At 46.4% G+C, this 57671-nt stretch carries 54 protein-coding genes and 1 tRNA gene (1 of these 55 running past the window's edge); 49 read left to right on the top strand and 6 right to left on the bottom strand.

Translation table 11 applies throughout. The annotated features are described in order from the left end of the window. The first annotated feature begins 59 nt into the window (after positions 1 to 59). From C170_RS28235 to yajC, 9 genes are all read left to right on the top strand, one after another. Positions 60 to 133 (top strand) — tRNA-Pro (locus C170_RS28235). A gap of 203 nt (positions 134 to 336) precedes the next feature. Next, positions 337 to 1029: a BofC C-terminal domain-containing protein gene (locus C170_RS28240; RefSeq protein ID WP_036616863.1), complete on the top strand. Its 693-nt coding sequence runs from the start codon at positions 337 to 339 to the stop codon at positions 1027 to 1029. Positions 1030 to 1336: 307 nt separating this feature from the next. Continuing rightward, positions 1337 to 1840, top strand: coding sequence for a crossover junction endodeoxyribonuclease RuvC (gene ruvC / locus C170_RS28245; RefSeq protein ID WP_017686765.1), 504 nt, complete (start codon positions 1337 to 1339; stop codon positions 1838 to 1840). Further along, positions 1837 to 2451, top strand: coding sequence for a Holliday junction branch migration protein RuvA (ruvA, locus tag C170_RS28250; protein WP_036616866.1), 615 nt, complete (start codon positions 1837 to 1839; stop codon positions 2449 to 2451). Before ruvC ends, ruvA begins: the two co-directional genes overlap by 4 nt. Positions 2452 to 2506: 55 nt before the next feature. Beyond that, positions 2507 to 3517, top strand: a complete 1011-nt coding sequence (gene ruvB, locus C170_RS28255) for a Holliday junction branch migration DNA helicase RuvB (RefSeq protein WP_036616868.1) — start codon at positions 2507 to 2509, stop codon at positions 3515 to 3517. A gap of 87 nt (positions 3518 to 3604) precedes the next feature. Beyond that, positions 3605 to 5710: a SpoIID/LytB domain-containing protein gene (locus C170_RS28260; protein WP_051447452.1), complete on the top strand. Its 2106-nt coding sequence runs from the start codon at positions 3605 to 3607 to the stop codon at positions 5708 to 5710. 6 nt (positions 5711 to 5716) lie between these two features. Then, positions 5717 to 6745: a tRNA preQ1(34) S-adenosylmethionine ribosyltransferase-isomerase QueA gene (gene queA, locus C170_RS28265; protein WP_036616870.1), complete on the top strand. Its 1029-nt coding sequence runs from the start codon at positions 5717 to 5719 to the stop codon at positions 6743 to 6745. Positions 6746 to 6780: 35 nt separating this feature from the next. Further along, positions 6781 to 7917, top strand: a complete 1137-nt coding sequence (gene tgt / locus C170_RS28270; protein ID WP_036616872.1) for a tRNA guanosine(34) transglycosylase Tgt — start codon at positions 6781 to 6783, stop codon at positions 7915 to 7917. A 67-nt stretch (positions 7918 to 7984) separates the two neighbouring features. Continuing rightward, complete coding sequence (gene yajC / locus C170_RS28275) at positions 7985 to 8296, top strand: preprotein translocase subunit YajC (protein ID WP_036616875.1); 312 nt, start codon at positions 7985 to 7987, stop codon at positions 8294 to 8296. A 125-nt stretch (positions 8297 to 8421) separates the two neighbouring features. Here yajC and C170_RS28280 read toward each other — a convergent pair whose 3' ends face one another. After that, on the bottom strand, positions 8422 to 8814 hold the full coding sequence (locus tag C170_RS28280; protein ID WP_036616878.1) for a TIGR04086 family membrane protein: 393 nt from the start codon (positions 8812 to 8814) through the stop codon (positions 8422 to 8424). A gap of 228 nt (positions 8815 to 9042) precedes the next feature. Between C170_RS28280 and C170_RS28285 the strand changes: the two genes are divergently transcribed. Continuing rightward, positions 9043 to 9756: a DUF421 domain-containing protein gene (locus tag C170_RS28285; protein ID WP_051447481.1), complete on the top strand. Its 714-nt coding sequence runs from the start codon at positions 9043 to 9045 to the stop codon at positions 9754 to 9756. A gap of 3 nt (positions 9757 to 9759) precedes the next feature. Here C170_RS28285 and spoVB read toward each other — a convergent pair whose 3' ends face one another. Further along, on the bottom strand, positions 9760 to 11394 hold the full coding sequence (spoVB, locus tag C170_RS28290; RefSeq protein WP_036616884.1) for a stage V sporulation protein B: 1635 nt from the start codon (positions 11392 to 11394) through the stop codon (positions 9760 to 9762). 234 nt (positions 11395 to 11628) lie between these two features. Here spoVB and C170_RS28295 point away from each other — a divergent pair, with 234 nt between their 5' ends. The 6 genes from C170_RS28295 to C170_RS28315 all read left to right on the top strand — a co-directional run bounded on the left by C170_RS28295 (position 11629) and on the right by C170_RS28315 (position 18140). Then, positions 11629 to 11868, top strand: a complete 240-nt coding sequence (locus C170_RS28295) for a post-transcriptional regulator (protein ID WP_036617497.1) — start codon at positions 11629 to 11631, stop codon at positions 11866 to 11868. 91 nt (positions 11869 to 11959) lie between these two features. Next, entirely contained in the window at positions 11960 to 13210 is a 1251-nt protein-coding gene (gene secD, locus C170_RS30275) for a protein translocase subunit SecD (RefSeq protein ID WP_051447453.1), read from the top strand. Then, on the top strand, positions 13200 to 14108 hold the full coding sequence (secF, locus tag C170_RS30280; protein ID WP_051447454.1) for a protein translocase subunit SecF: 909 nt from the start codon (positions 13200 to 13202) through the stop codon (positions 14106 to 14108). The genes secD and secF overlap by 11 nt, the downstream gene beginning before the upstream one ends. Before the next feature lie 73 nt (positions 14109 to 14181). After that, positions 14182 to 15141, top strand: a complete 960-nt coding sequence (locus C170_RS28305) for a cation diffusion facilitator family transporter (RefSeq protein WP_036616887.1) — start codon at positions 14182 to 14184, stop codon at positions 15139 to 15141. A gap of 40 nt (positions 15142 to 15181) precedes the next feature. Further along, positions 15182 to 17590: a single-stranded-DNA-specific exonuclease RecJ gene (gene recJ / locus C170_RS28310; protein ID WP_036616889.1), complete on the top strand. Its 2409-nt coding sequence runs from the start codon at positions 15182 to 15184 to the stop codon at positions 17588 to 17590. A gap of 37 nt (positions 17591 to 17627) precedes the next feature. Beyond that, complete coding sequence (locus C170_RS28315; RefSeq protein ID WP_017686780.1) at positions 17628 to 18140, top strand: adenine phosphoribosyltransferase; 513 nt, start codon at positions 17628 to 17630, stop codon at positions 18138 to 18140. A 153-nt stretch (positions 18141 to 18293) separates the two neighbouring features. Here the strand turns inward: C170_RS28315 and uraA are convergent, their stop codons facing one another. Beyond that, complete coding sequence (gene uraA, locus C170_RS28320) at positions 18294 to 19610, bottom strand: uracil permease (protein ID WP_036616892.1); 1317 nt, start codon at positions 19608 to 19610, stop codon at positions 18294 to 18296. A 373-nt stretch (positions 19611 to 19983) separates the two neighbouring features. On the opposite strand from uraA, the gene C170_RS28325 reads away from it, so the two are divergent. The 15 genes from C170_RS28325 to C170_RS28385 all read left to right on the top strand — a co-directional run bounded on the left by C170_RS28325 (position 19984) and on the right by C170_RS28385 (position 38537). Next, positions 19984 to 22161: a RelA/SpoT family protein gene (locus C170_RS28325; RefSeq protein WP_036616894.1), complete on the top strand. Its 2178-nt coding sequence runs from the start codon at positions 19984 to 19986 to the stop codon at positions 22159 to 22161. A gap of 12 nt (positions 22162 to 22173) precedes the next feature. Beyond that, on the top strand, positions 22174 to 22635 hold the full coding sequence (gene dtd, locus C170_RS28330) for a D-aminoacyl-tRNA deacylase (protein ID WP_036616897.1): 462 nt from the start codon (positions 22174 to 22176) through the stop codon (positions 22633 to 22635). 75 nt (positions 22636 to 22710) lie between these two features. After that, on the top strand, positions 22711 to 22878 hold the full coding sequence (locus C170_RS30970) for a hypothetical protein (RefSeq protein ID WP_017686784.1): 168 nt from the start codon (positions 22711 to 22713) through the stop codon (positions 22876 to 22878). 266 nt (positions 22879 to 23144) lie between these two features. Then, entirely contained in the window at positions 23145 to 23651 is a 507-nt protein-coding gene (locus tag C170_RS28335; RefSeq protein ID WP_036616900.1) for a type 1 glutamine amidotransferase domain-containing protein, read from the top strand. A 104-nt stretch (positions 23652 to 23755) separates the two neighbouring features. Continuing rightward, positions 23756 to 24202, top strand: a complete 447-nt coding sequence (locus C170_RS28340) for a hypothetical protein (RefSeq protein ID WP_036616903.1) — start codon at positions 23756 to 23758, stop codon at positions 24200 to 24202. Between the two features lie 631 nt (positions 24203 to 24833). Next, positions 24834 to 26102, top strand: a complete 1269-nt coding sequence (locus tag C170_RS28345; RefSeq protein ID WP_036616906.1) for an SEC-C metal-binding domain-containing protein — start codon at positions 24834 to 24836, stop codon at positions 26100 to 26102. A gap of 822 nt (positions 26103 to 26924) precedes the next feature. Next, entirely contained in the window at positions 26925 to 28178 is a 1254-nt protein-coding gene (gene hisS, locus C170_RS28350) for a histidine--tRNA ligase (RefSeq protein WP_036616908.1), read from the top strand. Between the two features lie 213 nt (positions 28179 to 28391). Further along, the gene (gene aspS / locus C170_RS28355; RefSeq protein ID WP_036616911.1) at positions 28392 to 30170 is read left to right on the top strand and encodes an aspartate--tRNA ligase; all 1779 of its coding nucleotides are present in this window, start codon (positions 28392 to 28394) and stop codon (positions 30168 to 30170) included. An 18-nt stretch (positions 30171 to 30188) separates the two neighbouring features. Continuing rightward, positions 30189 to 30947, top strand: coding sequence for a tRNA threonylcarbamoyladenosine dehydratase (locus C170_RS28360; RefSeq protein ID WP_036616913.1), 759 nt, complete (start codon positions 30189 to 30191; stop codon positions 30945 to 30947). A 244-nt stretch (positions 30948 to 31191) separates the two neighbouring features. Further along, positions 31192 to 32490: an NCS2 family permease gene (locus tag C170_RS28365; RefSeq protein WP_036616916.1), complete on the top strand. Its 1299-nt coding sequence runs from the start codon at positions 31192 to 31194 to the stop codon at positions 32488 to 32490. Between the two features lie 73 nt (positions 32491 to 32563). Then, complete coding sequence (locus tag C170_RS28370; RefSeq protein ID WP_036616918.1) at positions 32564 to 34363, top strand: ABC transporter ATP-binding protein; 1800 nt, start codon at positions 32564 to 32566, stop codon at positions 34361 to 34363. A gap of 146 nt (positions 34364 to 34509) precedes the next feature. Beyond that, a complete protein-coding gene (locus tag C170_RS28375; protein WP_036616921.1) occupies positions 34510 to 35175 on the top strand; it encodes a TetR/AcrR family transcriptional regulator in 666 nt (221 codons plus the stop codon). 36 nt (positions 35176 to 35211) lie between these two features. Further along, the gene (locus C170_RS28380) at positions 35212 to 36003 is read left to right on the top strand and encodes a DUF4097 family beta strand repeat-containing protein (protein ID WP_162158996.1); all 792 of its coding nucleotides are present in this window, start codon (positions 35212 to 35214) and stop codon (positions 36001 to 36003) included. 45 nt (positions 36004 to 36048) lie between these two features. Further along, positions 36049 to 36219 (top strand): hypothetical protein, encoded by a 171-nt coding sequence (locus C170_RS31220; protein ID WP_164783408.1) that lies wholly within the window; start codon positions 36049 to 36051, stop codon positions 36217 to 36219. 137 nt (positions 36220 to 36356) lie between these two features. After that, positions 36357 to 38537, top strand: a complete 2181-nt coding sequence (locus tag C170_RS28385; protein WP_036616927.1) for a HelD family protein — start codon at positions 36357 to 36359, stop codon at positions 38535 to 38537. Between the two features lie 123 nt (positions 38538 to 38660). Here the strand turns inward: C170_RS28385 and C170_RS28390 are convergent, their stop codons facing one another. Continuing rightward, positions 38661 to 39506 carry a DMT family transporter gene (locus tag C170_RS28390; RefSeq protein WP_327196678.1) on the bottom strand — a complete coding sequence of 282 codons (846 nt, stop codon included), beginning with the start codon at positions 39504 to 39506 and terminating at the stop codon, positions 38661 to 38663. Between the two features lie 53 nt (positions 39507 to 39559). Continuing rightward, positions 39560 to 40303 (bottom strand): SDR family NAD(P)-dependent oxidoreductase, encoded by a 744-nt coding sequence (locus C170_RS28395; protein WP_036616929.1) that lies wholly within the window; start codon positions 40301 to 40303, stop codon positions 39560 to 39562. A gap of 136 nt (positions 40304 to 40439) precedes the next feature. Between C170_RS28395 and C170_RS28400 the strand changes: the two genes are divergently transcribed. Genes C170_RS28400 through crcB form a run of 4 tightly spaced genes read left to right on the top strand, consistent with a single transcriptional unit; the run spans position 40440 to position 43471 of the window. Continuing rightward, the gene (locus C170_RS28400) at positions 40440 to 41330 is read left to right on the top strand and encodes a LysR family transcriptional regulator (RefSeq protein ID WP_036616931.1); all 891 of its coding nucleotides are present in this window, start codon (positions 40440 to 40442) and stop codon (positions 41328 to 41330) included. A gap of 42 nt (positions 41331 to 41372) precedes the next feature. After that, positions 41373 to 42680 carry a replication-associated recombination protein A gene (locus C170_RS28405; RefSeq protein WP_036616934.1) on the top strand — a complete coding sequence of 436 codons (1308 nt, stop codon included), beginning with the start codon at positions 41373 to 41375 and terminating at the stop codon, positions 42678 to 42680. A 33-nt stretch (positions 42681 to 42713) separates the two neighbouring features. After that, positions 42714 to 43115: a fluoride efflux transporter FluC gene (locus C170_RS28410; protein ID WP_036616937.1), complete on the top strand. Its 402-nt coding sequence runs from the start codon at positions 42714 to 42716 to the stop codon at positions 43113 to 43115. Then, positions 43112 to 43471: a fluoride efflux transporter CrcB gene (gene crcB / locus C170_RS28415; protein ID WP_036616940.1), complete on the top strand. Its 360-nt coding sequence runs from the start codon at positions 43112 to 43114 to the stop codon at positions 43469 to 43471. Before C170_RS28410 ends, crcB begins: the two co-directional genes overlap by 4 nt. Positions 43472 to 43602: 131 nt before the next feature. Here the strand turns inward: crcB and mnmA are convergent, their stop codons facing one another. Next, the gene (gene mnmA, locus C170_RS28420) at positions 43603 to 44727 is read right to left on the bottom strand and encodes a tRNA 2-thiouridine(34) synthase MnmA (RefSeq protein WP_036616942.1); all 1125 of its coding nucleotides are present in this window, start codon (positions 44725 to 44727) and stop codon (positions 43603 to 43605) included. 321 nt (positions 44728 to 45048) lie between these two features. Between mnmA and cymR the strand changes: the two genes are divergently transcribed. The 14 genes from cymR to C170_RS28490 form a co-directional block, all read left to right on the top strand. Further along, the gene (gene cymR, locus C170_RS28425; RefSeq protein WP_017686811.1) at positions 45049 to 45468 is read left to right on the top strand and encodes a cysteine metabolism transcriptional regulator CymR; all 420 of its coding nucleotides are present in this window, start codon (positions 45049 to 45051) and stop codon (positions 45466 to 45468) included. Between the two features lie 120 nt (positions 45469 to 45588). Then, positions 45589 to 46740, top strand: coding sequence for a cysteine desulfurase family protein (locus tag C170_RS28430; RefSeq protein WP_036616944.1), 1152 nt, complete (start codon positions 45589 to 45591; stop codon positions 46738 to 46740). 164 nt (positions 46741 to 46904) lie between these two features. Continuing rightward, positions 46905 to 47426 (top strand): PRC-barrel domain-containing protein, encoded by a 522-nt coding sequence (locus C170_RS28435; RefSeq protein WP_017686814.1) that lies wholly within the window; start codon positions 46905 to 46907, stop codon positions 47424 to 47426. A gap of 10 nt (positions 47427 to 47436) precedes the next feature. Beyond that, positions 47437 to 47646 (top strand): hypothetical protein, encoded by a 210-nt coding sequence (locus C170_RS28440; RefSeq protein ID WP_017686815.1) that lies wholly within the window; start codon positions 47437 to 47439, stop codon positions 47644 to 47646. 294 nt (positions 47647 to 47940) lie between these two features. Next, positions 47941 to 49008 carry an AI-2E family transporter gene (locus C170_RS28445; protein ID WP_036616947.1) on the top strand — a complete coding sequence of 356 codons (1068 nt, stop codon included), beginning with the start codon at positions 47941 to 47943 and terminating at the stop codon, positions 49006 to 49008. 435 nt (positions 49009 to 49443) lie between these two features. After that, entirely contained in the window at positions 49444 to 52074 is a 2631-nt protein-coding gene (gene alaS, locus C170_RS28450) for an alanine--tRNA ligase (protein ID WP_036616949.1), read from the top strand. 242 nt (positions 52075 to 52316) lie between these two features. Beyond that, positions 52317 to 52577 (top strand): IreB family regulatory phosphoprotein, encoded by a 261-nt coding sequence (locus C170_RS28455; RefSeq protein ID WP_036616950.1) that lies wholly within the window; start codon positions 52317 to 52319, stop codon positions 52575 to 52577. A 128-nt stretch (positions 52578 to 52705) separates the two neighbouring features. Beyond that, entirely contained in the window at positions 52706 to 53122 is a 417-nt protein-coding gene (gene ruvX, locus C170_RS28460) for a Holliday junction resolvase RuvX (RefSeq protein ID WP_036616953.1), read from the top strand. A gap of 12 nt (positions 53123 to 53134) precedes the next feature. Then, positions 53135 to 53434, top strand: a complete 300-nt coding sequence (locus C170_RS28465; protein WP_017686820.1) for a DUF1292 domain-containing protein — start codon at positions 53135 to 53137, stop codon at positions 53432 to 53434. Next, positions 53435 to 53749 (top strand): DUF1292 domain-containing protein, encoded by a 315-nt coding sequence (locus tag C170_RS28470; RefSeq protein ID WP_036616957.1) that lies wholly within the window; start codon positions 53435 to 53437, stop codon positions 53747 to 53749. It abuts the gene before it with no gap. Positions 53750 to 53825: 76 nt separating this feature from the next. Further along, complete coding sequence (gene mltG, locus C170_RS28475) at positions 53826 to 54866, top strand: endolytic transglycosylase MltG (protein WP_235193974.1); 1041 nt, start codon at positions 53826 to 53828, stop codon at positions 54864 to 54866. A gap of 14 nt (positions 54867 to 54880) precedes the next feature. Beyond that, positions 54881 to 55810 carry a peptidase U32 family protein gene (locus tag C170_RS28480; RefSeq protein ID WP_036616959.1) on the top strand — a complete coding sequence of 310 codons (930 nt, stop codon included), beginning with the start codon at positions 54881 to 54883 and terminating at the stop codon, positions 55808 to 55810. Positions 55811 to 55827: 17 nt separating this feature from the next. Then, the gene (locus C170_RS28485; protein ID WP_036616961.1) at positions 55828 to 57156 is read left to right on the top strand and encodes a peptidase U32 family protein; all 1329 of its coding nucleotides are present in this window, start codon (positions 55828 to 55830) and stop codon (positions 57154 to 57156) included. Positions 57157 to 57390: 234 nt separating this feature from the next. Beyond that, on the top strand, positions 57391 to 57671 hold the 5' end (the start) of the coding sequence (locus tag C170_RS28490) for a methyl-accepting chemotaxis protein (RefSeq protein ID WP_036616963.1). It continues 2008 nt past the right edge of the window; the window shows 281 of its 2289 coding nt (coding positions 1–281); its start codon is at positions 57391 to 57393; its stop codon lies beyond the right edge, outside the window.

A 57671-nucleotide genomic window follows, 5' to 3' on the forward strand; every position in this document is an offset into this window, starting at 1 on the left:
TCGACTCAAAATCGAGTGGGAAACCGTGGAGGTTCGAGTCCTCTCGCCGGTATAGATAACGGGATGTAGCTCAGCTTGGTAGAGCACCTGGTTTGGGACCAGGGGGTCGCATGTTCAAATCGTGTCATCCCGATCTCTAAAAACACTATCTAATTATAGATAGTGTTTTTTTATATTTATCTATATAAGATTCTATAAATGCAGGTTCCGGTATTCACTATGACAAATTCTCTAACCTAACACATGTGTGTTCCTTCTTCAGACAACAAGTTAATTGTGCATAAAGCCTCAATCTTTAGGTCACAATAGGTTTAAAAAGTGATAGAAGGGGTTCATGTGAACACGTTTAACTTCAGAAAACAATTCAAGAGACGCTGGAGACGGTGGAAACGAACAGTATGGATGACGGCGGCTCTGCTTGCAGTTACGATATTGGCTTACAGCGGGTTGTCTATCTCATCGGCGATAGAGCGTTTGCTGACAACTAATTTTAGTGAGGCAACCAGTGTGATGGGCCCTGTTACGCAGGAAACAAGATCAGAACAGGAGATTCAGGCGTTAGTAGAGCAACTTGATTCTGATCCGGATCATTTAACAAGTGTGGTTTTGGAGACAAAGTACATCTGCGGAGTGGAAACAGAGCAGTTAGGCAAGATGGCTAGACCACAGTTGAAGATGCTGCTGGCTCAACATCCGGAATGGGATGCTACCGTTGGAACATCAGATGAGTTGCATTTGAAGCAACGTGTAGATGACCTTTCACCGCTTTGTAAACAACAGGCTTATATCAGCATAGATGCTGTAGGGAACCTTAATTTGTACGAAGGTAAGCCTGGAGAAGAGAAGGTTATTCGTACGTTCTTTCAATTGGATGTTGGGACATTGGAGAGTTCTTTGCCAGAAGGGGTACTGGAGCAATTGCAGCAGGGTATTCGGATTCAGGACAAGGATGAATATGATAGCGTAATCTCTACGTTCAGTGACTATGCCGTGGATGAAGACCATCATTTAATCCGTAATGACGGGTAATCCAAACGTCCTCACCTACAGTATTAAAATTGTGAAGTACTGAAACGATGGTGGCAATAGCAATAACATTGGTGGTTTACGTAACCAAGCGATAGAATCTAAAAACGTGGAATGTGGTGAAGGACATCGAAGAGATGTCCTTTTTGTCGTTTGAACTGAAATACATGAAAATAAATATAAACATGTAAAAAATTCACGAATAAAGACGAGTAATCAGTTAGACAAAGTTTTTCCTGCCGCAGGGTCTATCTTTTGTTATAATGAAATGAACGATACATATGTTCGCTTTTGTGAGGGAGAGATGGTTTTGCGTTTTTTGGGAATTGACCCGGGGATTGCGATTGTTGGTTTTGGTTTTGTGGATAAAATCGGCAGTAAGGTGGTACCCGTACAATATGGATGTATTCAGACGGAAGCTCATACCCCTGAAGAGGAACGGTTGCTTCACGTATATGAAGGTATGGTGCAATTGATTGATAAATACAAACCGGACGCAGTAGCGCTGGAGAAACTTTTTTTCAATCGGAACGTTACAACAGCGATGTCTGTCAGTCAGGCGAGAGGCGTTATGGTACTCGCTGCCGCACAGAAGGGTTTGCCTATTGCAGAGTATACGCCAATGCAGATCAAGCAGGCTGTTGTGGGGTACGGTAAAGCGGAGAAGAAGCAAGTACAGGAGATGGTCAAAATGTTCTTGCGTCTTCAGGTCGTTCCTAAGCCGGATGACGTAGCGGATGCATTGGCTGTAGCCGTGTGCCATGCACACTCTTATACATTAAATTCCAAGTTGAATGAGGTATTGCGAAAATGATTGATTTTCTAAGAGGACAGTTCATTCATGTAGAGAATGATTATATTGTGCTGGATGTTCATGGCGTGGGGTATCGCGTTTTCTGTCCGAATCCATTTGCGTTTGCGAAGCAAGAAGGCGAAATTACCGTGTACACTCACCATCATGTGCGTGAGGATGCGATGTTGCTGTTTGGATTTGTTACACGGGATGAGCAGCGTTTGTTCCGTAAACTGATTGAAGTATCCGGTATTGGTCCAAAAGTAGCTCTGGGCATACTCGCTGGAGGTACACCAGAACATGTGGTTACGGCGATTTACCAGGAGAATCTTACGTTCTTGACCAAATTGCCAGGCATCGGTAAGAAGACTGCACAACGCATGATTCTGGATCTCAAGGATAAGCTGGATAGTTTTGGCGCGGCAGCGTATGCAACAGGGTTGTTCGCTCCTCCATCGGAAGAGTCGGGAAGTGGTTCAGCCTGGGATGAGGCACGTGAAGGTCTCAAGGCACTTGGGTATACTGACAGTGAGCTTGATAAAGTATGGCTCAAATTGAAAAAGGATGTTACTACAGCAGATTCCGTTGATGTGTTGATGAAAAAGGCGCTGCAAATGCTGTTTACGGGATAATACAAATTGCATATTATAATATAGCTGTAGCCTGCAAAAAAAGGTAGGGATGAACATGGATGACCGGATTATTTCCGCGAACCTGATGATGGAGGACCAAAATGTTGAGTTGAGTCTTCGTCCCCGGTATCTGAATGAGTATATCGGGCAGAATCAGGTGAAGGAAAATTTAAAGATATATATTGAAGCTGCCAAATTTCGTAATGAGGCATTGGATCACGTTTTGTTATATGGCCCACCTGGGCTTGGTAAAACAACACTTGCCAACATTATTGCCAACGAATTGGGCGTTAATTTACGAACTACGTCAGGCCCGGCCATTGAACGCCCGGGTGATCTTGCAGCATTGTTAACCAATCTGCAGGAAGGCGATGTCTTGTTTATTGATGAGATTCATCGTTTGCATCGTACGGTTGAAGAAGTTATGTACCCCGCTATGGAAGATTCGGCATTGGATATTATGATTGGTAAAGGTCCAAGTGCACGTTCCGTTCGGCTGGATCTGCCACCATTCACTCTGATTGGGGCTACAACGCGTGCTGGCTTGCTGTCTGCTCCACTTCGAGACCGATTTGGTGTTATCAGTCGATTGGAATTCTACACGGTTGATGAGCTGGCTTATATCGTTTCACGCTCTACCGAAATTTTGGGTGTGGAGATTGTGGGAGATGCTGCGCAAGAGATTGCATTGCGCTCACGTGGGACACCGAGGATTGCGAACCGTTTGTTAAAACGAGTACGCGACTTTGCACAGGTACGTGGTGATGGGATTATAACGCAGACACTGGCGGAAGAAGCGCTGCAACGTCTCCAGATCGATCCACGTGGCTTGGACGACATTGACCATAAGATGCTTAAATCGATGATCAACAGCTTCCGGGGAGGCCCGGTAGGGCTCGATACCATTGCTGCTACGATTGGTGAAGAAAGTCAGACGATCGAGGATGTCTATGAACCGTATCTGCTTCAGATTGGTATGATTCAGCGTACACCAAGGGGCAGGATCGTAACAGATCTCGCCTATCATCATTTGGGTCTGCCTGTTCCACCAAGAGACGGTAAATAGTCGAACCTGTTGAACATGCTCATTTGGATATTCATCATAAACATTGGAATAATCACGGGTTAACCCGATATAAAGTGAAAGAAATGCATGGGGAGGAGTCTGATTGTGGGAAAAGCAATACGAACGAAGAAGTGGAGTCGTCGATTGAAGGTACTGGCGGCAGCTCTTTTGACAGTGGGTTGTCTGCAAGTGCCTGCATATGCAGCAGGAAATGATGGACAGACGATCCGGGTAGCCATGTTTGCGAATCTGGGCAGTACGTATAAATCAACTACACCACTCATTACGCTTGAATCGACAGGACAATGGAGCATCCAATCGGAGAGTGGCGCAAATGTAAGCCTTCCGGCAGGACAAGTCCGTTTCAGTGCAGATGGATTCCGAGTAAAGGTGTTGGAAACAGCGGATTTCAAGGCAGCATCGGCAGCAGCAAAATTGTTGCAGGCAACTGCAGATAAACCGTTGCTGTTCACAACGTCTGTGAATGGAAATACCATTTATCAGCTCTACACAGGCAACTATGCAACGGAGGCACTGGCTGGACAAGCTGTTACACGGGTACAAAAGGTAGCAGCAGCTCAATTGGCTGGTCAAAAGCCAGCTGTAACGGGAAGTAAACGCCTGTCTGCTGGAACCTATGGTTCGATTCAGGAAGCAGAGGCAGCCCAAGCCAACCTTTTATCAACAGGAGTTAGTAGTGTCTATCCAGTCCTTCAACTGAGTGGAGGAAGCCAAGCATACGCGGTATGGGTGGGTGAAGCTTCAACGGATGCGGAATTAACCGCATTGAAGAACAGTGTGGAAGCCAAAGCTCCGGGGGTAAGCCTTTCACCTGTCAACACTAATGCAGGGCTCATCATCCGTCAGGATGCAGGATTAAGTACGGATGCACTCAAAACAGCTCCGCATTACACCATTGCAGGTACTGAATCCAAAGCATTGGTACAAGGGAATGGCAATGGTATCAAGGTAGTGGAACGTTCTCAGCGAACGTATCGTGGAGATATGGAAATTAGCATCGTCAGTGGTGATCTGGCGTTGGTCAACGTTGTTCCACTGGAGCAATACCTGTACTCTGTCGTAGGGGCAGAGGTGTATTCCTCCTGGCCTGCTGAAGCTCTGAAAGTTCAAGCCGTAGCTGCTCGATCCTACGCGCTTCAACAGGGTGAACGTTTCAAAATTGCGAATGTTGTGGATACAACGCTCAGCCAAGCCTACAACGGGATTGGTTCGGAGAACGATAAAGTAACCAGTGCAGTGGATGCAACTGCTGGAGAAGTGGTCAAGAGCGGTGGGAAAATCATCGAAGCTGTATTCTCCTCCAATGCTGGTGGCCAGACGGCTCATCCTTCTGAGGTATGGAACGGCGGAGCAGGTGTGTTCACCAATGTGGTTAGTTCAGGAGATACATCAGCCCAGGCAGGATTACATACGTGGTACCATGTGCTGCTGGGTACAGGCGTTAGCGGGTACATTCGTGAGGATAACATCAAAGAATTAACGACCAAGACCAATGCGGGACTGGCAAAAGTGACGGTAACGGCTCAGAATACCAATGTGCGTGCCGTTCCGTTAATTCAATCCACCGTTGAACCTGTAGCCAAAATGAATCCAGGCAACGAAGCTGTTGTACTGGCAAAAGTAGCTCAATCCAACGATTATGCTTGGGTGAGAGGACCTTTCACGTCTGCCCAGTTGGTTAAATCCCTTCAGGGTAAAACAACAGCGTCTGTTCCTGCTTCAATCTCAACCTTGGAAGTGACCAAGCGTGGACCTTCCGGAAGAGCACTTGAAGTCACTGCCAACGGACAGGCTATGACGGTGAAATATGCCGATACATACCGCTCTGCGCTCGGTGGATTACCGAGCACTTTATTTGATATTGCAGGGACCGGAAGTTATACTGTATTAGGCGCTGACGGCAAAACAGCCAGTAAAACCGGCTCAAATGGTGCCTCTGTATTGTCTTCTTCTGGCGCAGGAACATCATCCGGTAATGCACTTGTGGTTATGAGTGGTGATGGTCAAGCGAGAGCGGTGACGCAGGGTCAGACCTTCATGTTCATCGGTCAGGGCAATGGCCACGGATTGGGCTTGTCCCAATGGGGAGCCAAAGGCATGGCAGATGAAGGGTATGATTACCAGGCAATATTGAAACACTATTATCAAAATGCGACTATTGTTAAGGAATGAAACTAAATGAATGTGAACTTATATGATTTTGAATTACCAGAGCAATTGATAGCACAGACGCCGTTGCTTGATCGCACGGCATCCCGTTTGCTTACCTTGAACAAAGATAGTGGTGAGATTAATCATCAAACGTTTCCCGATATTATCGATTTTCTGAATCCCGGTGATACATTAATTCTGAATGATACACGTGTTCTACCAGCCCGTCTGTTCGGTACAAAAGAAGATACCGGAGCAAAAGCGGAAGTGTTATTGCTCAAAAATGTGGAAGGCGACAAGTGGGAAGCACTGGTTAAGCCGGGTAAAAAGCTGAAAGCCGGTTCGGTCATCGTATTTGGTGAGGAATTGAAGGCAATCATTGAAGAAGAGGGCGAGATGGGGGCACGTACACTTACTTTTACGTATGATGGAATCTTCCAAGAGATTTTGGACCGTCTGGGTGAGATGCCGTTGCCACCTTATATCAAGGAGACATTGGATGACCGCGAACGGTATCAGACCGTGTACGCCAAGCATGAAGGGTCGGCGGCTGCACCTACAGCGGGACTGCACTTTACGGATGAATTGTTGGATCAGATTCGTGCCAAAGGTGTTAATGTGGCCTTCATCACGCTTCATGTAGGACTGGGAACATTCAGACCAATGTCGGTTGACGTTGTTGAAGATCATGTTATGCATGAGGAGTATTACTCCTTGTCACAAGAAACGGCAGATCTGATTAACCAGACTAAAACGAATGGACACCGTGTTTTTGCGGTTGGGACAACGAGCTGTCGGACTTTGGAAACGGTAGGCAGCAAATTTGAAAATGGAATACTGCAAGCGAGCAGCGGATGGACCAGCATTTTCATCTATCCGGGCTATTCCTTCAAAGTGATCGATGGGATGCTTACGAATTTTCATCTCCCGAAATCCACGTTGGTTATGTTGGTTAGTGCACTAGCAGGCAGGGAACATATTATGCAGGCATATGAGGAAGCCATCCAAGAGAAATACCGGTTCTTCAGCTTCGGCGATGCCATGTTGATATATTAGTATAACGATTAACTTTTAGAGGATGATTAAAACCAATGGCAGCAATTACGTATGAACATATCAAAACTTGCAAACAATCCGGTGCACGTCTGGGACGTGTACATACACCTCACGGTATTATTGAGACACCAACCTTTATGCCTGTAGGTACACAGGCGACTGTCAAAACAATGAGCCCTGAAGAGTTGAAAGAAATGGATGCTCAGATTATTTTGAGTAATACCTATCACCTGTTTCTGAGACCAGGACATGAAATCATCCGTGAAGCTGGCGGGTTGCACAAATTCATGAACTGGGATCGTCCAATTCTGACGGACAGCGGCGGATTCCAAGTGTTTTCTCTCAGCGAGATGCGCAAGATTACGGAAGAAGGCGTTAACTTCCGTTCTCATCTGAATGGAGACAAGAAGTTCCTTTCTCCTGAAGTGGCGATGGAAATCCAGAATGCACTTGGCTCCGATATTATGATGGCGTTTGACGAATGCCCACCGTATCCGGCTGAATATGAATATGTAAAAAAATCACTCGAAAGAACAAGCCGCTGGGCAGAACGTTGTCTCGAAAGTCACGCTCGTCCGCATGACCAAGGTCTGTTTGCCATCGTACAGGGAGGCATGCATGAAGATCTTCGCCGTCAGAGCGCCGCAGATTTGACTTCCATGGATTTCCCGGGGTATGCTATTGGTGGACTGAGTGTTGGAGAACCGAAACATTTGATGTATGGTGTATTGGATTATACGTTACCTTTGTTGCCGTCCAATAAACCACGTTATTTGATGGGGGTAGGTTCGCCCGATGCGTTGATTGAGGGATCTATTCGTGGAGTGGACATGTTCGATTGTGTTCTGCCTACTCGGATTGCCCGTAACGGAACAACGATGACCAGTCAAGGACGTCTGGTAGTTCGTAATGCCAAGTTTGCAACCGATTTTGGACCATTAGATCCTGAATGTGATTGCTACACTTGTCGTAACTATTCCAGAGCTTATCTGCGTCATTTGATCAAAGCAGATGAAACATTTGGCCTGCGTTTGACAACGATCCATAATCTTCATTTCTTGCAGAATTTGATGCGTAATGTACGTAAAGCCATTATGGAAGATCGTTTGCTTGATTTCCGGGATGAATTTTTCGATCAATATGGTCTTCATGACAATGACAAAGGTTTCTGATTGAGTTTTTGAGGAAACCGGCGTAACAAGCAATATCTGTATGTATAGTCGATAAGGGGGAGTTTGAATGTTTCAAGGAATGCCTCTAGCAGGAGCGCAAGGCGGTGGGATCGTATCTTTGATTGTACCTTTAGTACTGATGGTTGCGATTTTCTACTTCTTAATGATTCGTCCACAGAACAAAAAGCAAAAGCAACGGAATTCCATGCTAAGCCAATTGAAAAAGGGCGATAAAATTGTAACGATTGGTGGCCTTCACGGTACGATAGCTGAGATTACGGACGATGTGGTTGTATTGCGTGTAAACGATGTAACTAAGCTTACATTTGACCGTAATGCAATCAGCACGGCTGTAGCTCGTGATACGGCTGTTGAATAGTTACTGTAACATAGAATAACGAGGGTGCGTTTGTGGCGTATTCCCTAGTAGAGAACCGGATCTCCCTGGAGACCCGGTTCTCTTTTTTGATTTATGAGGGAAGGTAGATGTTCTTTACGAGTCAGCTAGGAGCGATGCGTATTAACACCGAACATACCACCGAGAGCTGAAATGAAGAACGCGCTAAGCAGTTGTAAACTATCCTTCCAATTAAACGAAGCATCCAGCGCGAGAAATCCGATCAACAGCACAAGCAGTCCATATACGATTCCGGTAATCCCTCCGTAGTACCATCCTTTTTCACCAGAACGTTTGCCTGCGACAAAACCACCAACCAATAATGACAAGCCATGAACAACATAGGTATACAACGAGAGGTCCTGTTCCCGCATTCCGCTCATCCAGAGAAACAAGGAGAGAATAAATGCCCCGATAAACATCCATACAAAAGCCTGACAGAGGCCTGACAGAATCGGATTGGACACTCGAAACGAAACCAAGCGGCGGATCAATTGCATGAAGCAACCCCCTTGTACAAGTTATAAGTTAATACAGTGTATGGTCAAGCCTTCGGACTTATGAACTGTTTTCCATTAAATGAACAGATTATTTCTGCATGAGCATGTAAGGTTCAGGTCAAAATAGGGATTGCACTACCCAGCTAACTGTTAAAAACTCAGTTTCGAAGGAGGACCCCTGTTGTGAACTTCCCAGATGTCGGATCACATATCTTTCGAACCATTCTCATGTACTTTCTGGTGTACTGTGCAATGAGGGTTATGGGTAAACGTGAGATTGGTAAGCTATCCATGTTTGATCTTGTTGTCTCCATTATGCTTGCTGAAATGGCTGCTTTTGTCATTGAAGATATTGATAAACCGCTCTCTCACGGGATTGCCCCCATGCTTACCTTGATCATTGTACAGATCGGAATGGCGTTTATAGGTCTTAAAAGTCGGCGTCTTCGCCTGATAATTGATGGCAAACCTACTGTTTTGATCTCCAAAGGCGTTCTTCACCGGGATGAGATGCGGAAGCAACGATATAATCTGGATGATCTATTACAACAACTCCGTGAACAGAATGTAGACAGTATCGGTGAGGTTGATTTCGCTATTTTGGAGACCACAGGCAAGCTGACCGTGTTTCCCAAGGATGAGAATACTTCTAACGGCAGCAGTTCTTCCGGCTCTGATTCAGAAGGGGCTTCTTCCGGTAAATCCAAAACAGAGAAAAATCAGATTGACGGATTTCCAAATATCAAATATGAAGGTTTGCCACTCCCCTTAATTATGGACGGAAAGGTCCAGGATCAGAATCTGGAGATCATCCAGAAAACGAGATTTTGGCTGAAAAATCAAATCCAACAGAACGGAATTCTGGATTTCAAAGATGTATTTATATGCTCCATTGACCACAATGGGAAGATATATGTCAGTCCAAAAGATGATAAAAAATGAAAATCATTTGCCTGAACGGCGCTTGAACCATGAACCAATCAAAGGAGCACGGGACAGATCATGAAAGTCAATCATTTTGGTCCAGCCCATGACGATGAAATACACGATAAGCCCGATAAAAGGAGCGAGAAGCATCCTCACCCAAAAAGGCAATATCATGGCAGTCTCTTCGTATACGAGTAGGGTCGCTGCTCCCATGATAAACATTCCTGCACCCGTCTTGACCCAATCCATCATTTTGAAGCGGAACTGTAGCAGGCTACGTACGCTTTGGGCATGTAACAGGGTAACTACCGTAGAATTCACACAGATGGCGATAACTGCACCGAAGATGCCATATTCAGGCCGGGAAGCAAGCGTTAAAATCAACGTGATTTTAATAACAGCACCGATAAACGTATTTAGCAATGCTTTACCCGGACGGTCAAGAGCTTGTAATGCAGCTTGAAGAGGAGCTTGAATATAAATGAACAAAGCAAAAGGAGCCATTAGCTTCAGCATGCTTCCGATCGATGCATCATTATACAGAACAAGACACATCGGTTCGGCAAGCACATACATAAACACGGAAAACGGAGCACCTGTCACAAGTGCCAAGCGTAATGCCTGATGCATTCTTTTGTGAATCAGTGCGCGATCTCCCTGAGCAGAAGCTTCGGACAGTGAAGGCACAAGTGATGTCGCGAGCGATGAGGTTAGTGCCCCCGGCAGCAGCAACAGAGGAATAATCATACCTTGTAATGCACCATATTGTGCTGTAGCGAGTCCTTTGGATATGCCTGCCAGAGCCAGACTCTGGGCAGTAACGATGGTTTCGGCCAAGTAGGATAAGGAGCCAACCAATCGGCCTGCTGTAACAGGAATAGAGATTGCAAGCAAACGCCGGATTAATCCCGGCTGTGGAGTACCTGTTTCTTTCAGAATTGAAGGTATTGGGTTTAAAGGTATGGCTGAAGGTTTGGCTGTGAGATTGGACATGTTCTGTTGGTTAGCGAGCGGTAACTCTTTCTTCTGCCTGTTATACTTCCACAAGAGTACAAGCATACCGCCGAATTCTCCAACGAGCGCTCCCAGCATGGCACCAGCAGCAGCTTGGGCAATACCGTGGGGGAGGAGAAGCCAGGCAAACCAAATGACACAGACGATACGAATGATGGTTTCAACAATGGATGAAATGGCAGTAGGCATCATGTTTTGCTTACCTTGGAAATACCCTCTGTAGACAGCAGATACGGCGATAATGGCAATCATGGGGCTCATACTAACGAACGTATGGTATACCCGCTCATCTGTGAGCACGTACTTGGTAACCCAGGGTGCAAACAGGATGCACAAAAACATGAATACAACACCCAGGGTCAATGTAAAGCTTAAGCTTACTTGCAGGATTCGCTGGGGGGAATAACGATTGGCACCGGTATCAGCTTCGGCTACGAGCTTGGCTACGGCGAGCGGAATACCACCCGTAATTAATGTCACCAGTACGATAAAAAAGGGATAGCTCAATTGGTAGATGCCAACACCTTCTGCACCAATGACTCGTGGCAGCGCAATGCGCGGGATGAAACCAAGTATTCGATTAATTATGCCTGCCGCGAGCAGGATCATGGCCCCCTGAATAAATGTCTGTTTCTTCAAGACTACCCCTCTTTCCCGGTTGAAAGTACAGGCTATCAACATAAACGGGACAAAGCCGTTGTTCTTCATCCTATGCCAGTCCTTTATCTTCTCATGACAACTTGGACACGATTAACAAAAAGAACCATATTCAGCAAGAAGGAATATGATCAGGCGAAGTCGAATCATGTAATATTGATGCCGCATAAAGGATAAAGGCTTGGATGTACGAAGGGAGGCTCCCCGTTGGAAGAAATGAATGATGTGGAGTTGGAACAGTCAATAGAGATGCTCTGCCGTAGCAAAGCGGAGGAATTAAGGCTTGTCGGTTACGAATATGTCACCAGCAAAGATGTCTGGAATTGCGTCAGTCATAAATATGAAAAACAGGGCATTCCACCGCTTCACCAGCTGGTGAACGACATTTTGTCACTGAAAGCAACAAGCTTTATGAACTTTATGACCGTGTCTGCATACCGGGGGTCCTCTTTCTAGACGAAAGGGATCTTTTTTGTTGAAAATTGACTGCTTTTTACGGCATCGCTATAATAGGAATATTGAGAACGAAAGGGGATCTAGGAACGGCATGAAAAGAATTATCAGTTTCATTCTGGTCGTGCTTGTCACCACAGGGGTAATGGTGGGAACAAGCCCGGAACTGCTCAAAAATATACGCTTGGGCCTTGATTTAAAGGGAGGCTACGAGATCTTATATGAAGCAGAGCCGCTCGAAGCAGGTCAACAAGTCACCAAAGCATCTTTGGTGCAAACGGCCAAAAGTCTTGAAAGCCGCGCCAATGCGCTCGGAACAAGCGAACCGGAGGTAACCACTGAAGGAAGCAACCGGATTCGATTGAAGTTGGCAGGGGTTACGGATGAGGCTGAAGTTAGAGCCAAAATGAAAGAGCCGGCTGTTTTGACCTTCCGTAGTAAAGCTGAGAACGACAAGGAAGGCGAATACACCAAAATTGAGCTTCGCGGAAATGAATTTGTTGAGAATGCAGCCAAAGTTGTGTTCACTCAATTGAATGAGCCGATGATTGACATTCAAGTGAAAGATAAAGCCAAATTTTCCGAGATTACCAAACGTTTGATCGGACAACCTCTCGCGATTTATTTGGACGATGAGCTTCTATCTGCTCCAACCGTTAGACAACAGTTGACAGATGGTTCCGCTCAGATTTCGGGTGCTTACACACGTGACGAAGCAAACCAGCTTCGTGACACCATTAACTTGGGTGCATTGCCACTGAAACTTACAGAGAAGTATTCACAAAGTGTTGGTGCAACACTTGGTAAGCTTTCTCTGGATCAGACCATTAAAGCAGGATTGATTGGTTCCGTTATTATTCTAGTGTTCATGATTGGGCTTTATCGCATTCCTGGTATAATCGCGAGTTTTGCCTTGATCACACATACGTGGCTGGTACTTGCAATCTTCTATTTAGGAGAATTCGTGCTTACCCTTCCAGGTATTGCGGCGTTTATCCTGGGTATAGGGATGGCGGTGGATGCCAATATCATCACGTACGAACGGATTAAAGAAGAGATGCGCAGTGGTAAGTCGATCTTGTCTTCGGTTAAAGCGGGTGGTAAGCATTCCTTCCGAACAATCATTGACTCCAACATCACAACCATTATTGCTGCGGCTGTTATGTTCTTCTTGGGAACAGGTGCGGTAAAAGGTTTTGCACTCGTGCTGATTTTTGATATTGTCACCAGTATTATCACGAATATTTTCTTCTCCCGCTTCCTGTTGACCCTGCTTGTACGGGGTAACGTGTTGAAGAAGCCTAAGTACTTCGGAGTGAAGGAGAGTGAAATTCGTGCGCTTTAATTGGAATTTTGATTATGTTAAAGGTAGTAAGATTGCCTATATCTTCTCGATTATTCTGACGATTACGGGGATCATCAGCATTCTGGCTTTGGGTTTGAATTATGCAGTTGATTTCCGTGCTGGATCGAATGTGGATATCTCGGTATCCAAAGCAATCACAGCGGAGCAGATTAAACCTATCGTTAAGGACATCGGTGTTGATGAGGGTGATGTTACCATTACATCGGGGGCTGACCGTGTAAATGTTCGTTTCTCGAACGTATTGGATGAAAATCAAGAAAGTAAGTTCAAAGAAGAATTTGCCAAACTGGATGCATCAGCTTCGTATGAAGTAAATACCGTTGATCCGGAGATGGCCAAAGAATTGGAGCGCAACGCGATCTACGCAGTACTCATTGCAAGCATCGGGATCATGATCTATGTTGCGATCCGGTTTGAGTGGCGCTTTGGTTTGGCTGCGGTTATCGCACTCTTCCATGATGCATTTGTTGTAATAAGTGTGTTCTCTATCTTCCGTTTGGAAGTCGATCTGACCTTTATTACCGCAGTATTGACCATTGTCGGGTTCTCGATCAACGATACGATCGTTATCTTTGACCGGATTCGTGAGAATCTGCGTTTTGCCAAAAAGACAACCAAAGCCGACCTACGCGAGGTAGTCAATCGCAGTTTGGCTCAAACGATGACACGTTCCCTTAATACAACATTCACCGTGTTTGCAGCTTCAATCTGTTTGTTCATATTTGGTGGAGAATCCATTCGCATGTTCTCGCTTGCGATGGTTATCGGAACACTGTTCGGCGCATATTCTTCAATCTATATCGCTGCCCCACTATGGCTGATGCTCAAAGGTAAACAAGTGGATAAGCCAAAAACAGTAGCTAAAGAATCTAACTAAACATCTTATTGTGAAGCCGCGTCTGCCAGGCGCGGTTTTGCAACTTTATGTACAGAATTAAGGGGGAATATTCATGACCAGAGAACATATCCCATCTGCTCAGGCTGCCACATGGAGCGGTATTGCCGGTAATATGGGACTTGCGGTGATCAAAGCGGGAGTCGGTTATATGGCAAACAGCAAATCATTGCTCGCTGACGGCTTGTATTCTGCTTCTGAAGCTGGTTCTGCCCTGGCTGGTCTCTTTCCCTCCAAGTCTGTACGCGATAAGAGGAAGGCTCGCAGGGGACGGTTTAAAGAACATTCAAGTGTTGCTAGACCCGGAATCTCAGTATTGTTATCTGTGCTGATTCTCATGGGTGGATTACAGCTTGCCATCTCCGCATTGGGTAGTCTCTCCGGAAGTGAACCGGAAGCACCCGGCAAGTCGGTACTTTTGGTGGCTGTTGCAGCTTTGGCTGTGAAAGAAGCGATTTTTCAATTTCAGTACAGATATTTCCGTAAACGGAACCAGTCTCAGGCGCTGGCCTATGCACAGCAACATCGCCGTGCACTCTATTGTTCGCTCACCGTGTTAATCGGCATTATAGGATCGATGGCTGGTGAAGAGACGGGATTGAGCATGCTGCTCTACCTAGACCCCACGGCTGCGTTGATTGCTTCCTGTTTTGTGCTTCACAAGGGTTACCGAATGATTGTGGACACAGTCTATGGTTCACTCGTTCAGGAGCTGGAGCAGGAAGAAGCCTCAGATTTTAAAGAGACCGTACAGCGGGTATATGGCATCATTACCATTGAGCATTTGGTTGCACGTGAACAGGAACATGACGTTACGATTGAGCTGGTCATTAGTGTGAATCCGAGGATCTCGATACTGGAAGCACAGGAGATTGCAAATCGTGCCAAGACATTACTGCTCACCCGTTTCAGTCATGTGAAAGAAGTACAGATTAAAGCGATACCTTATGATCCAGGTTATCCCTATAAATCCAATCATGAACTGCCCGATCACGAAGCGACATTAATTCAGTAGTGAAGCGCGGGTCCAGTAGATCAGGAAAGGAGCGTTATCATTGCTTTATTCGCAATACCGGTGGAATACACCGAATATCGATTTGGAGGCGGCTGCGGGACTCTCGCAGGCGCTTTCCGTTTCACCCCTTGTTGGACGTTTGCTTGTGAGTCGAGGAGTGCACAATGAGAAGGAGGCCGAACGTTTTTTGCATCCTGACCTGAATCAGATGCATGATCCCTATCTGCTCCTTGGCATGAATGAAGCTGTGCCACGTATCAAGCTGGCATTGGAGCGGGAAGAACATATTTTGATCTACGGGGATTATGACGCTGATGGCGTATCCAGCACATCGCTCATGATCCATTTGATGCGTCATCTTGGAGCTTCGTACGATATATATATCCCTCATCGCTCGAATGAAGGGTATGGATTGCACAACCATGCATTGGATTGGGCCCATCAACAAGGCGTTTCATTGATTATTACCGTGGACACCGGAATCAGTGCTGTTGAACAGATTGCCTATGCGGCCACGCTGGGCATCGAAGTCATTGTGACAGATCACCACGAGCCGCCTGAAATTTTGCCCGAAGCCTTTACACTTATTAATCCGAAACTTCCAGGATGCCCGTATCCTTTTAAAGGTTTGGCAGGAGCGGGAGTAGCCTTGAAGCTCGCTCAGGCATTAATCGGGGAAGTGCCCGGTGAATGGATGGAGATTGCCGCCATCGGCACCGTTGCCGATCTGATGCCTTTGGAAGGGGAGAACCGGGTTATCGTCAGTTATGGAATAGAATCGATGCGTGGTTCACGTCTTCCCGGTGTAAGTGCATTGCTGGAAATCAGTGGTGTGGATCAGAGTCAGGTGACTTCGATTAATATTGCCTTTGCCATGGCACCTCGTATTAATGCCAGTGGACGTTTGGATCATGCAGGACGAGCGGTGTCGCTGCTCACAACTGAGAATCTGGATGAAGCTCATACGCTAGCCGGTCAGCTTGATCTATTGAATCGGGAGCGGCAGCAAGTCGTAGAGGGCATATTACAAGAAGCAACGGCACAGTTGGAACAAAAGATACAGCTTCGTTCAGGATCCGTTCCAGATGTAATCGTATTGGCTGGTGAGGGCTGGAACGTCGGAGTGGTTGGTATTGTGGCTTCCAAATTACTGGAACGTTATTACCGACCTACACTTATCCTTGGGATCGATCCAGAGAGCGGTGTCTGCAAGGGCTCTGCGCGCTCCATTGAGGGCTTGGATATCTATCAGGCACTCACAGTCAATAAACACACTATGGACCATTACGGGGGACACCCTGCAGCAGCAGGTATGACCTTGCATCGGGAACAGCTGGAAGAACTTGAGGCTGGTTTGAATGAGTTTGCTGCATCTGTATTAACTGAAGAGGACTTTGTACCTCAACGTCTTGCGGATGATGAATGCAGAATCAGTGATGTTCCGCTGAAAGTGATCCAGGAGATCGACAGATTGCAGCCTTTTGGGATGAGCAATCCTTCGCCACGGTTTGTATTGAGAAGTGTGACTGTGAAGGAAACCAGAACAATGGGACGAGAGAAACGCCATCTGAAACTGGTTCTGGAACAGGATGGTCAGCAACTGGAAACCGTTGCTTTTGGCAAGGGAGCGTTAGCAGAGTTCCTTCTCCCAGGTTCCGTTATTGATGTGATGGGAGAACTGTCCATCAATGAATGGAATGGGATGAGAAAACCTCAATTGATGCTTCAGGACATTCATGTTCCTCAGGTCCAAGTGTTTGATTTGCGCGGTAATGCCGAGCCATTAAATGCGATGAAACATTTCTTGAGCTCACTTGAGGTGCATCTGCGATATAAATCTGGTTCTGTTGGTGCTATTGTTAGGAAAGAAACAGATGTTTCCGAGGGAAATTCATTGTATGAACCTTGCCTTTGGGTATATGATAGAAAGGTCGGGTTATTTCCGTGTAATGCTGCTGCACAGCATTATGGACAGGAACAAGTCCGGACGTTATTTGTGTTTGATACGCCGGAAACCCCGGAACAACTTAATGCCATGCTGGCTTTGTTCAGTGGAGCTGAGAATATCATCCTTCTGCACGGATCAGGCAACCGCCGAGATCGCCTTCAGATGCCTTCCAGAGAACTCTTTAAGCGTATTTATATGCAGGTGTTGAAATGGAAAGCTGAACCCGTGGAGGAACAAGAGATTACTCCTGTGCTCAGTCGTCAGTGTGGTTGTTCGCCGCGCATGATTACGATGATGTTGGATGTATTCGAAGAGTTATCCTTCATTACCCGTGATAACGGCAAAATTGCGTTTGTGGATAACCCGCCTAAGCGTGAACTAACCGCTTCACGTCACTATCAGGCGCTCGAAAATATGGCCGAGATAGAACAGGTGATGCTGGATGCAGCCACACCGCAACTGACACAATGGATGATATCCCGGATGAAGGGCGTATCTTAGATGGAAGTTTGTGTATTTATTTTAGGAGGAGATTATTTTGGATTTTAAAGATTATATTCGTGTCATCCCTGACTTTCCACAACCGGGAATCAGCTTTAAGGACATTACAACATTGTTGAAGGATGGAGAAATGTACCGCAATGCGATCAATGAACTGAAAGTGATGGTTTCTGATCTCAAAATTGACGTTATTGCTGGACCTGAAGCACGTGGTTTCGTTGTGGGCGCCCCTCTGGCATACGCTCTTGGTGTCGGTTTTGCTCCGATTCGCAAAAGTGGAAAACTGCCTGGAGAGACGATTGAAGTTGGTTATGATCTCGAGTATGGCAAGGATACACTCGCGATGCACACAGATGCGATTGAAAAAGGTCAAAATGTCCTGATCGCAGATGATCTGCTCGCAACGGGTGGAACGATTGCAACTTCCATCAACTTGATTGAACAATTGGGTGGGAAAGTTGTCGGAGCTGCCTTCCTGATTGAGCTGTCTGATCTGAATGGTCGTGCTAAATTGCCAGAAATCGATGTATTCACATTGATGAATTATTAAGCTGAAATCTTCACATGTACCGCTGTGATGAAACATGAATTGTTTTTTCCGTTTCCCGGGAAATAATATACAGCATTAATGATTATCAAAAAGCCTGTTCTTCCAACCGTAAGGTTAGGGAGAACAGGCTTTTTGATGTGTATACGATGGAAGTTAATCGGGCGTTTTTTCAGTGATAGGCTGTTTACGCGAATCGTCATTCAACCAACCTAGCACTTCAAACAGTTTGAACAACAAGCTCATCAGAATTCCGACGATGGTTGCCAATGCCATCCCTTTCAGATGAACGCCGTAGAAGGTAACTTCTGTACCACTCAGTCCGATGACCAATACAAGTGTAGTAAGCAGCAGATTGGTCGGTTTGGCAAAATCGACTTTCTGTTCAACCAGAATACGCAGACCAGATGCTGCAATAACCCCGAACAGAAGCAGGGATACGCCACCCATAACAGGCACAGGAATATTGGCTACAAGCGCCGAGAATGTTCCTGAGAAGGAGAGTACGATTGCAATGACTGCTGCGCCACCAATGACATATGTGGAGTATACGCGAGTCAGGGCCATTACACCGATGTTCTCACCATAGGTTGTATTGGGAGTAGATCCTACAAACCCGGACAGAATGGTGGAGACCCCATTACCAAGCAGGGAACGATGAAGCCCAGGGTCTTTCGAAAGATCTTTGCCTACAATGCTGCTCGTTACAAGCAAATGTCCAATATGTTCAACGATAACCACAAGCGCTACAGGTAAAATGGTGAAAATAACGGACCAGTCAAATGTAGGCGTTGTTACGGTTGGCAATGAGATGAAATCAGCGTTTGCAATAGCTTTTTTTTCAACCAGACCCATAAAATAGCCTAATACATATCCGGATACAATTCCGATTAGAATATGAATAATTTTGGGGAATCCACGGAACGTTACGGCACCAATTACTGTGATTCCCAATGTGACCATGGATAAAATGATTGGTTTGGCTTGAGGTGCCCAGTTGGGATATTTAAGGGTATCGGGATTAATCAGACCTGCCATTCCGGCAGCCACGGGTACAAGCTCCAGTCCGATCAGAGCAACGATGGCGCCCATAACCGCTGGTGGGAAGACTACGTTAATCCATCCGGTACCCGCAAATTTAATAATGAGGGCCACGAAACAGAAAACAAGTCCTGTTATGATAAAAGCTCCAAGTGCCATGGAGTAGCCATTCTCAGGATGTTGTTTTAATACCATTGTAACAGGAGCAATAAAGGCAAAGCTGGACCCGAGATATGCAGGGATCTTTCCTTTACACATCAGTATGTACAACAGTGTTCCAATTCCGTTCATCAGCAGGATCATACTTGGATCAACACCGAACAGGTTGGGTACAAGTACGGTACTGCCAAACATGGCGAACAAATGCTGAAGGCTAAGCAGTGAACCTGAGCCAAGTGGCATCTTTTGATTAACCTGAATTTCGCGTTGCAATGAATTTCATCTCCTTTTCCGAAACACAAACTTTCAATAGATTACAGAGTTTCTCTTAATTAATCAATAACATTTTTGACGTAACAGAGCGATAGAATTAATATTTTCATGAATTTTCCTTCTATTTCAGCAAATAACGGCAATAATACATAAGAAATAAGAAATACATCCAATCCCCTGTGAGTCATAGGGAAACGAGATAGAAGTAATTCAGATCATCAATATAAAAATTGGATAAGCGCTCTTATTCGTCAGCAGTTGACGGGAAACGGGCGAAGCGTCATAATTATAGGAAATTACTTTTACGGGGAACCTGTGTTGCAGCACTGTCACGGGTTCCATTTGGTATAGAAAGGACACGGAACAGATCAGAATGGGCATAGAGCAATTACTCGAGAAGGCCGGGGCATATATCAAAGAACCCGATCTGGTGCGCATACGAGAAGCTTACGAATTTGCTGATCAGGCCCACCATGGACAGACGCGAAAATCGGGAGAACCGTATATTCTGCATCCGCTTGCGGTTGCCGACATTGTTGTGAACATGCAGATGGACACCATCTCCATAATAGCAGCGCTTCTTCATGATGTAGTAGAGGATACTACGGTCTCACTTGAAGAGATCCGCAATCATTTCGGCAATACGTGTGCCATGCTTGTTGACGGCTTGACGAAGCTGGAACGTATTCAGTTTCGCTCCAAGGAAGAACAGCAGAACGAGAACTACCGCAAAATGTTCATCGCCATGGCGCAGGACATCCGTGTCATCGTGATTAAATTGGCTGACCGTCTGCATAATATGCGGACACTCAAGTTTCAGTCGGAAGAAAGCCAGCGCCGGATTTCATATGAGACGCTGGAAATTTTCTGTCCGATTGCAAACCGTTTGGGTATCTCTGCAATCAAATGGGAAATGGAGGACATCGCCCTCCGTTATTTGAATCCGCAGCAGTATTACCGAATTGCTAACCTCATGCACAAAAAACGTGCGGAACGGGAGCAATATATTGATACGGTTATGGATGGAATTACGAACAAGCTCGATGAGATGGGGATTCAGGCAGACCTTTCGGGCCGCCCGAAACATATCTACAGCGTGTTCAAGAAAATGACCACCAAAAACAAGCAGTTTAACGAAATTTATGATCTGCTTGCCATTCGTATTATTGTGGATAATATCAAGGATTGTTATGCTACCTTGGGAATTATACACACGCTATGGAAACCGATGCCTGGACGCTTCAAAGACTACATTGCGATGCCAAAGGCGAATATGTATCAATCGCTGCATACAACGGTAGTTGGTCCCAATGGCGAACCAACGGAAGTACAGATCCGGACATGGGATATGCACCGGACTGCTGAATTTGGTATTGCTGCCCACTGGGCCTACAAAGAAGGCGCAGCGAACGGAAATCATTTTGAAGACAAGATTACGTTCTTCCGTGAAATTCTTGAACTTCAAAACGAAGCACAGGATGCATCAGAATTCGTAGAGTCACTCAAAATGGATTTCTTCTCGGATTTGGTATTTGTATTTACACCAAAAGGAGAAGTCATCGAATTGCCAATCGGCTCTGTTCCTTTGGATTTTGCTTATCGAATCCATACGGAGGTTGGTAATCGGACCATTGGTGCCAAAGTAAACGGTCGGATTGTTCCGCTCGATTATCATCTGAAGACAGGTGATATCATCGAAATTTTGACGTCCAAACATTCTTACGGACCGAGCCAGGACTGGATGAAAATTGCGAAATCTTCTCATGCACGAGCGAAGATCAAGCAATGGTTCAAGAAGGAACGCCGTGAAGAAAACGTTGAAAAAGGTCGGGAAAGCTGTGAGCGTGAACTGAAGCGTATGGGGCTTGATCCTTCTGCGTGGATGACGGATGACAAGTTGATGGAAGCTGCCAAAAAATATGCGTTTAACGATATTGATGACATGCTTGCGGCTGTTGGATTCGGTGGGATTACTGCTGCACAGATTGTAACCAAAGCAACCGAAAAACTGCGTAAAGAGCAGGAAGAGTCCAGTTTGCTGGAATTAAATTCCGAGATGCGCGAGCTGAAACCTGCGCCTGAGCGCAGAAATCGTCCAACCAACGGTATTCGTGTCAAAGGCATCGATAATCTGCTTGTTCGATTCGCACGATGCTGTAATCCTGTACCTGGGGATGACATTATCGGATATGTTACACGCGGACGCGGCGTTTCCGTACACCGTAGTGACTGTCCGAATATTCCGACAAGTGCAGACGGAGAAGAAGCAGCACGTGTTATTGAGGTCGAGTGGGAAGAGAATATCGAAGCAAGTTACAGTGTGGATATTGAGATTACAGGCCATGATCGGAATGGCTTGCTCAACGAGGTACTTCAGGCTGTATCTGAAAGTAAAACCAACATATCTGCCGTTACAGGACGGACAGATAAAAATAAATTAGCATTGGTGCACGTCACAATTCTGATTCGTAATACGGATCATCTGCAATCCGTTGTAGAACGGATCAAACGTGTGAAAGATGTCTATTCGGTGCATCGGATTATGCAGTAAGGAGCCTGTAAGATGAGGGTGCTTGTACAACGCTGTAAAGAGGCTCAGGTGACCGTGGGAGACGAGCTGACAGGTAAGATCGAGTCCGGATTAATGCTGCTCGTAGGCATTACCCATAAGGACACCGAGAAGGATGCCCAGTATCTGGCTGACAAAGTTAGTGGGTTGCGGATATTTGAGGATGATCAGGAGAAGATGAATCTCAGTCTGCTTGATGTAGGCGGTGCTGTATTGTCTGTTTCCCAGTTCACCCTGTACGGAGATTGTCGCAAAGGAAAGCGTCCGAGCTTTGCGGCTGCGGCCCGACCTGAAGCGGCAGAACTGTTATATGAAACGTTTAATCAACTGCTACGGGATAAAGGTATTCAGGTTGAAACCGGGCGTTTCGGAGCGATGATGGATGTAACATTTACCAACTGGGGACCCGTGACTTTGATGCTTGAAAGTCCGGTTCGTCAGGAACCAAGTGCATAATTTCATAGGGTTCAGGCCATAATGAGGAATATTCGTTGATGACTATTTCATGATCAAAGGAGTATCCATCCAATTATGCGCCAATCTGCGAAAGAAACACGTACCCGTTCAGAACCTTTGTTACTCCCAGGCAACCTGTATGAATCATTGCACCTTGCCCGTTCGGCTGCTGAGTATGTTGCAACGATCTGGGCACTTCAGGATTCGGACAAAGGGAAGCAGAGTCATCTTCCGCGATCTTGAATGTTTACACAGGGATATAAACATCCGATATTTGGATTATACAGATTCTGAAAAAGTCCTGATTCCTTCCCGAATCAGGACTTTTTGTCGTGAGTAGAACTTTTTAAGTATTCGTTTGACGACTTGGTTACAAAATGAAATTACATTGAATTGTTATAAATTGCTCTGGTGAGGGTAATAACAAAACGAGGCACAACGAAGTGCCAATGTACTGCAAGACCCGATTTTATAAAGAAAGTTCGAACACGGAAAGGAGAACATACGTTATGAGTAAAGTTGCTTTTTTATTGGCGAATGACTTTGAAGATTCGGAGATGCAGGTCCCGTATGACGAAGTAAAAAAAGCTGGACATGAAGTGGAGATTATCGGATTAAAAGCCGGTGAGACCCTTAAAGGTAAAGGAGGAAAGGCCTCCTATACCACAGATAAGGCGATTGGTGATGCATCCGCTTCAGATTATGATGCAGTCGTGATTCCTGGTGGATCATCCCCTGAGAATTTGCGAAGTGATGCGCACATTTTGAAGTTTGTCACTGAGATCAACAGTGCGAAGAAACCAATTGCTGCGATCTGTCATGGTCCGCAAATTTTGGCTAGTGCCGGTCTGTTGAAAGGCCGTACCATTACATCCTATCCACCACTTAAGGATGATATGGTAAACGCAGGAGCAGAGTTCAAGGACCATGAGGCCGTTGTGGATGGAAACTATATTACATCCCGAACACCTGAAGATGAGCCAGCGTTTGTACGTGAACTGCTAAAAGTTATATAACTTCAGCTAGTGCAACTGACATATATTGATGTATCTTAACTACGTTACATCGTGGGGTTACGAAACTTCACGTTGCATTTCATTCCGAAAAAGGAGGGTTTGACATGACAAAACATATTCAGGCGTATTTTCGAACCGAGGACGAGGCAGAGGGAGCAAGAACTTCACTTCAGACGTTCCGTACAGAGCATTTGGAAGTAGGTCAACTGGACAGTGCGGTAGGTAGAGACACGCGTGTTATGGTGCCACTGGTGCCTTATAATACAGCAGGTGGCGTAGGCACCAACGGAGCAATGGGTGTAGGTGCAGCCCCTGGTGTTCCAGCTAGCGAAAATGTGATCCCTGTAGTAGCCAATGTGGACCGTGATGCAGAACGGGATACTCGTGACAGAGTGAATGAGGATGGAGACCTGCTGAATGCTGCAGATGTGTCTTCGGCCGATTATGATGATCTGCATTATGTTCTGTCTGCCAAAGTAAGAGATGAAGATTATGACGAGATTGTTCATAAGCTTCGTTCCAACCATGCCTATGTGGAAGATTTGAATTAACGTGTAGATACTTCTTGGCCCTTGCACTGCTCGACCATACAGTCGAGTGATGTGCAAGGGCTTTTTAATCAGGAGGATATTAGAAAGCTAGTTTATAAAGCGCTATCATTTTTGTAATATTACTGTAATATTAGATACATAAGCCTTTAACATAGTGGGCTTATAATAACACACATGACCCCCTTTTTTTATATATCCTTTGAGCCTGCACACCGTGTGCAGGCTATTTTTTTTGAGATGTGAATGTGTATGTTTTGGGCAGAGCTTACCCCTTTATTCAATTTTTGCTAGAATAGAGAGATGGGTTTATATATTCTACAGCGAATTGTTTTCATAGTTGGGCTACATTGGACGGTAAATCTAGCTCCAGCGATTGGGTTCAGACGAATCCAATCCTATGACAGAGAGTATGAGGAACTCATCGCCAGAGTGATCCGTCATATTCCAGATGAACATATACTCGCTGAAACGGCCCCACCTTTTTTATATAAGTACGGGGCAGCCGTTTCTGCTTGATCGATGGAATTTGAAAGTTATATAGAATGCCTCGTTTGAGAAATGACACCTACTATGCTAAAGCAACAGAGTTCTCATGCGAATGGCTAGAGACAGATTTAAGGGGGAATTAGTTTTGAGTAAGGTTGGAAGAAATGATTTATGCCCATGCGGTAGTGGGAAAAAATATAAGAAATGTTGTCTGAACAAGGAGTCCTCTGCAGTAGAATCCATACTGGGGATAATATCAGCGGAGCAACCGGTTCGGGAAGCCTCCATGCAGCCTGAGAGCAAACTGACCTTGACCAAGCTGGAAAAGATGGTGGCAAGCGATTTGAAATGGGAGCACCCGGCTCACGAACAGCTGGCCCTGCAGACTATTGAGAACATGAGGAACCAATACGAGCCCGAGGTAATTTTGGAAGCTCTGGTGTTATGGAACGGCTACTCCCGTCAGACCCGCCCTACTGTGAAGAAGACAGGCTCGTTCTCTGCTGCAATTGAGTATTTGCTGTCCGAGGAATACGGCTTCCATGTCTCAAAGGCTGAGCTGGCTGATAAATATGAGGTAACGACAGGCACGATCTCCCGGAAGGTTAAGGAGATGAATAGTTATATCGAAGAATACGGCATGGGCGGTGAAACGGACGAGCTATTGATGCTGAACGGTCCAGGCACATCGAAAGACAAAGCACAGGCTCTGCTGTCTAAGGCGAGGGAAACGAGCTCTTCCAAACGGAGAGTACATCTGGCGGAAACAGCGCTGGAGATGTATCCTGACAGCTCTGATGCGTATCTTATTCTAGCTGAGGAATCGGACAATGAGAATGATGCACGATCTTACCTCAAGGAAGGAATCGCTGCTGGCAAACGTGAACTGGGCGAACTGTTCTTTGAGGAGAACAAAGGGGACTTCTGGGGGCTTCATGAGACTCGTCCCTATATCCGGATATGCAAAAGCTATGCCGAATCCTGCTGGTTTGGTGGAGATACCAAAGAAGCAGCACAGATTCTGGAGCATATGCTAGAGCTTAATACGGAAGACAATACCGGAGCACGTTACCTGCTCGCTGCTGTGTATTTGTACAGCAACCAATTGGATCAGGCAGAGCAATTGCTGGAGGAGTATGGAAGAGGTGACGCCGCAACGGCCTTTGCCTATGACAAGATCATTCTGGAGTATAAGAAAAACGGAATCACCTCCCAGCTCAAAATGCTGTACCGTGTGGCCCGGGGTGTGAACAAACATGTGCCTGATTACCTGTTGGGTTTGAAACGGCTGCCGCATAACCTCCCTGACTTTGTCGGCATGGGCGACTCCGACGAAGCGATTGAATATGTCATTATGCATTCCCGTTTATGGGCGAGCGCGCCGGATCTGTTGAAGTGGATGCTGCAACAATAGAGGAATAAGAAGCGAATAGAAGTTGGAATTCATATGATGAATCCAGCTTCTATTATCCGTGATTTCTGTCACTCCCCCATCCGGTGCAGCGTGTGAGTAAAATTTTTTAGAGCTATCTTTTCGTGTTAACCCTTGACTTTAGCACTGCGGTTCATTACAATCAGAAAATAATACGTTGACTATAGTCAATACAAGTCGATTTTTGAACTATATTACTGATTTGATGACGGGACCAAGTACTCCGTGCCCACATGACCAGAGAGGAATCCCAAGGCTGTAAGGATTCTCTTGATGAGCGGACGAATGACTTCCCCGAGAACAGACGGCGAACACAGCAGAGATGATCTGGTGACCAGTAGCTGGCCTGCGCAGGACGTGCGTTACACGTAGAGCGGAATATCTGCTTGATCAGGTTGCTCTGTGCAATCCTGAATCATCAGAGATCACCTGAACGGCTAAAGTGTCAGGTTTCCGGAATGTGGGTGGTACCACGGGTGAATGTATATTACACAATCTCTCGTCCCTTTGTTTGCTGTATATACAGCGACAGGGCGAGGGATTTTTTTGTTATATAAGTTGATTTAAAAGAAATACACGAAAACGGAGAGGGCAGAAAAAACCTGTAAAAGCGAAGCGTTCGCCTAAAAGATTTCTGAAAGAAAGCTGCATCGGAAGCATATGCTATCACCGGATTTCCACATTGTAAAATTAATTCAAAAAATCTGGGGATAACAGCGATTGTAAGGTTGTTCTGCCCGAGCAGTGATCACGTGTAGAGTTTTTTAACTTTTAGAGAAAAAAATCAATGCTGGAGGGATCAAGATGGCTTTTCAAAAACCGACTGGAACGCAGGACTTACTGCCTGGAGTTGTCGAGAAATGGCAGTACGTAGAAGAAAAAGCACGAGATCTGTGTCGACGGTTTAATTACCGTGAGATTCGTACACCGATCTTCGAACAGACTTCTTTATTTGTACGCGGTGTAGGAGAGACTACCGATATCGTTGAGAAAGAAATGTATACCTTTGATGACAAAGGCAATCGCAGCATGACTCTTCGTCCAGAGGGAACAGCAGGTGTTGTCCGTGCGTATGTAGAGAATAAAATCTACGGTGAACCGGATGTGAGCAAGCTCTATTACATCGGTCCGATGTTCCGGTATGAGCGTCCGCAGGCAGGTCGTCAGCGTCAGTTCCACCAGTTTGGTGTAGAAGCCATCGGTGCGCTGGACCCTGCGATTGATGCCGAAGTAATCGCACTAGGTTACCAGTTGTGCGTCGAGCTCGGCTTGAAGGATGTCAAAGTGGAGATCAACTCCGTTGGTAACTCAACCAGCCGTGCAGAATACCGCGAGACGTTACTTGGGTTCCTCAGACCGATGAAAGACAGCCTGTGTAAGGACTGTCAGTCCCGCATGGAGCGTAATCCGCTGCGTGTACTCGACTGTAAAGTCGATCAGGACAAATTCGTTGGGGCACCGTCCATACTGGATAGCCTGGATGAAGAGTCTTTGAATCACTTTGCCAAGCTGCAGGCATACCTGGATGATTTCGGAGTAGATTATGCTGTGAATAATCGTCTGGTACGGGGCTTGGATTATTACACACTGACTGCGTTTGAATTAAAAGCCCAAGGTATTGGAGCAATAGATACGGTTGGCGGCGGTGGTCGTTACAATGGTCTGGTTGGAGATATCGGCGGACCTGATCAGCCAGGCATCGGCTTCGGTATTGGTCTGGAGCGCATCCAACTGATTCTGGAGCACCAAAATATTGAGGTCACTACGCTGGCTCCACTGGATGTGTACTTTGTTGCTCTGGGAGAGGCAGCTGATCGTGAAGTGAACCGTCTGTTGTTCAAACTTCGTCAGTCTGGACTGTCTGGGGAACGTGATTATCTGGGCCGCAAGATGAAAGCACAGATGAAATCAGCTGACCGTTTCAAATCCCGCTACACTGCCATCCTTGGTGATGACGAGCTGGAGCGTGGTGAGATCGCCCTCAAGTCGATGGATACGGGTGAGCAACAAACCGTGAAGCTTGATGATCTGGTAGAGGCAATTCGCGAAGGTAAATAAGCATGAGGTGTTACATTAAATCTTAAACATTCAAGTAAAACAATTGATCCGGCAATAGTACTGAGGTTCACCGACGTTTCCAATTAAGCGGAAGTTGGCGAGCCAGAGGTAACATGCCTTTTCGAATACATGATCTACACGTAACCGGACTGTTGAAGAGCAGGCACTAACTGCCCATACAGAACGGAAATTCACATAATGAGGAGTTTGGTTATGAAAAGAAGTCATCATTGCGGCGCATTAACACCCGCACACATCGGTGAAACAGTAACATTGAACGGTTGGGTTCAGACCCGCCGTGACTTGGGGGGCGTACTCTTCATCGACCTGCGTGATCGCAGCGGGATTGTACAAGTTGTCTTTAACCCGGCTTATTCCGGTGAAGCTCTGCAAATCGCAGATCGCGTACGTAGCGAGTATGTTATCGCTGTAACGGGTAAAGTCGTTAAACGTGATGCTGAAACAGTTAACAAAAACCTGCCTACTGGCGAAATTGAAGTTCAAATCACAGAAATCGAAGTGCTCAATGCAGCCAAAACACCTCCATTCTTCATTGAAGATGGTGTCGAAGTTGATGAATCCCTTCGTTTGAAATATCGTTACCTGGACCTGCGTCGTCCGGAAATGTTCGAAACATTGAAACTGCGTTCCAAAGCATCCAAAGTGTTCCGTGACTACCTGGATGGAGAAGAGTTCGTTGAAGTGGAAACACCAATCCTGACTAAGAGCTCCCCGGAAGGTGCACGTGATTATCTCGTACCGAGCCGTGTGCATGAAGGTGAATTCTTCGCCTTGCCACAATCCCCACAAATCTACAAACAATTGCTGATGGTTGGTGGCGTTGAGCGTTATTATCAGATCGCTCGTTGTTTCCGGGATGAAGATCTGCGTGCAGACCGTCAACCAGAATTCACTCAAGTCGACATCGAGACTTCTTTCTTGCAACAGGATGACCTGCTGCCAATGATGGAAGAACTGATGGCCAAATTGCTGCGTGAAACGAAAGGTATTGAGCTGGAACTGCCTTTCCAACGGATTACGTATGCAGATGCAATGGGTAAATACGGTTCAGACAAACCAGATCTGCGCTTTGGTATGGAACTGGTTGAAATGAACGATATCGTAGCGAACAGCGGTGTAAAAGTATTTGCTTCTGTCATCGAAAAAGGTGGAGAAGTGAAAGTGCTGAACGCTAAAGGCTGTGGCACATGGAGTCGTAAAGAGATCGATGATCTCGGACCATTTGCTGCACGTTACGGTGCTAAAGGTCTGGCTTGGATTCAAGTAAAAGACGGCGAGTTCAAAGGGCCAATCGTGAAGTTCTTCACGCCTGAAGAAATCGAAGCTGTCAAAGAACGTACAGGTGCTGAAGATGGCGACTTGTTGCTCTTCTCCGCGGACACGAAAAAAGTGGTTGCTGACGTTCTGGGCGCTTTGCGTCTGAAAATCGGCCGTCAACTGGGTCTGATTGATGACAGCAAATTCAAATTTGCTTGGGTTGTGGACTTCCCACTCCTCGGATATGATGAAGATGCGAAACGTTATGTGGCAGAACACCATCCGTTCACTCGTCCAAAAGACGAAGATGTACATCTGTTTGACACAGATCCAGGTGCAATCCGCGCTCAAGCCTATGACCTTGTTCTCAATGGTTATGAAGTAGGTGGCGGTTCAATGCGTATCTACAAACGTGATGTTCAGGAGAAAATGTTTGCTGCCCTTGGACTCTCTACAGAAGTAGCGAATGAGAAATTCGGCTACCTGCTGGAAGCATTCGAATATGGAACTCCACCGCATGGTGGTATTGCCTTTGGTTTGGACCGCCTCGTGATGTTGCTGGCGGGCCGCACGAATCTGCGTGAAACGATTGCCTTCCCAAAAACGGCAAGTGCAACGGATCTGCTCATGAATGCACCTTCTGAAGTGGATGACTCTCAATTGGAACAACTTCACATCCGTGTAGCCCGTAAACCGGTAGCGGAAAAGAAATAAAGGAGGCATCGATTCTCAATGCTCCATCAATTTTCAAGAACAGAACTTGCGATCGGACCTGAAGGTCTGGACACGTTGAAGAATAGTACAGTCGCTGTGCTCGGTATTGGCGGCGTAGGTGGTATTGCTGTAGAAGCTCTTGCCCGTAGCGGCGTTGGGCGTATCATCCTGATTGATAAGGACGTCGTGGACATCACCAATATTAACCGCCAGATTCATGCTCTGACTACGACAGTGGGGCAGAAAAAAGCGGATCTGATGGTGGAACGTGTGAAACTGATCAATCCGGAATGTGATGCAATTGCCCTGAATATGTTTTACACGGAAGAAACATATGAGGAATTGTTCAAATATGATCTGGATTATGTGCTGGATGCATCCGACACGATTATCTACAAAATCCATCTCATTAAAGAGTGCCTGAAACGTAAAATTCCGATGATTTCGAGTATGGGTGCGGCGAATAAAATGGACCCGACGAAATTCCAGGTTGCAGATATTTCGAAAACGACCATGGACCCGATTGCCCGTGTTGTGCGTACGACACTTCGTAAAGACGGCATCAAAAAAGGTGTGAAAGTGGTCTTCTCGACTGAAAAGCCGATGAAACCACGTGAGGACGTAACACAAAAAATCGTTCCCGAGAATGCTCCGGAAATTCGCAAGGCTAAACAGCCACCTGCGAGTAACTCATTTGTGCCTCCGGTAGCCGGACTGATTATGGTCAGTGTTGCGATTAAGGATTTGTTAGAAATTGCAGAGAACGAGCAGCAGTAACTTGCTGCCAACTGAAGAAGCGTGGATGCTGATAAGGCATCTGCGCTTTTTTGTGTGATCATACTTCGCAAGAGAGGAGCGGATGGGACGTCAATCGTCTATGATAGCCGAACTGTATTCCTAGATAAATGTCAGAGTTACGTCATGTACTTCAAAGTCAAAACCGTGTATGATATTCACTGCTGCGCGAAATGATGATACATACATAATGAATTTGCGGCTACAGAGAGGGGAATAGAACGAAATGAAACACGGATGGATGACCAGACGTCTTGGCATGGAGCCAGGAGACCAGTGGAAGAAGGAAGTTGTGGCGGGAGCCATTTCCTATTTTGCCGTGGTCTATATCGTTATGGTCAATGCTACAATTCTTTCCGATGCCGGGATGCCTTTGCAGGCAGCTATGGTTGGAACACTGCTGACGTCCATTGCAGGATGTTTGCTCATGGCATTTGGCGGAAAATCACCGATTATCGTGGTACCCGGAATGGGGATTAATGCATTTTTCACGTATACACTTGTACATTCCATGAAATTAAGCTGGCAAGAAGCGCTGGCTGTTGTAACCGTTACAGGTATACTGTTTGCCATTGTTGCGTTTACGTCACTATACAAAATGATCAGCGAAGCAATCCCGAAAAATCTGCAGCATGGCATTACGGTCGGGATTGGTTTGTTTCTGACATTTATCGGTTTGCAAAAAAGTGGAATCGTTATCGCACATCAGACCACGTTTGTTGCGATTGGGCATTTCAATGATCCCAATGTCATTACAGCCTGCGTTACGCTGGTGCTTGCCTTGATTTTATTTATACGTAACGTACAGGGTGGACTTCTGATCAGTATTCTGGTCGGGACAGGCCTTGCCTATGTACTTGGTGCAGTGAACCCGGGTGAGTCCGTATCAGCTATGGATGCGCTGCGTCAATACGGCGGCTTGTTTGGTGAATTATCTTTGATGAAACTGGCTGATGTTGCATTCTGGATCGCGGTATTTTTGCTACTGCTAATTGTGGTGTTCGAAAATATCGGATTAATTACCGCTCAGACACAGATGATTGGTCGTCCAGAGCGGTTCAAAGGAAGTCTACGCGCACTATCCATTAGTACCGTACTGGCAGGCGTATTCGGAAGCAGTCCTCCAGTTGCCGCAGCCGAGACTACAGCCGGAATTGCAGCAGGTGGTCGCACAGGTTTGACTCCGCTCGTTACAGCCGTGTTATTCGGAGCTACTTTTTTCTTCATCCCGCTACTCGGTTATATTCCAGACAGTGCGATTGCGCCCATTTTGATCATTATTGGTGGCCTGATGGTACAAGGTGTGAAAGATATGGATTTTGGTGACTTCACAGAGGCATTTCCAGCATTTCTGATCATGGTCATGATTCCATTTACATATAGCATCGTGGACGGTATGGCGTTTGGATTTATTGCCTATCCATTAGCGAAGCTGGCAGCAGGTCAAGGTAAACAGGTGCCTGTGGTCATGTATGGCATTTCCATCCTCTTTTTAGCCAACTTTGTGTTGCATGGAGTTTTGTAATAACAAAAGGCAACGTCATGTAAGTTCATACGTATGATCTCTGGTGAGCAGATGGAGAACGGGAGGAACGGGAATGGAAGAGCAGCAACAAGCAGGGCAGAATGAACCGAAGGTAGGAAAAAAGGGATTTAAGGATTTCGTCAAGCTTATCGCCTCCACGAACCCGCCAAAACTGATCTTGATTCTGGCCCTCATCTTAACCCTGATTCAAACTACAGCCGGACTGATCGTGCCATTGATGACCAAAGGTCTGATTGATGGATTAACCACTTCGGCATTGAACAAATCTGTTATTTTGTTATTGCTTGGGGCATTTGTGATTCAGGCGATTGCCTCGGGTATTAGCATTTATATGTTAAATTACGCCGGACAACGAGTGGTCGCAACGCTTCGTACCAAGCTGTGGAACAAGGTATTGTCGCTACGAATGCCATATTTCGATCGGAATCGTACAGGCGATACGATGAGCCGGATTACGAATGATACAAGCCAGATCATGACGTTGATCACGGATTATCTGGTTTCCTTTGTATCCAACATCGTCGCTGTTGTGGGTGGCGTGGCATTACTATTTTACTTGGATTGGGTGATGTCGCTCATTATTCTGAGTCTGGTGCCGCTTACGCTGTTGATTCTGTTGCCGGTCGGGAAGAAAATGTACAAGATCTCCAAGAAGCAGCAGGATGAGATGGCAGGTCTTACGTCCGTGCTCAGTCAGGTTATTGGCGAGATCCGCTTGGTGAAAGCTTACGGAACGGAGAAACAGGAAGTGGAAGCAGGAGATTCCCGGATTCGTAAAATGTTTGCTTTTGGCTTGCAGGAAGCACGCATTCTTGCTCTGATCGGTCCTTTGTTTACATTTGTCATGACTGCCGTACTGGTCGTTATTCTGGGTGTGGGGGGAATGCGCGTAGCGTCTGGACTGTTGTCGCCTGGTGAACTGGTTGCGTTCATATTGCTGTTGTTCCAGGTCATTATGCCAATGGGACAATTCACGACGTTATACTCCCGTTTGCAAAAAGTCGTAGGTGCAACGGAGCGCATACAAGCGATCCTTGCTGATGAGGAAGAGCCACATGACAGCACCAAGGTAGCGCCAAAAGGAAATGAGACGATTGCATTCCATGATGTACATTTTTCCTATGTTACAGGTGAGGAAGTGTTGCACGGAATCAATTTGACGGTACCTACACAAAAAGTGACAGCCATTGTCGGTCCAAGCGGTAGCGGCAAATCAACACTGTTCTCTTTGATGGAGCAGTTTTATATGCCCGATTCAGGCCATATTTCATATGGGGGACAAGCCATAACAGATTATTCTTTGGCCTCCTGGCGCAGCAAGATTGGGTATGTATCTCAGGAAAGTCCACTTATGGCGGGTACGATCAAAGACAACATCACGTACGGATTAGGTCGTGAGGCCACGATGGATGAGATCCGGCGAGCTGCTGAGATGGCCTATTCTGCCGACTTTATCGACAAGCTACCACAGGGCTATGACACGGAAGTGGGCGAGAGAGGAATCAAGTTATCCGGGGGCCAACGTCAGCGGATTGCTATTGCTCGTGCCTTACTGCGCAGTCCGGATATTCTTATGTTGGATGAAGCGACATCCAGTCTGGACAGCACCTCGGAGTATGAAGTACAGCAAGCATTGTCCAATCTGATGGAAGGAAGAACTACGATCGTGATCGCGCACCGATTGTCCACAGTGGTGGATTCCGATCAGATTGTTGTATTGGAGCATGGGCATGTTACCGGAACAGGAACTCATACGGAATTAATTAGCAATCATCCGGTATACCGTGAGTTAGCGCAGAAACAGTTTGTGGCACAGGAAGGCAATGCAACTACAGTACAAAACGAAGAGTAATTCTCATTAATGCAGGGTCTCCGTAATACCCATGAGGTATTTCAACGGAGATCCTTTTTCTTTTTCTAAAATTCCTCATATTGACAGTAAGACCAACATACTCTATATTATAGATACCGACCGTTGGTATGTATAAGGAGGAACTTATGGCCAGAAATAAATACCCTGAGCAGACACTGGACCTGATTCTGGCAGTCTCAACTCAAATGTTTACTGAAAAGGGATATGAAAAGACCAGTATTCAAGACATTATAGATGAATTAGGTATGTCTAAAGGTGCGATATATCATCATTTCAAGTCCAAGGAGGATATCCTTAGTGCAGTGATGGAGAAGGAGCTCGGGCGGGCAGAAGACATGTTTATGGAACTCATCCAGAACACGCATGCTCCGAATGCCAGACAGAAGCTCATCAGTATTTTGGAAAATATTATCGTTGATCCTGGAATCCAGTCTAACTCAATTGATCAAGTTCTAAGCACTCAGATCAAGAATCCGCAGTTTGTTCTTGGAGGGATCAGAAAAGGTGTTCTGAAGGATGCACGAATTATTTCCAATATTATGGAACAAGGCAAGGAAGATGGGTCCATTTCAGTCGAATATCCGCTGGAGTGTGCTGAAATCTTCATGCTGCTCGTCAACATCTGGATCAACCCTCTTCTATTTGGCAGAGATCAGGAGCAGACATTGGAAAGGCTTAAGTTTTTGCAACACATGATGAAGCTCTTGGGAGCAGATATCGTTAGCGAACAGCTCATTCAGCGAATTACGAATCGCCATGCCAGCACAGGAGGTTATGCGGAGGCGGAATAAACATATACCTGGTTGTTTGAAATGGAGAGGGAAAAGATGTTGAAAAGTAGTGAGCTTTCCATATGCATGAGCATAGACATTGATCAACCCATTCATGATATACAGTTAAATTGGTTGTCAGGAGATATCAGAGTTCTTCCGAGTGTGGATGAACTTATCCACGTCATACAATTTGCGGATGCGTGGTTTTCCAAGCGAAGGCTGATGCAAGTTAACATACGAGGGGATGCCTTAAGCATTGTGGACGGGAGAAAAAGGAGAGGCCTCGTTGGAATAAATATTGCTAGAACAGCATTGGAGATTCAGCTTCCTGATCGTATTTTTGATCGTATTTTACTAAACTCCACAGGAGGACAACTCCGGTTGAATCGGCTTCTGGCCACTCGCTGTCAATGTAAGATCACCTCAGGTAGTGTAGACCTATCAGGGAGGATGGATGAGCTTGAACTGTGCGCATTGGCATCGATAGTGAAAGGGCAGCACCTTAGTGCAGATAAATTCAATCTTCAATCCAGTTCAGCCAAGATCGACATATCAGGGGAATTCCGTCACTTGCAGTATACAACTACAGGCAGAGGATTGAATATGGATTGTCTCAAGATGCCGGAGAGCTTGCATTCCGTATCCACAGGATCAAAAGTAGTGGTTTCCATTCCAGATAACGAAGGTTTCCGAATTTTACTTAAAAGAAGATCAGGAGCGTTAAAAAGCGAATTTGATTTAACTCCCCTTCATGGGGACAGCAACTGTCTAATACACAAAAGTGGAAAAAGTGAATTCCAAGTGGATATTCGAGGAGGAGCTTTTCATCTAAAATCCAGGAAATGAGAGACTGTTCGTGTGTACTGAAAACAAAGGGGGGCGGTAGGTATAATGGCTGGTTGGATTGTAGGGATTAGTTTTTCCACCATCGTACTGCTAATCGGGATTTACGGCGCATTAAACAGCAGGCGCAGGCTGGCCAGAAACAAGTGGGCCTGGTGGTTTATTCTGTTTGGTTGTTGTGCGCTTGTCAGTGCCATCATTAATTATCAATTCAGATGAGCCTCATATATTATAAAAGTAAGCCTACAAAAACGGATGTGGCTTTCAATTGCCCTATGTGATATAGTAAGTATCCTTTTGTATTGCCAGATCTAGGCGATGCAGAGCAAAACATATTCTTAGGAGGTAACTGAAACATGTCAGACAGCTTTCAAAGTGCCTATCAAGAAGAAGAGTACAGGTTAGAGCGAACGATGGAGGAAGTGGATAGTCAGCTGGAACGACTGCAGAACATTCCGGTATACACCGGCCACGACTTCACAGAACAAGTGCTGGAAGCTGGACGCGAAGAGCGCCGCACCGCCTTGTCCAAGAGCGCGCAGCAACCCTATTTCGGACGCTTGGATTTCGAAGAACAGGGCAGTGGTGCACGGAAACCGCTGTATATTGGCAAAATTGGCGTAGACCGCGAAGAGGTGGGAGAGCATCCGCTCGTCATCGACTGGCGTGCTCCTGTCGCAAGCCTGTTTTACTCATTTACGGGAGGGGAAGCCTCCGCTACGTATGAAGCCCCGGAAGGGCTTATTGAAGGTCTCGTATATCTGAAACGAAACGTTGTCATTCGGCAGCGGATATTGGAACGTGTGGCGGATACATATAACCGTGACAGCGACCAGCCAGCGGTATCTGATGAATTCCTCGTTTATCGTCTGGGAGAGAACAAGGATAACAAACTGCGTGATATCGTATCTACGATTCAAGCGGAGCAGGATCTGATTATTCGTGCGGCGAGAAACACTGCATTGATCATTCAGGGTGTAGCTGGATCCGGGAAAACGACGGTTGCCCTGCATCGGCTTGCCTTTTTGCTATATCAGTACAAGGAGCAGGTATCTGCAGAGAAAATGGTTATTTTTGCGCCCAACCACATGTTTCTGGATTACATCTCGGATGTGCTTCCGGAACTTGGAGTAGGGGACATTCAACAGCGGACATTCCCGGATTGGGCGATGAACCTGCTGGGGCTGGAAATGCCTTTGGCGAATACGTCGGATACATTGAACACCTGGTTCGAAACTCCAGATGCGCGGCCTGAATTAAATGATGATGTACCTGGACGTTACAAAGGATCCATCCGTTTCATGGAGCTTATTCGAGAGTGGCTCTCGGGCATGGAAGCGGATTCCGTACCGGATATGGACTTCAGTCCATGGGATGGTAAGGTGCTCAGCAAGACGGAGATCGAGAACTGGTTCGGTGAGGAATATAAGCATTATCCACTAGCCAAACGCAAAGAACGGGTCATGGCGCGGGTTCACCGCTGGATTGAGATGGAACTTAAGAAACCGATGCCAGAAGCTGTGCGCAAAGAACGCAAGAAAAAAGCGTCTACTCGTGAGAAAGCTTATGCCAAAAAATGGCCTCAATACGAGCCGCTTACGTTATATAAACAGTTGTTCAAAGCTGCAAAGGGTGGTTCTGTGCCAGCTTCGCTCAGCGGGCTTATCCCCAAAGGCGTAATGAAACAAACGGCAGCAGATCTGAAACAGGATATCGTCCGTGAAGAGGATCTGCCTGCATTGGTATACATTCATACATTGGTCCATGATATCGAGGGTTCGGAGCGGTTTGATCATGTCGTGATCGATGAAGCGCAGGACTTTTCACCATTTCATGTGGCGTTATTGGATCAGTTCGTCAAAGGGCATTCCTTCACCATACTGGGTGACTTGTCCCAAGGGATTCATGAGTACCGTGGTGTTCATGCGTGGGAAGAGATGAGTTCTCTATTTCCTGAGGAACAGAATGCATACTTTGCATTGACCCGAAGTTATCGTTCAACGATGGAAATTATCGACTATGCAAACACGATTCTGGAACGTGGCGTCAAGAGCGGAATTACGGCGATTCCTGTTTTCCGTAGTGGTGATCCGGTTCGGACTTTGGCTTATGGAGGGGAAGGGCGGACGGCTAGTCTGGAACAGGCTTTGAAGCTGTTAACGGTCAAAGACTACCGAACGGTCTCCATCCTGACCCGTACACTGCATGAAGCAGAGGAACTTCATCGTGAACTTCAGGACGCAGGCTGGGATCTAAACCTGATCGATGGTGGCAAAAAGCAGTACACGGGTGGACACTCCGTTTTACCGGTCTACTTGTCCAAAGGGTTGGAGTTTGATGCCGTTATTGTGGCAGACGTAGACCAGAAGCATTATTTGCCAAATGCAGGTGATGCAAAGCTGTTGTACGTTGGTTGTACACGGGCCTTGCACGAGTTGTGGTTGTTCCATGACGGTGTACTGCCGATCTATGCGGCTGCAACACATAATCCCGATGGCGAACCCGTAACCATTCAGGGTTGGCCAGAGCTTGGTTAGATAGAGTTTACTTATACAACAAAAGGCATGACGTTCATGGGAAAGTCCCATAAGCGCATGCCTTTTTTGCTTTTGTGCGAAAATCGCTTGAGTTTCCAAGGAAGAACGATGAAGAAGTTCAAGTTATGTTACGCTATTTCTCATTCTGGATGAGCGACGGTTCACCAGGAATATGCCAACACCAATGAGTAGACCGCCTGCCAATGCAAACCACTGAACGTGTTCTCTTAGTAAAATCCAACTCGATAATACACCAAAGAACGGTGCCAGAAACAGATACGAACTGGTTTGGGCTGGGTCACTATTCTGAAGCAGATAAAACCAGAGTGAGAACTGAATGATGGAGCAAACAAGCGTTAACCAGAGCAGCGCCATAACCGAGGTGGTATTGACCATAAAGTGAGGCTGTTCAGTCCATACGCTCAGTAGAAGAAGCGCAGCACCTCCCGCGAGCATCTGATAGGCAGTTAAGACAAAAGTATCGTAACCATCACCCCAGCGTTTGATGAGCAATGTGGACACGGCAAAGGAGATCGCACCACCAAATCCAATCCAGGTTCCAGGGCTAAAGCTCATCTGCCATCCAAAAGTTAACATAATCCCGATGAAACCGAGTATAACACCGATCCACTGACTGAAACGGTAGGTCACTCTATATAAAAGAGCACTGAGGATAATGACCAGTAGCGGATTGGTAAACGTAATAATGGCGGATTCACCGGATGTAATCCAGTTCATGCTGTAGTAGGCGCAGCCCATCACTCCTGCGGATTGGAACAGACCAATGAGGATTATTTTCAACCAAGACTGCCATCCAGTAGGCAAAGGACGTTTACGAAGGAACAAGGCCATCAATCCACCAGCCAGTACATAACGTATGCCCATGAGCAGGAAAGGTGGGGCATATAACATGCCGATCTTGCCAACGGGAAAAGAAGTACCCATGATTAGCGTTGTTAAAATGATCAAAATTGTATACTTCAAGGGTTGTATAATCCGGGTATCTTTATTATGACTGGAGCTCATAACGTCTGTCCGCTATCTACAGTAATTAGCTGCCCGGTCATGGATTGCTGTTCCAGCGCAGCACAGATCATGTGTGCGATATCTTCAGGTGAGGCAATATGTTGTAATAACACTTCTCCACCAAGACGATACATTCGATCCTCGTTTCCAGCCCACCACCTTGTAGCAACTGCGCCAGGGACGACGGCATTCACCCGAATGTATGGTGAGAGTGCGTGCGCAAGTGATAAAGTTAGACCGTGAACTGCCGCTTTGGAGACGGCGTAAGGGAGGGAAGAGCCCGAGCCCGTACTGCCTGCAATGCTGCCCAGATTCACTATGGAACCACCACCTGCCTGCTGCATGCCTTCCGTCACAGCACGAGCGCAATGAAACATGCCTTTCACATTCACATCAACCAGTTCATCCCAGATGTCATCTGTAACCGATTCCAGATCGTGCATGGGAATATGACGCGTAATTCCAGCGTTATTTACAAGTGCAGTGATTGGGCCATAGGTTTCAGTTACTGTAGTGACCATCCGCCGGACATCAAGATCATTGGCAACATTGGCTTGAACGGCGAATGCATGGCCTCCCGTATCCAAAATGTGTTGAACAGTCTCTCTTGCTGCATCTTGTGAGCGGGAATAGTTGACAGCGACTAAGGCTCCGCGTTCAGCGAGCATCTCACTTACAGCACGTCCTATACCCGTTCCGCCACCTGTGATCAGAGCAACTCTATTTTTCCAGTATGTCATGCTGAACACTCCTTATCATCATCCAGTCAGCTGACTGGTTTGGGATCTACATGAATTGTAGTCCGGTTTACACATGAAGTATAATGATTGGTAATGAAGCGGATATCATTTTGAATGATGTCAGAGTGGAGGGACCATGGAGAGCGGGGATCTTAGAATATTTCAGTGTGTTGCACAGGAAGGGAATCTGACCAAAGCTGCTTCTAAACTGGGGTATGTGCAATCCAACGTAACGGCACGAATCCGGCATCTGGAAGCAGAAGTAGGTACAACGTTGTTTATTCGTCATAACCGAGGTATGACATTATCTCCAGCCGGAGAGATGTTGCTGACCTATGCAGATAAAATTATTGGTTTGCTGAATGATGCTTCCAAGGCGCTTCGGGCGACGAGCACACCATCGGGTCCAATGCGAATAGGGTCTACACAAACCGCAGCGGCCGTGCGACTACCTGAACTTTTCGTCAGATATTATAAACAGTATCCAGATGTCTCCTTGTCACTGGTTACTGGCAATTCGCAGATGCTTATGGATCAGGTTATTGGGTATGAATTGGAGGGAGCATTTATAGGCTGTCCCTGTGATCATCCTGATATCGTTTCTATTCCCGTATTTGATGAGGAACTATTTGTTGTCTGTTCTGGTATGGGTCCTACGGATGAAGATCTTAAGAGTAAACCCATTCTTGTCTACAGCATGGGGTGTTCCTATCGTCAGGTTTTGGAGGAATGGTTAGAGGTGGGTGGTGTTACCCGCCCAGTAATTATGGAATTCGGAACCCTTGAAGCGATTATTAGTGGAGTTACGTCCGGTATGGGAATTTCCTTATTACCAGAGATTGTGATTAGGCATCAGATCGAAAATGGATTATTGCGCACGCATACACTCCCCGTAGGTATGAATCGCATGATGACTCATTTTATTACTCGCAAGGATGCCTTTGTCAGCAGTGCACTTCATGCATTTATGGCTATGTTACCGCGAGAGTATGATATGATAGAGAGTGGAGAACCATCAGAAGTGTAATTGTATTCAAGGCAAGGCAATCCGTTAAGGAAGTGATGAGCAATGGATTTATTTTCGTTTCAACAGGACTCAAAACCACAAGCTAGACTGCTCGCGGACCGCTTGCGGCCAGAGCATCTGGATGAATATATTGGACAGGAACATATTATTGGACCGGGGAAATTACTCCGGCGCGCCATCGAGGCTGATCAGATTTCGTCAATCTTGTTATACGGCCCGCCGGGATGTGGCAAGACTACCTTGGCACATATTATTTCTCAGCAAACGCAAGGACAGTTCGTACGTCTGAATGCAGTGGAAGCTTCCGTTAAGGATGTGCGTGAAGTCATCGAACAGGCGCAAACGAACAAACAGCTGTATGGAACCAAAACCATTCTGTTCCTCGACGAGGTACATCGATTTAACAGTTCACGTCAGGATGCGCTATTGCCAGCGGTAGAGAAGGGCACGATTATTTTTATCGGCGCGACAACAGAGAATCCCTTTCATTATGTCAATGGAGCCTTGATGAGCCGTTCCACCCTGTTTCAGCTAGAATCGCTAAATAAGGATCATTCCCTAATTGCAATGCGCAGAGCATTGAGTGATGCGGACAAAGGTCTGGGGTTCATGGAGCTGCAGGCGGACGATGAGGCGCTTGAACATATTGCTACGATGGCCAACGGAGATATTCGGCGTGCGCTTAATGCGCTTGAACTGGCTGCGTTGACGACGCCACCGGAGAAGGATGGGTCCATTCATATTACGCTTGGTGTAGCTGAAGAGTCTATTCGGCGCCCTATTGTGAAGGCAGATGAATCTACCCAGTATGATGTGCTGTCTGCATTTCACAAGAGTATTCGGGGTTCCAGTGATGCGGCGTTGTTTTGGTTTCTATACGCGGTGGAGAAGCTCGGCATGGACCCGATGACCTTCATTCGGCGTCTGATTGCAGCGAGCAGTGAAGATATTGGACTTGCGAACCCGCAAGCCATGACTCAGGCGATTGGAGCACTTGATGCGTACCGAAATAACGGCTGGCCCGAAGCCAAGCTGAACATTGCACAAGCGATTCTGTTCGCGGTCGAAAGTCCAAAATCAAATGCGGTGTACACCGCCATTTCCAAAGCCATGAACGCGATTGATGAGGTGAAATCGGCAGAAGTTCCGCTTCACTTGCGAGATACGCATTACTCAGGTGCCGTGAAGCTTGGACATGAGGGCTATCAATATCCACACAACTATCCGGGGCATTACGTGAAACAAGAATATTTGCCAAAGCAGCTCTCACGGAGAGTATTCTATGAGGCAACGGAGCAGGGTAACGAATCGAAGATCAGGCTGAACCAACAGCGGCGCAGAGATCTATAAGATCAGTCAGATCACTCGGGAGATGCACACAACATGAAAGAGCTTTTGTATATAGGGGCGGGTGGATCTCTCGGTACATTGACCCGATATGCCATACAGTTAGGGATACCAACTGTCCATGGGGGGTTCCCATGGGCAGTGCTGTTAATCAATGCGATGGGCAGCCTTTTTTTGGGTTGGTTCTTTACCATAGCTGTTCCAGGCAAAATAACACCACAACTTCGACTGGCGATTGGTACAGGTTTTACTGGCGCATTTACGACATTCTCCACGTTTACGCTTGATATTGTTCGTTTATCCGAAGGGGGCGAATGGATCAGTGCCGCTATTTATATGATCGTGAGTCTGTTGGCAGGATTGTTGCTCTGTGCGCTGGGAATGAGCCTTGGACATCGTATGTTGGGAGCACAAAAACAAGAGGGTGATGCCTCATGATCCTGTGGATTGGTTTTGCAGGTGTGCTGGGTGCGGTACTGCGTTACAGTCTGGGAAAATGGGTCTCTGGCTTGCTGGGAACGGCTTTTCCATGGGGAACATGGATCATCAACATCAGTGGTTCATTGTTGCTTGGGTTGTTATATGGATGGCATGAATCTGCAATGATCTCAGATGGAATCTGGGTGATTTGGGGAACCGGATTTTGCGGTGCGTACACGACGTTCTCTACCTTTGGTTATGAAACCTTAGGACTTATGGGTCGACAACGATATGCAAGCGCGGCGCTCTACGTCATCAGTTCGGTTGTAGTTGGGGTGTTGGCCGCCTGGGCAGGAGTCTGGTTGACTGCATAACGAACTATTTTTAATTTTTTTGCAAAAATAAGCAGGAAAAAAGCCATCCTTCATGGTATACATGAAAGACGGCTTTTTTAATAGGGATACACGGTATTGTGTATAATCCGCATTTTAATGGACAAGCTCTATTATTGCATTGCGGGTACAGGTACTTTTTGCACCTGATCGATCGTACCCCCACCCAGGCAGACCTCTCCGTCGTAGAAAACAACGGCTTGTCCTGGTGTAATGGCTTTTTGCTGCTGGTCAAATTGGACATCGACACTTCCATCTTCTTGCCAGGTCAATGTTACACCTTGATCCGGCTGACGATAGCGGAATTTGGCAGTACAACGGTATGGCACATTAGGCATGTGCTCTGCACCAGCAATCCAGTTCACACCCGTTGCGGTTAGACCTGTGGAGTACAGGCTTGCATGGGCATCGCCCTGAACAACAAGCAGTTGATTCTTCTCCAGATTCTTGTCTGCAACGAACCAAGGTTCACCATTGCCGGAACCGCCAATGCCAAGACCTTGGCGCTGTCCAAGTGTGTAGTACATCAGACCGTCATGACGACCTTTGACTTCACCGGTTGCGATATCAACCATGTCTCCGCCTTTGGCAGGCAGATAGTTACTCAGGAACTCTTTGAAATTACGCTCACCGATGAAGCAGACACCTGTGCTGTCTTTTTTCTTGGCAGTATACAAACCAGCCGCTTCTGCGATTTTGCGTACTTCGGGTTTGGGCAGATGACCAATCGGGAACATGGCTTTGGACAGCTGGTTCTGATTGAGCGCGTTAAGGAAATAGGTCTGATCCTTATTGTTGTCCACACCACGAAGCAACTTGAGTGTGCCATCTTCTTCAATCAGGCGAGCATAGTGTCCTGTAGCTACATAATCTGCGCCGAGATCCAGAGCTTTGTTCAGGAATTCACCAAATTTGATCTCACGATTACACATGACATCCGGATTTGGCGTGCGGCCCGACTTATATTCATCAAGGAAATAGGTAAATACTTTATCAAAATATTCTTTCTCGAAGTTGACAGTGTAGTAAGGAATGCCGATCTGTTCACATACGCGGCGTACATCCTCTGAATCTTCTTCAGCGGTACAGTGGCCGAACTCGTCGGTGTCATCCCAGTTTTTCATGAAAATGCCGATGACATCGTACCCTTGCTCTTTCAGCAGCAGTGCGGTAACGGAAGAATCGACACCTCCGGACATGCCAACGACGACCCGTGTATTTTCAATTGTTTTGGACATCGTTATCACCATTTCTATATATAAATGTGTTTCGTTTCTTATTCTAGCATAACCGGACTCAAGATACGATACACCCGGCCAATTTTGGATAGTGTCCACCACAGACGCACATTTTGGAATATCGTCAATCTTTCTTTTCCATAAAGCATGCAGATATGTTAACATTAGCTGAGGGTTATGATCGGAATACGGAGGATTAGAAGGTTTATGCTAATCTCAATGCATCTCCGCTGTGGACAGATCGTGAAATAGACGGTCATGGACCATAGGATTAAATATAAAGTTTCCAATCGTTTCTGAAAATTGAAAGAGGTGACTCCTTTGAAAATATCGACAAAAGGCCGTTACGGCCTCACAATCATGATGGAGCTTGCTGCCAGAATAGGCGAAGGCCCTACATCACTTAAAAGCATTGCTGAGCGCAACCAGCTCTCGGAGCATTACTTGGAGCAACTGATTGCTCCACTGCGTAATGCAGGACTGGTGAAAAGCATTAGAGGTGCTTACGGCGGTTATATCCTTGCGGGTGATCCTGCAACTGTGACTGCAGGCGATGTAATCCGTGTACTGGAAGGGCCAATCTCTCCAGTAGATTTCACGGAGGAAGATGATCCGGCGAAACGTGATCTGTGGTTGCGTATTCGTGACGGCATTGCGGAAGTGTTGGATTCCACAACACTGAAAGACTTGATTACCTTCCAGGATCAGGACAAAAAAGATAGCTACATGTTTTACATTTAACAATGACTGCGATGAGCATGACATGGTAACATACTTGAGCCCCCATTTGGGGGCTTTATCCATGCCTTAACAGAAAAATAAAAAAATAAGATATTTTAACATATAACGGGGTGAAGATAAATGAAACGAATTTATTTGGATCACGCCGCATCGACACCTATGCATCCACAAGTCGCAGAAGCGATGATGAACGTCATGACAGGACAATTTGGCAATGCATCAAGTATCCATGCCTTTGGGCGTGAGGCCAAACGGACTGTCAGCGGAGCAAGGGATGTCATTGCGGCGTCTTTGGGCTGTTTCCCGGACGAATTGGTATTCACCGGAGGTGGCACGGAGAGCGACAATCTGGCAATCTTTGGAGCAGTCTCATCCAGGCAGGATAAGGGGAAACACGTCATTACGACCGCAATTGAGCACCACGCTGTCTTGCATACGTGTCAGGAATTGGAGCGGCAAGGTTATGAAGTAACCTATCTATCTGTGGATCGTCATGGACGAATAAATCTGGATGAGTTGCAAGAGGCCATTCGGCCGGATACGGTGCTGATTACCATGATGTATGCCAACAATGAAGTGGGCACCATTCAGCCGATTCGCGAGGTAGGCGAGCTTGCCCGTCAGCATAATATCCTTTTCCATACCGATGCGGTTCAGGCTCTGGGCAGCCAGAATATTTCCTGTAAGGAACTGCCTGTGGATCTGATCAGCTTCTCTGCGCATAAAATCAACGGACCTCAGGGCGTGGGTGCACTCTATGTACGGCGAGGAATTGTGCTGGAAGCAAGAGCTCACGGTGGGCTGCAAGAGCGTCAACGACGCGCAGGTACGGAAAATATTGCGGGTATTGCCGGATTTGCAGAGGCCCTCAAGATTGCATCAGCACAGACGGAGGTGCACCGTCAGCATGATTTGGAATTGCGTAAACTTTTGTTGGAACAGCTTGAAATTCATGTGGGGACGGAGCACTTTCACGTGAATGGACACCTGGAGCATACGCTGCCAAACATCTTGAATATCAGCTTTCCGGAAGTGTCCACAGAGACGATGTTAATGAATCTGGATATGGAAGGAATTGCTGTTGCAAGCGGTTCTGCCTGCACTTCCGGTTCACTTGAAGTCTCTCATGTGCTCAAAGCGATGAAATTGCCTGAAACATTTTTACACTCTGCGATTCGATTTAGCTGGGGATTGGGTAATACTACGGAAGAAATCATGATAACCGCCGAAAAAATTGGAACCATTCTTGGACGACTGCGTAATAGACCCTAAGGGGAACTTTACACATGGAACAGAAGGAGGGAAGAAGTTCCATTTCATCGGTTGGATAGAAGCGGTTTTGATGAACGGCGTCTGATTGCCACTCATCAACTTTGGGCATACCTAGCAATAGCGCCGCGCCTATTTAATGATAAGAAGATGAGGGGGACCCAGCGATGAAGCTTCAGGAAATGATCGGACTTGCCGTTTTTGATGTTGAGGACGGGAAGCAGGTCGGTAAAATCCAGGATTTCATTGTGAATGATGATTGGGAGATCGAAGGCATTGAGCTTGAGAACAAAGGTCTGTTTACCAATCATGTCAAAATCGTGCAGTGGCAAGATATCGTTGCCTACGGCGAAGATGCCGTCATGATCCGTAATCAACAGGCTGTCCGCAAGACGGGAGCCGACGACATAAAATACACGTACCTCCTCGGTCGGTCTAAATTGAAGGAGATGTCCGTGCTCACCGAAGAAGGTTTGCTGCTTGGGCGTGTCTCCGATGTTTATTTTGACCAAGAGTTGGGAAATACAATAATAGGGATTGAAATTACGGACGGTTTTGTGTCCGATCTGATCGAGGGCCGCAAATGGCTGCCATGTACAAGCGATATGTCCATCGGGGAAAGTGCCATTATGGTGCCGTCTTTGAGTGAACAACGCTTGGAAAATGCCATTCATTCTGTTAATGGATAGGTGAATGAATATGAAATGTCCAAACTGTAGTTCCAAAGATATCGGGAAAATTGGTTCCCACCAGTTTTATTGCTGGGGATGCTTTATTGAATTAACGGTGAACGGTGAGAAAATGTCTGTGTATCAGGTGGAAGAAGACGGTACGCTGAGTTCCCTGGATGATCTGTTTTTCGGGGACGAGCTGCCCCAAGACTTCCCTCATCTTCACGCTTCTTCTTAATAAGCAGAATAACTTCCTCTATATGCGGTTTCATGACAATGTCTGTCATGGGAGGCTGTCGTTAATTGTTGGCAGTTGTATATAGATGCGGTTACATAATGGTTGGGCTGGTGTATGGTTGATTATATGCTAACCCGTACTGCAAAATGCGCTTCCTTCTCTGATGAAGGAGGCGTTTTTTGGTTTGAGGAAAAAATGTTCGGATTACTCCTTTCCACTTCTGCGCTGTGTTAATAAATATTACCTTTCCTACATATACTGACTCTCAGAGCCAGTCCAAAAGGAGAGATGCAAGTGGAGCAATTAACCAAAAACAAGCTGTTCCGTTACGCGATCTGGCTGCTGCTCGGATTGATCATTTTATATTTTATTTGGCTGCTGCGGCCTTTACTGCTTCACATATATGCGTTCCTGAAAACAGTGCTGGCACCCTTTATCGTAGCCCTTATCATATCCTATGTACTTAATCCGATTGTCAGCATGCTGGGAGGGCGCAAGGTGCCGCGTACGATTGCGGTACTACTGATATATGCCTTTTTCCTGACCTGCCTCGGTGTCATTCTGATGAATGTCATTCCGGTATTGATTGAACAGCTGGGGGAACTCAACGAGCATATGCCGGAGCTATCCATGCGTGCACAGAGCCTGATGAACAATATGGATCACAAATTAATGCCGCCAAGTGTGCGAACAGGCATGAACAGTTGGTTTTTTCAGATGGAGGATCGACTAACTCAGGGAATTGCTGTGCTCATGGATAATATCGGGGCGACCATTAATGTGTTATTCAATGTGTTTATCGTGCCATTTCTGATCTTTTATATGTTAAAAGACTTTGAGGTGTTTGAACGCACCATTGTGGCGTATCTTCCGCGTTCACGTCGGAAAGCGATTGTCTCGGTGATGAAAGAGATCGATACTGCACTGGGGAACTACATTCGGGGACAGTTTATTGTCTGTGTCATTGTTGGTATCTTTGCCTACATTGGTTATATCGTCATTGATATGCCGTATGCCCTGCTACTTGCAAGCATTGTAGCTGTGTTTAACATTGTGCCCTACTTGGGGCCGTTCCTTGGAGCTGCTCCTGCTGTGGTCATGGCATCAACCGTATCGTTTAAAATGGTACTACTTGTTGTCATTGTGAACACACTGTGCCAGGTGTTGGAGAGTAATGTTATTTCTCCTCAGGTGGTGGGACGTACGTTGCATCTGCATCCACTGTCGATTATATTTGCACTGCTCGTCGGAGGTGAACTGGCAGGCATTGTAGGTTTAATTTTGGCAGTACCTGTTTTTGCCGTGCTGAAGGTGATTGTGCAACACTTTTTCGCCTATTACATCAAACGAAGGACCGACTAAATAGCAGGGTTAAAACATCAACGAGGCCGCGTTGACACCCGCTTGTGCTACCGATATAATGAATGTGTATGTTGAGAAAATGAAATCGATGATGAAATAAAGTACGCCGAGGGTTCCTTTCCTCAGAGAATAGACTTCATCGGATCAGGGTGAGCCTGAACTGATGGCTGGAAGAGTCTTGAAAGATGAAGCGGCGGAAAGCTAATTTCGGAGTGCAGGACAACCCTGCCGGGAGCGACCGTTATTTCGCATGAACGAGGAGATTGTTTGTTTGTCCGGGCAGCAAGGGATGAACAGCAATAACCAGGGTGGTACCGCGATAACATCGTCCCTGATTATTCAGGGGCGTTTTTTGTGTTTATTTTTACAAAAACAATGTTGACCAACCGGAGCGAATACGCAACGGACTATTATAATTTAATGGGGGCATCCAGTATGAAAGCCAGTGAAATCCGGTCCAAATGGATAGAGTTTTTTGCAAGTAAAGGTCACAAAATCGAGCCGAGCGCATCGCTCGTGCCTCACAACGATCCTTCTCTTTTGTGGATCAATGCAGGTATGGCACCGCTCAAACCATATTTTGACGGACGTGAGAAGCCGGAGAACCCGCGTCTAGCGAACTCCCAAAAATGTATCCGTACCAATGATATCGAGAATGTTGGTAAAACGCGTCGTCACCATACGTTCTTCGAAATGCTTGGCAACTTCTCTATTGGAGATTACTTCAAGGAGGAGACCGTAACATGGGCTTGGGAATTCTTGACCAGCAAAGAGTGGATCGGATTCGATCCGGAACGTCTTTCCGTAACGGTATATCCGGAAGATGAAGAAGCTTTCAAACTGTGGAACGAAAAAGTAGGACTGCCTGCTGAGCGTATCATTAAATTGGATGAAAACTTCTGGGATATCGGCGAAGGCCCATGTGGTCCTTGTACCGAGATCTTCTATGACCGCGGCGAAGCTTACGGAAACGACATGAGTGATCCTGAAATGTATCCAGGTGGGGAAAACGAACGTTACCTGGAAGTATGGAACCTGGTATTCTCCCAGTTCAACCATAACAAAGATGGTAGCTACACACCGCTTCCTAACAAAAACATTGATACAGGTGCAGGTTTGGAGCGTTTTGCTTCCATTCTGCAAAATGTGGATTCCAACTTTGACACAGACCTGTTCCAACCGATGATTCAAAGAACAGCCGCTCTTGCAGGTGTGAAATATAACGACAGCGTAGAGATTGATGTTGCACTGAAAGTCATTGCCGATCATATCCGTACGGTTGCTTTTGCAGTAGGTGATGGCGTTCTGCCAAGTAATGAAGGACGTGGATATGTCATCCGTCGCTTGCTTCGCCGTGCAGTTCGTTATGGAAAAGTGCTTGGACTTGACCGTCCATTCCTGTATGAATTGACTACAACAGTTGGTGAAGTGATGGGCATGTACTACCCTGAGGTAGTAGACAAACAGGAGTTCATCGCCAAAGTAATCAAAACCGAGGAAGAGCGTTTCCACGAAACACTCACAGATGGTCTGGCTATTCTGGCTGATATCAGCGGCACAGCCAAATCCGAAGGACGCACCGTTATTAGCGGACCTGAAGCTTTCAAACTGTATGATACGTACGGTTTCCCGTTTGACCTGACAGAAGATTATGCTGCAGAGCATGGTCTGACTGTGGACCGTGAAGGTTTTGATGCTTCCATGCAGAAACAACGTGAGCTTGGACGTGCTGGGCGTCAAGAGAACGAGAGCATGAAAGTCCAAGGCGGACCACTTGCTGATCTGGAGGTTAAAAGCGAGTTTGTTGGTTATACTGACCTGTTGACGGAAGCAAAAGTGGTAGCCATCGTAGCTGGTGACGCCCTTGTTGAATCTGTAGGCGAAGGACAGACGTGTCAGGTTGTTCTGGACAAGACTCCGTTCTACGCGGAAAGTGGCGGTCAAGTGAGTGATCAGGGCTTGCTGCGAGGTGCTGGTGTAACAGCAAAAGTACAAGGTTTGTTCAAAGCTCCACTCGGACAACATGTACATCTGGTGACTGTGGAGTCTGGTGAACTGCGTGTAGGTGATGTGATCAACGCCGAAGTAGACTCAGCGAAACGTGGCGACATTATCAAAAACCATACGGCTACCCACTTGCTGCACAAGGCACTCAAAGATGTGCTCGGCACACACGTAAACCAGGCAGGATCGCTCGTAGAGCCACAGCGTCTGCGGTTTGACTTCTCTCACTTCGGCAGCATTACGCCGGAAGAGTTGACAGAAATTGAGCGTCAAGTGAACGAACAGATCTGGAATCGTCTGAACGTGAACATCGAGCTGAAAGCTATTGATGAAGCCAAAGAAATGGGTGCGATGGCCCTGTTTGGTGAAAAATATGGAGATATTGTACGTGTTGTTCAAGTCGGAGACTACAGTTTGGAACTTTGTGGCGGCTGTCACGTAAATAATACTTCAGAGATTGGAATCTTCAAACTGGTGAGCGAGAGCGGAATTGGCTCCGGCGTACGCCGGATCGAAGCTGTAACTGGCCGCGGCGCATATCTGTATGTGGAAAGCCAGTTGGAACTGCTTAAACAATCAGCAGCACTGCTCAAAGCAAATGTGGCTGATGTACCTAAACGGATTGAAGGTCTGAACCAACAATTGAAAGAAGCAGCCAGAGAGACTGAATCCCTGCAAAGCAAGCTGAGTGCCATGGAAGCGGGTCAATTGACCGATCAAGTGGTACAAGCAGGAAATACACAATTGCTGGCAGCACGCGTAGATGCTCCGAACATGGATGCGCTGCGTACAGTGGCAGATGAGTTGAAATTAAAATTGCCTAACGCGGTACTCGTATTGGGTGCTCCAGCGGACGGCAAAGTGAATTTTGTTGTAGCAGTACCTGCTGAACAAGTAAAACAAGGATTACACGCAGGCAAAATCGTCAAAGAAGTCGCAGCAATATGCGGCGGCGGTGGCGGCGGACGTCCAGATATGGCGCAAGCCGGAGGTAAGGATGCGACCAAGCTGGATGAAGCGCTGAAACTGGCAGTTTCGCTGGTTAGCGGGCATAATGCATAAATCCATTGAGTGGCTTTCAATCGTCAAAAAATAAATCGAAATGGTTCTGTTCGTTTATTTTTTGTACCCGAGAGCGTGTGGAATCGAATGATGCAATATGCTGAAGCCAGTAAAGGACAAGCAAAAAACACAATTGCCTTATCCTTTGTTTACTTGTGGCAGTCAGAATATGTTATTATATAAACAGAAATCAATTCGGCAGGACATGGTCCCCATGTTCATGCAGGAGCGAGGTGTCATCAATGGACTCCATGGATAAGACGGTTAAATTTAATGTGAAAGGTGACGAACAGGAAGCATCATCCAAAGAGATTCTTCTCACGGTATATGATGCATTGGTCGATAAGGAGTATAATCCGATCAACCAGATTGTTGGGTATCTGATTTCTGGAGACCCGGCATACATTCCTCGTCACAACAACGCACGTAGTCTGGTCCGTAAAAAGGAGCGCGATGAGCTGATTGAAGAGCTTGTACGTTCCTATCTGGCCAATCACCGGTAATGTACGCCGCTTCCGCTGTGTTGCAGCCTTGCAGGCAGCGGGAAATGAACCGACAGAAGACAGCCTGAAGCTTGAGAAGGCGATTATTTGTAATCGACCTGAGCAGGCCCCAGGATGGGAGAGCATGGATGAAAATATTAGGTTTGGACTATGGGGACCGAAGAATCGGAGTTGCCGCGAGTGACGCCTTCGGTTGGACTGCCCAGGGATTGGAAGTGCTAGAACGCCGCCGTGATGAAGGCGAGTTCGCTCGGATTGCCGAACTTGTGCGTGAGCATGAGATTAGTGAGATCGTAGTCGGACTTCCCAAAAACATGAACGGCACCGTAGGACCGCGCGGTGAGATATGCATTGCTTTTGCCGATCGCCTGCGGGATGAACTGAATTTACCTGTTCACCTTTGGGATGAACGGCTGACAACCATGGCAGCAGAACGTACGCTGATTGAAGCGGATGTCAGTCGGAAAAAACGCAAGCAGGTTGTGGACAAAATGGCCGCAAGCTTGATTTTGCAAAATTATTTGGATGCCAATAGTAGAAGGTGAGGGGGATCAACAATGGCTGAAGATCAACTGGGTATGGAAGAAGAAGCGGAAATTATTTACATTGCGGATGACGAGGGTAATGAAGAGGAATTCGAAGTCATCATGAAGTTTGAAGTAGATGGTTCGGAGGCCAAGTACATGATGGTTGCTCCGGTTGAACCTGAAGATGGCGAAACGGATGTATATGCATTCCGTTATGAAGAAGAGGGCGACGATATTAAACTTTTCGTCATCCAAGATGATGCCGAATGGGATATCGTCGAGGAGACGTTTAATACATTTCTTGCTGAAGATGAAGAGGAAGCGAACTAAATGACGGAATATAATCGCAAAGACCTGAAATGGACAGATTCACTGCGTCTGGCATTCGGTGCTCATGTTGAGCTCGAGGAAGAGAACGGTAAATCACAACCGTATGACTTGTTGGCTGAGTTCGAAGTGAACGGTCAGCAGTACGCGGTGCTCCGCAGTTCGTTGCGACCTTACGACGAGGTTGAACTTCTGCGGGTATCACCTGGAAGTGAAGACCAGATCATGCCAGAGTTAGTTACGATCGACGATGATGATGAGTGGGAGAACATCTCGGAACTGTATGATGAGTGTACACTCCCCATTGACGAAGATTAAATCAGCTTCAAATTGAAGAAACCGGGAGGGCGGAGAAGTCCGCTCTTTTTGGTTGTGTAAAGGAGTTGTTTCTTTTTTGAAAGGGAAAGCAATTGTAGTCATACTGCTTATCATTGTAGTTCTTGCCGGAGGCGCAGGCGGTTACGTATGGAGTATGATGCGTCCTGTGGAAGCTTCTACAGAACCGGTCGTATTCGAGATTAAGAGCGGATCGGGAACTTCGAAAATCGCGGATCAGCTTCAAGAAGAAGGCCTCATTCGAAGTGGGTTAACCTTCAAAGGGTATTTAAAGTGGAAGAAACTAGGTTCTAATTTCATGGCGGGTACATATTCAATGAATCCTGGCGTGACATATGATGAGATTGTTAGCAAGCTGAGTAGTGGCGAAGTTGTACCGGAAGAAATGGTGAAATTTACGATTCCGGAGGGTTATAACGTTCTGCAAATGGCGGGTAAGCTTTCTTATGAGCATGTAGTAGATCGGGATGAATTCATCAAGCTGGCCAATGATCCTTCGGCCTTTGATGTAGATATCATCAAAGATATTCCAGTGGATGAAGAACTTCGCTACGTATTGGAAGGGTATCTATTCCCGGAGACGTATGAGCTGAAAAAGGGAAGTTCCACGCATGATGTGATGCAACGGATGCTGGAAGAATTCCAGACCAAGATTAATTCCATTCCTGATTTGGAAGCCAAGCTCCAGGAAAAGAACCTTTCCCTGCATGAACTGCTGACGATCGCGTCACTCGTGGAGAAAGAAGTTGTAGTGGACGAGGAACGTGCTCTGGTTGCAGGTGTAATCTACAATCGGATCAATCAGGATATGAAGCTGGAGATTGATGCTACCGTGCAATATCTGCTCGACAGACCGAAGGAACGATTGTTTTTCAAGGATCTAAAGGTGAAAAGTCCCTATAATACGTATCTGAACAAGGGCTTGCCACCAGGTCCAATTGCCAGTCCAAGTCTTCCGTCCATTGAGGCAGCGCTAAATCCGGAAGCTTCGGAGTATCTGTTCTATGTGACAAAAAAGGATGGCTCGTCTGGACATCTATTTGCCAAAACGTATAAGGAACACCAGCAAAATATAGCCAAAAGTAAGGCTGCGCAATAAGCGGAGGGGATTATATGAGTAAGAAACATGAACTGCTCGTTACAGCAGCGAATGTGAAAGAGGCAGAAGTGCTTCTCCAGGCTGGAGCAGATGCTCTGGTCATTGGAGATGATCGATTCGGCATGCGTCTTCCAGGTAGCTTTAGCGTGGAAGAGACAGCAGAGGTGGTTGCCATTGCAGCCAAACATCAGGCGCGTGTGTATGTATCCATGACTAATCTGATGTCCAACGAACTGTTGAAAGAATTGCCTGAATATGTTCAAGCACTTGGCAGAATCGGTATTGATGGTGTGGAGTTTAATGATCCATCCGTGCTGGCTACCATGAAGGAATACGCTCCACATGTGAAGCTGCACTGGAATGCGGAGATGACTTCAACGAACTATGCGACGGCCAACTATTGGGGAACCAAGGGAGCTAGTCGCGTTGTACTTGCCCGAGAGCTGAATATGGACGAGTTGACGGAAATGGTTCCTTTTTTGAAGGTGGAAGCTCAGGTTCAGGTGCATGGCATGACGAATATTTATCATTCCAAGCGCAGTCTGGTACAAAGTTACATGGCTCATCAAGGGCGGCCGGTTGAGGGACATCTGGGGAAAGAGCGGGGATTGTTCCTGATCGAGGCTGAACGTCGGGATGAGAAATTCCCGATCTACGAGGATATTAACGGTACACACATTATGAGCTCAGAGGATATATGTATCCTCGAAGATCTTCATCTGTTGATGGAGGCGGGTGTGCACAGTTTCAAAATTGAAGGTATGTTAAAATCACTTACCTACAATGAAGCTGTTGTACGTGCATATCGGACAGCGATTGACAGTTATGTAGCCGATGCTGATGCATATGCTTTCTCTGAAGAGTGGCTCGCTGAGGTGCGCAAGTTACAGGACCCTGAACGTGAATTGTCGTTTGGATTTTTCTATAAAGAACAAGTGTATTAATAGACGAGGTGAACAGAATGGAAACAGTGGCGGTACAGCGGAAGTTTTCGGGTAAACGTAACCGTCTGGACAAACCGGAGCTGCTAGCTCCGGCGGGTAATCTGGAAAAACTGAAATTTGCGATCCATTACGGTGCAGATGCCGTATATATCGGTGGACAAGCCTATGGACTGCGTTCCAACGCGGATAACTTCAGCTTTGAAGAGATGCGTGAAGGTGTGGAGTTTGCCAAAAAGTATGGAGCCAAGGTGTTCGTAGCGACAAACATCTATGCACATAATGAGGATGTTGAGGGTATCGAAACGTACCTGCAAAACCTCTATAATGCGGGAATCTCTGCGATCATCGTAGCTGATCCGGCTATTATTGAAGTAGCGCTTCGTGCTGTGCCAGGCCTTGAGGTACATCTAAGTACTCAACAATCCACACTCAACTGGCAAGCCGTGAAGTTCTGGAAAGATGAAGGACTTCCACGTGTTGTTCTCGGACGTGAGACTAGCTTTGAAGAGATTGAAGAGATCAAGGCCAATGTGGATATCGAAATTGAAGCCTTTATTCACGGGGCGATGTGTTCGTCGTATTCCGGACGTTGCGTTCTCTCCAACCATTTTACGGATCGGGACTCCAACCGGGGCGGCTGTTGCCAGTCTTGCCGCTGGAAGTATGATCTGTTCGAGGATGCGAGAGAAGATACGGTGTGGGTCAGCGAAGAGGACATGCAGATGAAGGCCCCTGCGCCATTCAAACTAGGTGAGAATCAGCTTCCCCTGTTCGAGGAACAGGATAATTCATTCTCCATGGGATCAAAGGATCTGTGCATGATTGGCCATATTCCCGAGTTGATTGATGTGGGTGTGGACAGTTTCAAGATCGAAGGACGTATGAAATCGATCCACTACGTGGCAACCGTGGTTAACGTATACCGTCAAGCCATTGACGCCTATATGGCAGACCCGGAAAATTATGTTCTGAAACCTGAATGGGTTGAAGAAATGAACAAAGCGGCGAATCGCCCGCTGAATACCGGATTTTTCTATGATACACCAGACCATGAAGATCATATCTATGAACCGGAAGAAAAGGCTGTACCTTTTGACTTCGCTGGATTGGTCATGGGGTATGATGCTGAAACAGGAATGGCAACCATTCAACAGCGCAATCATTTCAAACCAGGACAGGAAATTGAATTTTTCGGCCCGGGAGGTCACTTTTTCAAACAGGTTGTCGGCGAAATACAGGATGAAGAAGGTAATGTTCTAGATGCGGCCCGTCACCCGTTGCAACTAGTTAAAATGAAGGTGGATCAGCCGGTTTCGTATTTCGATATGATGAGAAAAAAGAAGTAGGCTCAAATACCTACATTACGCCAATATTGTATTATGATTTAACAAAATAGTGTTATGGAATTAGCATGGGGACCTCCGTATATCGGCAGATGGGGGTCTTTTTTTTATAGAAAAATAGGAATAAAGTTGTAAAATATTTCTGGAAAGTGAAAGGGGAACGAAGAAAGCTGTCGAATACTACATATTTATAGGGGAGAGAAAGAAAAATCTAACAAGTAAATTACTGGCAGGTGAATGGGATTGGTTCAAAAGAAGCAGAAAGACAGTGGGGAGCAAGTGACAAAAGTCGAGCAGGTTAACCCTGAGAAGGTTCAGAAAGTGAAGAAAGAAAAAGTAGGTAAAAGTAAAATTACAGGGAATGGGAAAAAATTACTTAAGTTTGACCGTAGTAAATTGAAGCTGGGCTGGATCAAGACCGATTGGGTAAAAAAACAATTAAAAAACCGGGATTGGAAAAACCTTGGAGGGTCTTCTTTCCAACAGATTAAGAAGGCAAATCCGGTTAAATCCGTAGG

This window comes from Paenibacillus sp. FSL H7-689 (assembly GCF_000517905.1).
Lineage (GTDB): Bacteria > Bacillota > Bacilli > Paenibacillales > Paenibacillaceae > Paenibacillus > Paenibacillus amylolyticus.

Bases quoted from the DNA above. Each gene is read 5' to 3' on its own strand.
- C170_RS28325 (WP_036616894.1), top strand. From the start codon at position 19,984: ATGGGCATAGAGCAATTACTCGAGAAGGCCGGGGCATATATCAAAGAA.
- C170_RS28385 (WP_036616927.1), top strand. From the start codon at position 36,357: ATGTCAGACAGCTTTCAAAGTGCCTATCAAGAAGAAGAGTACAGGTTA.
- C170_RS28260 (WP_051447452.1), top strand. From the start codon at position 3,605: ATGGGGAGGAGTCTGATTGTGGGAAAAGCAATACGAACGAAGAAGTGG.
- C170_RS28470 (WP_036616957.1), top strand. From the start codon at position 53,435: ATGACGGAATATAATCGCAAAGACCTGAAATGGACAGATTCACTGCGT.
- C170_RS28340 (WP_036616903.1), top strand. From the start codon at position 23,756: ATGACAAAACATATTCAGGCGTATTTTCGAACCGAGGACGAGGCAGAG.
- C170_RS30970 (WP_017686784.1), top strand. From the start codon at position 22,711: ATGCGCCAATCTGCGAAAGAAACACGTACCCGTTCAGAACCTTTGTTA.
- C170_RS28295 (WP_036617497.1), top strand. From the start codon at position 11,629: ATGAATGATGTGGAGTTGGAACAGTCAATAGAGATGCTCTGCCGTAGC.
- secD (WP_051447453.1), top strand. From the start codon at position 11,960: ATGAAAAGAATTATCAGTTTCATTCTGGTCGTGCTTGTCACCACAGGG.
- C170_RS28380 (WP_162158996.1), top strand. From the start codon at position 35,212: ATGTTGAAAAGTAGTGAGCTTTCCATATGCATGAGCATAGACATTGAT.
- C170_RS28280 (WP_036616878.1), bottom strand. From the start codon at position 8,814: ATGCAATTGATCCGCCGCTTGGTTTCGTTTCGAGTGTCCAATCCGATT.
- C170_RS28395 (WP_036616929.1), bottom strand. From the start codon at position 40,303: ATGACATACTGGAAAAATAGAGTTGCTCTGATCACAGGTGGCGGAACG.
- C170_RS28375 (WP_036616921.1), top strand. From the start codon at position 34,510: ATGGCCAGAAATAAATACCCTGAGCAGACACTGGACCTGATTCTGGCA.
- C170_RS28440 (WP_017686815.1), top strand. From the start codon at position 47,437: ATGAAATGTCCAAACTGTAGTTCCAAAGATATCGGGAAAATTGGTTCC.
- ruvX (WP_036616953.1), top strand. From the start codon at position 52,706: ATGAAAATATTAGGTTTGGACTATGGGGACCGAAGAATCGGAGTTGCC.
- hisS (WP_036616908.1), top strand. From the start codon at position 26,925: ATGGCTTTTCAAAAACCGACTGGAACGCAGGACTTACTGCCTGGAGTT.
- tgt (WP_036616872.1), top strand. From the start codon at position 6,781: ATGGCAGCAATTACGTATGAACATATCAAAACTTGCAAACAATCCGGT.
- aspS (WP_036616911.1), top strand. From the start codon at position 28,392: ATGAAAAGAAGTCATCATTGCGGCGCATTAACACCCGCACACATCGGT.
- C170_RS28360 (WP_036616913.1), top strand. From the start codon at position 30,189: ATGCTCCATCAATTTTCAAGAACAGAACTTGCGATCGGACCTGAAGGT.
- C170_RS28285 (WP_051447481.1), top strand. From the start codon at position 9,043: ATGTACTTTCTGGTGTACTGTGCAATGAGGGTTATGGGTAAACGTGAG.
- C170_RS28365 (WP_036616916.1), top strand. From the start codon at position 31,192: ATGAAACACGGATGGATGACCAGACGTCTTGGCATGGAGCCAGGAGAC.
- C170_RS28370 (WP_036616918.1), top strand. From the start codon at position 32,564: ATGGAAGAGCAGCAACAAGCAGGGCAGAATGAACCGAAGGTAGGAAAA.
- C170_RS28485 (WP_036616961.1), top strand. From the start codon at position 55,828: ATGGAAACAGTGGCGGTACAGCGGAAGTTTTCGGGTAAACGTAACCGT.
- C170_RS28435 (WP_017686814.1), top strand. From the start codon at position 46,905: ATGAAGCTTCAGGAAATGATCGGACTTGCCGTTTTTGATGTTGAGGAC.
- crcB (WP_036616940.1), top strand. From the start codon at position 43,112: ATGATCCTGTGGATTGGTTTTGCAGGTGTGCTGGGTGCGGTACTGCGT.
- C170_RS28430 (WP_036616944.1), top strand. From the start codon at position 45,589: ATGAAACGAATTTATTTGGATCACGCCGCATCGACACCTATGCATCCA.
- yajC (WP_036616875.1), top strand. From the start codon at position 7,985: ATGTTTCAAGGAATGCCTCTAGCAGGAGCGCAAGGCGGTGGGATCGTA.
- queA (WP_036616870.1), top strand. From the start codon at position 5,717: ATGAATGTGAACTTATATGATTTTGAATTACCAGAGCAATTGATAGCA.
- C170_RS28465 (WP_017686820.1), top strand. From the start codon at position 53,135: ATGGCTGAAGATCAACTGGGTATGGAAGAAGAAGCGGAAATTATTTAC.
- C170_RS28305 (WP_036616887.1), top strand. From the start codon at position 14,182: ATGACCAGAGAACATATCCCATCTGCTCAGGCTGCCACATGGAGCGGT.
- C170_RS28410 (WP_036616937.1), top strand. From the start codon at position 42,714: ATGAAAGAGCTTTTGTATATAGGGGCGGGTGGATCTCTCGGTACATTG.
- C170_RS28400 (WP_036616931.1), top strand. From the start codon at position 40,440: ATGGAGAGCGGGGATCTTAGAATATTTCAGTGTGTTGCACAGGAAGGG.
- C170_RS28455 (WP_036616950.1), top strand. From the start codon at position 52,317: ATGGACTCCATGGATAAGACGGTTAAATTTAATGTGAAAGGTGACGAA.
- ruvA (WP_036616866.1), top strand. From the start codon at position 1,837: ATGATTGATTTTCTAAGAGGACAGTTCATTCATGTAGAGAATGATTAT.
- C170_RS28335 (WP_036616900.1), top strand. From the start codon at position 23,145: ATGAGTAAAGTTGCTTTTTTATTGGCGAATGACTTTGAAGATTCGGAG.
- C170_RS28405 (WP_036616934.1), top strand. From the start codon at position 41,373: ATGGATTTATTTTCGTTTCAACAGGACTCAAAACCACAAGCTAGACTG.
- mnmA (WP_036616942.1), bottom strand. From the start codon at position 44,727: ATGTCCAAAACAATTGAAAATACACGGGTCGTCGTTGGCATGTCCGGA.
- C170_RS28480 (WP_036616959.1), top strand. From the start codon at position 54,881: ATGAGTAAGAAACATGAACTGCTCGTTACAGCAGCGAATGTGAAAGAG.
- alaS (WP_036616949.1), top strand. From the start codon at position 49,444: ATGAAAGCCAGTGAAATCCGGTCCAAATGGATAGAGTTTTTTGCAAGT.
- ruvB (WP_036616868.1), top strand. From the start codon at position 2,507: ATGGATGACCGGATTATTTCCGCGAACCTGATGATGGAGGACCAAAAT.
- C170_RS31220 (WP_164783408.1), top strand. From the start codon at position 36,049: ATGGCTGGTTGGATTGTAGGGATTAGTTTTTCCACCATCGTACTGCTA.
- dtd (WP_036616897.1), top strand. From the start codon at position 22,174: ATGAGGGTGCTTGTACAACGCTGTAAAGAGGCTCAGGTGACCGTGGGA.